This is a genomic window from uncultured Algibacter sp. (genome assembly GCF_947495675.1).
Taxonomy (GTDB): Bacteria; Bacteroidota; Bacteroidia; order Flavobacteriales; family Flavobacteriaceae; genus Algibacter_B.
In genome coordinates, this window is the sequence record NZ_CANLZX010000001.1 from 57672 (window position 1) to 115342 (window position 57671).

The window sequence follows — 57671 nt, forward strand, 5'->3', positions numbered from 1 at the left end:
AATAATCTGAGTCTTTTTCTACTAAAGATTTATAATGACCATCTAGCTTATCTAATGCGTCTTGTAAACTATTTGCATTATTAAAATTGCCATTAAAATGATAATTTCCTAAAACATCTTGTTCTATAATTTGTCTGTTTCCATCGGCTACCAATTGTTTTAATAAACTAGACTGCTCAACTTTAGTTGATGGGATATTATTCTTTTTATCGAATCTTGGTAAGTCTTTATTAGGATACAGAATATAACTATATTGATCTTCTCTAAACAAAGCGCTATTTTTCAATCCGTCTAACAAACTTAAAGCGTTAGTAGGAGAGAGGTAGCCTGAGCTTAATGCTGCTACTTGTCCTTCTAACATTTCTGATAAGTAAGAAATTGATATTTCTTGGTCATTTTCAACAGTCATTAAATTATAAGCATGATACATATTATCATTACGCTTATTTGCATCTATACTGTGTTCTAAATATGCTTTAGTAACTTCAATAAAGCTTGAGATATCTTCTAAATTTAAATCTGATTTTAAATTAGAAAACCCACTACTATAAATGATTTCTCTGTAATTACTTCCTGCTTGACCTAAACCATCAAGAACTGTTTTTCTGTCTTTATCTGAAATTTTTCCAGATAAAACAGCTGCATTATCTTGAAGTGTTTTAACAATACTATTGAAGAAAACAGCTAATTCTTGTGAGATTTCAACTTGTTTCGTTTCAGATTTTGAAATTAATTTATCAAAAAAGTCTAAAAAGCGATATAAGTAATTTAGTGTGACCATAGAAACACCATTACCAACCAAAGCATTGTTAGCATCATTCCATTCTGGACGTTGGGTATTTAACCAAATACCGCCTTCTGGAATAAAATTCGATACTTTAGATAATACTGTAGCCAATAATTTTTCAATTAAATTGACTTTGTATATGTTGGCATTTTTATCTGTTAATAAAGCACCATCGGCACCTAAAACTTCACGCCTTTTATCTATTTTATTATTTAAATCGTAATTAAAATCAATAGTATCTTTTGGGTTTTTTAATGTATCCTCATAACTTTTAATTATGTATGGCACATTGGCATACACAAAAATATTTTCAGAGAAACGTTTTTCTAATTGATTTGGGTAATAATCTTCAATAAACTCTAAGAATTTTAAAAGATATATTATTTGATGATCCCCCCAATAGCCAATATAAGACCACGGGTCGTGCTCTTCAATAACTTCCCAATCAAAACCACCTTTAGTTACTCGATAAGGATTATAACCTTCAAAGGTTGTTGCATTTAAAAATTTATGAATCATACCTTCTATAAACTCAGGATACGAATGCGCTAATGCTTCCCAGTTTTGGAAAATATCACGCCAATTCCCTTCGTAGTCTAGAATTTTAGAACCATCTATTTCACTTTGTGTATTAATAGAAAACTTGTTCCAAGGTCTACTTGGATCACCATGTCTTCTACTAAATTTTAATGGTAAATACTCAAAACAAAGTCTTTTAAAATCTTTGTCATTACTGTTTTCTGCAATGTTTTTAACATCGTTTAGTGAAAATAATTCTGGTAAAGTTTTTAAAATACCTTCATTATTATTGAATACTTCGTTATTGGCTTGAGCTAAATATTTTAAAAAATCTCTTTTTTCAATTTTATAGTCATCATCAAAAATACCACCACGCATAATGTTGAAAAGTGTATTTGAAAAATGTCTAGTATTTACTAATTGGTCTGCAGTAAGTTGCAAACCATCTGCATTTCCTGTTATTTTGATTAGGTTATTTGTGCCTAAATCAATATCATTTTGAATTATATCTGAAAGATTGTTATTATTTTTAATAACCTCAGAAATTTTTACAACATCGGAAATAGATTGATTGACATTAGCAACAAACATCCAATTTATTTCTGATTTTGAATTTAACTCAATATCAGAACAAATGAAATAAGCCCCTTTTTCGGCTTTTATATCAATTTCTTCATGAATAACTTCACCACGTCTAAAATTGTCAAGTTGGGTTGATGATAGTAAGTGTATTGGATTGTTAAATCCAATAGACCAAACTGTATTAGCTTTTAAGGCTTCACTTGGTTCAGCTTTATCAACAATTACTGCGCTTAATGCGTATATCCCTAAACCAACTTCTTTTTGTAATTCACTTTTTTTGTAAGCATCAACAAGATTGCTTCTACTATTTTGTAATTCTGAATTTACATTGTTTGGTATAATATTTTGTAAACCATCTAAAACCTTAATGTTAAGTGCAGCATCTGAATTATTAATTAATATTGATTTCTTTACAAAACCAAATTTATTACTTGAATTCCATTCGTACCTAAATGTTAACCCTAAGTCCAGATTACTTTCTTCAAACACAACTTTATTTCCATATACATTTTTATACAAGTTTGTTTGAGTATTATAAATACCTGTTTGACGTATTGAAAACGGTTCCCACAAGTGTGTTTTCCCATTTAAGTTTACTTGAAAAATAGCTTTACTACCTGTAGTGTCTGCTAATTCTGTAAGTTTATCGTCAGTATAATAAGGAAACAAGGCATACTCTGCATTTTTTCTTCCTGCTGTTAAACCACCATTACTTGAAATAAACATCCAATGATTTGAATCACTTACAATGCTCATAAAAAATGGACGCATTTTATCGCTATTTGAAATTTTAAAATAACTTTCACCGTTAAGTGTTATCATTTCAGATGTTATTTTTCTTGTTTCAGAAGAAACAGAATGATTGCTATTTGTAGATATGGTATTATTCATTAATTAAAATTAAAATTAAGAAAAGGCTAAAGCTTAAAAAGCTTTTTACTTACAACTAAAGTTAAAAAAGGCCGGTTTATTGAGTTATACCGACCCTTTTTTTCTAAACAAACTAAACTATATTATTGATAAACTCTTATATAATCAATCTCCATGGTATCTTGTGTAAAAGCAGGATCAATATCTCCTCCTAAAGTACCACCCATAGCGATATTTAAAATCATAAAGAATTCTTTATCATAAAATGGTAAATCGGCGTTATTATCCATTACAGTTACTGGAACATTATCTAACAAAACAGTTAACTTTTCTGGTGTCCATTCTAAGCCATACACGTGAAATTCTGAAGAAGCATTCTCAATTGATATTGTTTCACCGTAACTTGCATTAGCGCTAGTGCCAGTATCAAACCAATGGTACGTACCAAGCGAAGTGTTTTTATCTGCACCTGTTTGTTCCATAATATCAATTTCACCACAAGTAGGCCATCCTACTTCTGGAAAATTAGCTCCTAACATCCAAATAGCAGGCCATGTACCTTGAGCTGATGGAAGTTTAGCCGAAACTTCAACACGACCGTATTTAAACTCGAATAAATCAATTGATTTTAATCTTGTTGAGGTATAATTAGAACCATCTTTTATAGCGGTAATTTTTAGTATTCCGTCTTCAACAATAACATTACTAGCATCACTTGTATAAGATTGAACTTCTCCGTTACCCCAGCCACCAGCGCCTAAATCATAGGTCCAATTTGCAGGATCTGGTGCCCCGTTAGTATCAAATTCATCAGCCCATGCTAAAGTATCGTACTCAGACTCAAATACAGCTTCACCTTCAACAGGTTTCACAGAAGTAAATTTATGGTACCAAGCAAAACCATTGCCTACTTGAATTATTCTAACTTCTAAAAAGTCGTCTGTAATAGATATAATATCATAAGTGTATGCGCCAACATACCATCCCATAAATCCACCATCAGCAATTTCAAAACTCGTACCTCTGTAAGGTGCCTCATTATAAGAACCCTCAAGCGCTGCTTTTGATGAAGAAGGTGCGAATGATACATCTTTTACACCAAACATTGTTGTAGCTACTGTTTCATCATGACAAGTATCACCGGCAACACCAAGAACGTCAGCATAAGTACCCGGTACAAATGCAGGACCTACAGTTTGTTCAAATGTTAAACCTTCTTCTAATCTAGTAAACACAAATTCATTTGTGTACATACATGATTTTTCTTCATCCCAAGGTCCAATAGCATTCCACCAAGCTTCATAAGCAAATTCACCATTTCCATAATCATCTTCAACAGGACCTAAACCTACATGAGTTGGTAAATTAGCTGCCCAATACCATGTTTTAGAACCTCCAACAACACTTCCTGCCATCATTTCTACAGCTTCAAGATCAGAGAATGAACTAAAAACCTCAACTTCCATAGAAGTACTTGATTTAATCCCACCTGTACCTATAGCACTAACTACAACAGTATAAGTATTAACTCCAGTAGTTGTATATCTGTGAGTTACATTTCCTGAAGGAGCTACTTCTGATTTACCATCTCCAAAATCAAATTTGTAACTAATTTCATTGTTAGAGGTCGCAGTAAAATGTACAAATCCAGATCCATCTCCAGTTGGATTTTCTGCATCTACTCCAACAACTTCAGCAGAAATTGTTACACCAGTTGGTGCAATTAATTCGCCAACAGAAACATCATCATCTTGACAGCTAGTAAATACTAAAGCTAGTGTCAAAAATATTCCGATATAATATTTTATTTTTTTCATAATTTATGTTTTGTTCTTTTCTTTAGTTTAAATCTATATCATCAACATAAATAGTATAATCAGCAGAACCATCTCCTTGGGTTCCGTTGTCCATGATTAGAACAAGGTTATACCATTCAATACCCATATCTACACCACTAAAATCGAAAGTAAGTGTTTCCCAACCATTAGCTATAGTTGTTGTAGCGGTGATTTCTGCAGTAGCAGTAACGTCTGGCCATGGTACAGCATCTTCAAATTTTAAAAGAAGGTTTAAGCCTGCTCTTGGCGACCATACTTTTGCTGTAATTGTAGTCCCTGTAGAAAAATCGAAAGGTGTAGGGAATGTTATTTTAGAACCTGCCCAAGGTTGCCCGCTTCCTTTAATCATTTGAGCTACCATGCTAGATGGATTTCCAGCAGTATCAGGGTTTGCAACAATTGTAATATCTCCTCCATCGAAACTACTTAATGAAAAATCTGGTTCGAAATCAAGCATAGGGTTAGATGAAATATCATCTAAGTAAATAGTATAATTATCACTTCCATCTCCTGCGGTTCCATTATCCATGATTAATACCATGTTGTACCAATCTATCCCCATATCAATACCAGTAAAATCAAAAGTTAATGTTTCCCATTGATTTGCAACTGTTGTTGTAGCAATTACATCGGCAGTTCCAGTTACATCTGGCCACGGTACTGCATCTTCAAATTTCATAAGTAAATTTAAACCTGCTCTTGGCGACCATACTTTAGCTGTGATAACTGTATTGGTAGAAAAATCAAAAGGTGTTTCAATTGTTATTTTTGAACCAGCCCAAGGTTGTCCGCTTCCTTTAATCATTTGAGCTACCGTACTTGATGGGTTTCCAGTAGTATCTGGATTAGCAACTACAGAAATATCTCCACCATCAAAACTACTTAACGAAAATTCTTCTTCAAAATCGATTGGTGTTATACTATTTAATACATCTGAACTTTCTTTATAAAAATAAATGTTATCAATAAAAACAGTTCCTGCTGCCCATGGTGTTCCAACAAATTTCATTTGAAAAATTTCTGTAACAGTTAATCCTTGGTCTGTATAATCTGAGATAGGAATTTCAATACTTGTCCAGCTATTTGGAGTTAATGATTTTACAACAGGAGCCTCTGTTACAGTACCTGAAGCATTATTAATTAACGATGTTTCAAGATCTGTTACAACATCTGCAGTCCATACATCAAGATGTAAATAATCCATTCCAGAAACATCTACAGTTACACCATCTGCCAAAGCAATACCTTGGTAACTTATGTTTGTATATTGTAACATTTCGTCTCCACTAAGATCAAAAGTTCCCCAGCCACTTCCTTGACTACCTTGCCCCCAATCTGGGAAATAATTAGTGTCTGGAACATTCGTATATGCACTAGTATAAATTGAAATTACATCTGCAACGCCTCTTGCAGGAGGAGTTGGTGCCGATACTAATGGTTGAAGAATTGCTGTTACCTCAAACTCTTCAGAATACTCGGTGGTTTCAATAGCTGCACTCATTGCCACAACTCTAATTGTATAAATACCAGCATCTGCATATTGATAAGAAATAGCTTCATCAATATTGAAAACTATTGGATCATCTTTACCAGGTTCACCAAAATAAGCCTCGAAAGAGGTTGCATAATCAGCAGTTGCAGTAAGATTTACTTGTTTAGAAACAGCTACATCATTCTCGATAGTAACCATTAAGTTTTCTGGTGATTTGAATGACACCACAATAGTTTGAGTAACTGTAGTAGTTAAACCATTTAAACTAGTTGCTGTTATTGTAGCTTCATAAGTTCCTTCTGCATAAACATGCTCTAAACTATCTCCAGGAGAAATACCTTCTTCTGAAGAGTCGTCTCCAAAATTAATAGTATAACTAGCTACACCATCTCCTAATGGTGTAATGGTTACTAATCCTGTATTATCTTGAGTAACGCTTACCGCAGCAGAAACGTTTGTTGGAGCTGTGATACTATCAATAAAGCTAGTATCGCCAAAATTGTCTTCATCACAACTCCAAACTAGGGTTAAGATTAAGATAGCGCTAAAAATATATTTTAATGTTTTCATAAATTGTTTTTTAAGTTATTAGTAACCTTCGTTTTGTGATAAGCCAGAAATATCTATTTCTCTTTGAGGAATTGCAAAAAGCCCTTTTGTAGCTGTACTATAACCACTACCTAAAACTGTTGCTGCTTGTCCTGTTCTAACTAAATCGAAAAAACGATCACCTTCCATAGCTAATTCTAAACGTCTTTCGTCCCAAATAGCTTGTACTGTTGCTGTAACTCTGTGATCTTCATCACCAAAAGCTCTATCTCTTACTCTATCTAAATAGGTTTGAGCTTTTGTTGCACTCCCAGATGATGCTCTTAAATTAGCTTCTGCTGCCATTAATAACACATCTGCATATCGAATAATACGTTGATTATTTTCGTAGTTTAATTCTATTTGCCCGCTAGTTTCTCCTTTTCTTGGTAAATACTTTTTATTGTATAAATCGGTATTTTTAAAAGGTGCTACTTGAAACGTAATGTTAAGGCTAGGGTTAGCTGCTGCATAAGCTGCAACATCTAGACAGGTTGCATCTTTTCTTTGATCACCATCTTCGTAGGCTGATGCTAAATCTTGTGTTGGTAAATTTGTACTCCAACCTGCATTATAAGGCATTTCGGCAGTACCATTTAAACCTCTTATTCCACATTGTTGTACAGCATAATTTCCTTGACCTCTTGTTTGACCACCCCAGTTATAGTATGGTGAACCATTAGAGTATTGAACCTCATAAACAGATTCTGGACCATTTTCACCAGAAAACAAAAAGATATCATCAAAATTTGAAACTAACATGAATGGGCCGTTTACTACATTTTCAAGCATAGGAACTGCTAAGTCAAATTTTTCTTGGTATAAATACACTTTACCTAATAAAGCTTGAGCAGCATATTTAGTTACTCGACCTTGTTGAGATGCAGATGTTGGTAATTTGCTAATTGCATCTAATAAGTCTGTTTCAATTTGAGCATATATATCTGCTTGTGGTGATCTTTCAAAACCTCCAAAATCTGATATTCCTAATTTTCCATCAGTAAATAAAACTACATCACCAAACATTCTTGTTAAGTTAAAGTAGTAATAAGCTCTTAAAAAATGAATCTCGCCATAAAGAGCTTCTTTTCCATCGAAATCTACTGTATCACCTAACAAGTTAGTATCCTTATAACTAATTAAGTAATTTGTTCTATTGATACCTTCGTAAGCAGATTTCCATAAATCTTCTAATGTGCTGTTATTTGCTAAAAGTTGATAATCAAAATCATCTATGTTTTGTAACGCAAGTACATCAGAAGCATTTTCACCTCCAGCTACGGCATTATCAGAAGCAATATCACCAATAACCATCATTTGGTTTAACCATTGTGTAGGTGTATAGCAACTTACTGCCATGGTTTGATAATCTGCTTCTGTTTGTAAATAATCTACTTCTGTTACAGCATACTCATCATGCGGGTCGAATTCAACAACATCTGAACAACCAATAAAGATTGAAAGTATTATGATTAACCCAATACTGTTTTTTATATTTTTCATACTAATATATTTTTTTGGATGTTAAAATTTAAGGTCTAAACCAATTAGAAATGTTCTTGCTTGCGGGTAAGCACCTCTGTCTATACCAGTATCTAAAATACCACCTGATATTTCAGGATCAAAACCAGTATATTCTGTAAGCGTTAATAAGTTTTTAGCCTGCGCGTATATACGTACTTTACTAAATACATTATTTGAAGTTTCAGGTAAGGTGTAACCTAAAATTAAACTCTTAATTTTTATAAAACTTCCATCTTCAACATATCTGTCTGATGGTCTAATATTACTATTAGTATCAGCAAATGTGTAACGTGGATTACTGGCATCGTTAGTTGTTCCTTCTCCAGTCCATCTATTTAAAATACTTCTATCCTTGTTGGTGTATAGGGCATTACGTTCGTATGCTCTAAATATATCATTACCAACCGAAGCATAAGTAAACATGCTTAAATCAAAGTTTTTATACTCAAATCCTAAATTCCAACCTAAAGTAAAATCAGCGAAAGGATCACCAATATCAGTTTTGTCATCATCATTAATAATACCATCGTTATTAATATCTACAAAACGAATATCACCTGGTTGTGCTCCTGATTGAGTAGCATGTGCGTCAATCTCAGATTGGTTTTGAAATAATCCATTAGTTTGGAATCCATAAAAATAACCTGGAGTAAATCCTTTCTCAAATCGTGTAGCGTCTTGAGCTTGACCATTAAAATAAGAACCCCCTGGAACAAATGCTGTACCATCACTATTTGTTTCAGTTACTTCGTTTTTAGATGATGTAAATGTTAGTGATGTATTAAATTTAAACGCATCACCATTATTTTTATACCCTAACGTTAAATCTATACCTTTACTTTCTGTGCTACCAATATTAGATTTCACAGGTTCAGAAGTACCTGCATAAAGTGGTGGTGCATCAGTAAATAATAAGCCTTCAACAGATTTATTAAAATAATCGGCTGTAATAGATAGGTTATTAAATAATGTAGCATCAAAACCTATGTTATATTGTGTTTGCTCTTCCCAGCTTAATGTTGGGTTGCTAAAAGAATTTACAGTAGCTCCATTCACAAATTCAGTTCCAAAAGTATAACCATTACTATTTGCTGTAGAATTATAACTTGGTCCGCCAACTGTAATACTAACATATTGAGGGTCTACATTTTCATTACCAACAGTACCATAACTTCCTCTTATTTTTAAGAAATTAATGTTTTCTGAATCAAACCACTCTTCGTTAGACATAACCCAACCTAATGATCCGGCATAGAAATTTGCGAATTTATTATCATCACCAAATGCTATAGAGCCATCTCGTCTTGCTGAAAAAGATACTAAGTATTTATCATTATAATCATAATTAATTCTGCTAAAAAACGACATATTTCTACGCTCTAAATCTTGAGAACTATAACCTGTATATGCATTAGTATTTAATTCTGTATTAACACCTGTAGCGGCGCTAATATCTGCCCAAGCCCATGAGTTATCTCTTACATCTTGTCTAGTAGTACCAATTTCATCGCCAGTAGATTTACTTCTTGAAATACCTAAAACAACATCAAAATTATGTTTTTCATTTAAACTAAATACATAACTAGCAAAAGTTTCAAACGTATAACTAAAATTAGATTCTTCAATTTCTGTAACACTATTGTTATGTGTAGGTATTGTACTAGTTGTACCATCACCATTATCTATTGTTTGTAAAGGCACAGTACCATCTGGTAAATATTGACTAGATACATTATTAGGTCCATAATAAGCTAATGGAGAAAAGGTTTTTCTAACATTATCCCATTTAGTATAACCTAATCTTGATGTTATTTTAAGGTTGTCTAGTATATCATATTGTATTTCAAACTTACCATATAACTTATCACCATTATTTTGATTATAAGTATCTTCTAATCGTTGTACTGGATTGAAAATCTCTGATAATAATAAGTTACTATAACCGTAAGATGCAAAATCGTTAGGATCGGTATTATAAACCGATACTGTAGGGTCGAAGTTTATAGCATTACCTAAAATAGAGTTAAATGAATTTTCTGCTATAGTTTTACTTTTTATGTTAGCATAACTCGTATTAAGTAAGAATTTTAAATTAGGTGTTAATTGAAAATCTAAGTTTGCTGTAAAGTTTACTCTATTAAAATTAGATTTATCTTGTCCACCTACTACACCGCCTTGGCTTAAATATCCTGCAGATAAAAAGTAACCTATATTTTCTGATCCTCCTCTTGCAGATAATGTGTGTGAAGTTACACTAGCGTCTTTAAATACTTCGTCTTGCCAATCTGTACCTTGACCTAAATTAGAAATATTAGGAAAAATTAAATCTCCTCCAGCAGCAACACTACCTTCGTTAGTCATTACAGCATATTCTGAAGCATTTAATAAACCTATTTTTCTAATTACAGATTGAAAACCTGTGTAGGTATTTAAATTAAATTCCGCCTTTTGATTTTTTCTTCCGCCTTTAGTTGTAACTACAATTACACCATTTCCACCTTTAACACCGTAAATTGCTGTAGATGCAGCATCTTTTAAGATATTAAGTGATTGAATATCTGATGAACTAATAGAATTTAAATCATCTAAAGATTGCGGTACACCATCAATAATAACAACTGGATCTACTCCAGAAAAAGAAGGGATACCACGAACTAATACTGTTGGCTTACTTCCTGGTGAACCACTTTGAATTACGGAAACACCAGAAGCACTTCCTTGTAAAGCTTCTTCTACCCTTAAAGGTTTTAGTTTTTCAATAGATTCTGACTTTACAGTAGAAATAGCACCAGAAACTTTTGTTACTTTTTGTGTACCATAACCTACTACAATTACTTCATCTAATTGAGCAAGATCTTCTTGTAATTGAATTGTTAATTTTTTGCTGTCTGAAACCACTACATCTTTAGTTACATAACCAATGTAACTTACCGAGATAGTAGTTCCCTTTTGTACTCCTGTTAAGATAAAGTTACCATCAAAATCTGAAGTGGTACCTTTAGAGGTGTTCTTAACAATGATGTTCGCCCCAGGAATAGGAAACCCCGTTTCATCCTGAACATTTCCACTTATATCTATATTCTGTGCACCTGCAAAAGAAATAAAGAATAAAGCTAAAATTTGTAATAGCGTGTGTCTCATAAATATGTTAGTTTAAGTTTAGGTTAAATTTAAGAAGATGTTAAGTATTTATTAACAGAGTTTACCCCAACAAAAAATATACATAATAAAAAAAAGCAGTAGTTTTTATTAAAATACTAATAAACATAGGCTTTTTTTATGAATTTAATTTATTTAAAAAAAACATAAATTAGGCTTTAAAAAGTAAATGTTGTGGTATTGTATGGGTAAAAAATAACGTTGTAGTGGAAATTATATTTCTAAAATATAATCTGAAAGGCTAGATTCATGTGCTAAATCCATTTTCTTTCTTAACCTGTAACGTTTAACTTCTACACTTCTAGGAGATATATTTAAAAGTGGTGCTATTTCTTTTGATGATAAATTTAAACGTAAATAAGCACAAAGACGCAAATCATTGGCTGTTAAATTCGGATGTATACTTTTTATCTTTTTTAGAAAATCTTTATCTGCATTATTAAAGGCTTCTTGAAATAAATTCCAATCGTCTGAATCATTTAGGTTCTTATCTATAATTTTAATTACCTTATCAAGGTTTTTGTTGCCTTCATTATTTTCAAGTTCTTTTTTAATGGTATTTAAAAATTCATTTTTCTTAATTAAATTCATTGTTGAAATACCAAGCTCTCTATTTTTGCTTTCAATATCCTCTTTAAGCCTTTCGTTTTTAAAACGCATTAATTGCTGTTTATTTTCTAACGCTTTAAGATTAAATTCTCTTGTAGTTTTTAACATTAATCGTTCTCGTTGTTTTCTATAATAACGCTTATATACATTATGAATAAATAACAAAAAAAGTAATATAAAAATAACATACACAGCTATAGCTGAGTTTGAAATATACCAAGGCCTATCAATCTTAAATGAATATGTTTCAGTATTTGAAGAATATTGATTACCAACTCTACCTTTTACACTAAAGTTATAATCTCCATAAGGTAAATTTTCAAATAACACAGTTCCGTCTGTACTCCAATCACTCCAAGTATCATATATCCCTTCAAGCTTATATTGATATTCTGGCCTAAGGGTTTTATAATATCCTGATATACTATAAGTGAATTTAAAATTATTTTCTTTGTTTTTAAATTCGGTTTTGGAATTAAGATTAACATAACGAATTGAATCATTATTTTTTAAATGACTAACTGTAATTTTGTCGATATTAATACTATGTTTTAAATCTAATGTTTTATTTAAATTTAAAACAGTATAACCTGTTGATGAGCCAAGCAAAAACTTATTATCAGTAATATGGGTTATATTCTCAAAGCCAACAATATCTTTTCTTATATCAACCGGAAAAGTTATTGATTTAATTTTCATTTCGCCACTAAGTTTAGACGATGTTAAATATTTAATTGTAGGCTTTGAAAAACTCCAAAGTTTATTAGTACTATTATCTGGAACCAGTTTGGCCGAAGTAAATTCTTTTTTAGTTATTAATTTACTTAAGAGTGTATCTTTTTTAAAATTATTACTTGAAACATTAAATTTATAAACGCCATTTTTACTGGTATATAATATATCCTTATTAAATTTTATTAAACTAGTATATAAACCTTTATTGAGTAAACTATCTTTAAAAAATGAGTTTACTTTAGTAAAATCGTCATTAATTTTTAATCTAAATAGTCCTTTATATTCATGATTTATAAAAATCTCTTTATTATTTAAAAATTCAAAATATCTACTTGATATATTAAACCCTTTAATTTTATTTTTATAATTCCAAACGCCATTATTATTCTCTAAAATGTGTAATCCATCATAGTTACCCTGGATAATTAAATTATCATGATTATCAATTGTTTTAATTTGCCATGTGCCCGGAATATTAGATATTTTAATAGCTTGATTATTATCTATTACAAATGTGCCTGAGTTATGACCACAAAAAAGCGTGTTATTTATATTTTCTATACTCCAAACTTGGCCCTGAGTATTTTCAATAAATTTAAATTTTTCATTACTATTTAATGCCCTATAAAAAAGGCCTTGATTAGTACCTAAGTATAATATGTCTTTGTAAACTTTAGATGTATATACACTTCCTATGGTACCACTATTATCATTATAAAAAAGATATGGTGAAGAAATATTTATACTATTAATACCATTATCTAAGCCTAACCAAATATTATTATCTATATCTTCAAAAATTGATAAAACAGTATTATTACTTAAACCATTAGATTGATTAATTCTATAATTAATCTCACCACTACTAGTTAAGTGTATGATACCATCAGATATAGTTCCTAAAACAATACTTCTATCTTGGAGTTGAATACTACTAAATACACTAATATCTTTTAATAGGTTATTAGCTGGAATATTCCATGGTTTTAATTCTCCGTTTTTTAAACTAAAAAAACCATTGTCTTGTGTAATTATTAATAAATCATCATTATGATTAAATATATTAACTATAACATTATTTTTTAAAACTTGGTCATTAGATACTAGAACATCTTTACCTCTTATAATCTGATAAAGTCCATTATTTAAGTTTTGAAAAAATAAGTTATTATTAACTTTAAATAGTTTTGAAATAGTAGAAATGGAATTAACTACGTTGTAAGAATTTTTGGATTTTTCAAAAATATGAATGCGATTTAAAGATTGAAATAGAATCCAATTTTCTAAAGAAAGAATATTCCAAATCTCTTCATCTTCTAAAAAATTTATTTCAAGCTTGGTTGATAATGATGTATAATTTAGTATGCCAAATTCATCTTTATCCCAATAACCAAATTCATGATAACTACCAGTATATATTAAACTATCAATAACTTTTACAGACCGTAAAATAGTTTGGTTTGGTGAATTGTATAAACTCCATTTAGCACCATTAAATTCTAATAACCCTTTATTATTAGCGAAGTATAAATAATGATCACTTGATTGAGAAATAGACCAGTTTTGGGAATCACCACCATAGTCTTCAGGATAAAAAACATTTATTGGCGGTCTTTCTTGAGATTGAGCAATAAAACCTAAAACAAATAGAAAAAAGAAAAACTTTAAGCTTTTCATGAAAATATACAAATTGTTAAGTCACTAAGGTAATAAAAATGTGGGTTTAAACAATTGTTGTATAGTACTTGTATAGATTAAAATAAAATTGATAATGGTAAATTAATTAGTATTATTGTTCAACTCTTTTAATTTTACCTCCTAAAACTCTACTTTCATCTATCTGATCTGGATTACCATGTATAAAAATATTACCTCCAGCTCTTACTTTAGCAACTACTTTTTTTGTTGCATTTACATGAGCTTCTCCAGCAGCTCTTATTGAGACTTCGGTTAATTCTGTTTTTAAAAGTTTACCATTATAATCGCCTCCTGTATAAATAGAAACGTCTTGATGTTTTGCTACACCAGCTGCAGCTATATCTGCACCTGTAACAGCTCTAACATTAATATATTTAACATCAACATTTACATCTATTTTACCACCTTCTTGTGCATTTAAATCAATTTCAAATTGATTAATGGTATCTTCTGAATGAACATAGGACCCTTCATTTGCATCAATTACATCAATATTTGTATAGTATAACTTTACTTTAGTTTTATTACCATCAAAAGCTTCTTCAAGCTTCATTTTTATTTTTAATGTACCGTTTTTATTATTTACTAAAACGTTGGTAGCATTTTTTCCAGTAATACTAATTTTATCATTATCAGATTTAATAAGTTCTACTTCTATTAAATCATAAACTTTTAATTCACTAAATTCTCCTATAGTTTTTTCTATTGGGTTTTGTGATAAACATATTGTTGATACAAAAAGTACAATTACTTTAATTAGAGTTTTCATGTATTTTATTTTTAGTGAAAACGTAAAATTATTAATAATTGTTATGTAGTAGATTAACTTTATGAAAACATTATAATAATTAAATAACCTTTACAGCGGTACCTGTTACAGAAACAAAAAAATATGAACCAGCTTCGGTTTCCATATCTAATTGGATTCCAACAATAGCATTAGCTTTTAGGTTTAAAGCATTCTCTTTTAAATTTTGAAAAGCTTCTTCTTTTGCTTTATTAATAATATTAGATATTAATTTCATATTCTTTTCTGTTTTAAAAGAAAACGACGTTTTAATATTACTAGAAACTCCTGTAACAATACCTAAATAATCTTGAATTTTATGGCCTTCAATAGAGTTTGTTGTTGTAAGTATCATAATTTATAAATTTAATATAAGTTGTAATAAATCTTTAAATGTTACAAATTATTTAAGATTCTTGAGGTTTACCTATTAAATTAAAATCTAAGTGTTTTTTAACTAAATCGGTGTTTTTTACTTTTACAATAACTTCATCTCCTAATTGATAAACTAACCCATTATTTCTACCAACCATAGCATATAAATCTTGATCGAAGGCATAATGATCGTCTTTCATATCGCGAACACTTACCATACCTTCGCATTTATTTGAAATAATTTCTACGTAAATACCCCAATCTGTTACTCCAGAAATTACACCAACAAATTCTTCATCTTTATGGTCTTCCATAAAACGAATTTGCATGTATTTGATAGAATCGCGTTCAGCTCTTGTAGCTAACCCTTCCATATTACTAGAATGGTTACATTTTTCTTTGTACTCTTCTTCATTGGCAGATTTCCCACCATCAAGATAATGTTGCAATAAACGATGTGCCATAACATCTGGATAACGACGAATTGGTGATGTAAAATGACTATAATAATCAAAAGCTAAACCGTAATGGCCAATATTATGTGTAGTGTATTCAGCTTTACTCATACTACGGATAGTTAAAGTATCAACTAAATTTTGCTCTTTTTTTCCGTTTACTTCTTTTAATAAATTATTTAAAGAGGCTGTTGTACTTTTTCGATCTTTAAAATTAAGTTTATAACCAAAACGGCCTACAACATTTTGTAATGAAGCTAATTTACTATCATCTGGTTCGTCATGTACACGATACACAAAGGTTTTTTTAGGCGATTGTTTTCCAACAAATTCCGACACCTTCCGGTTAGCTAATAACATAAACTCTTCAATTAGTTTATTAGCATCTTTACTGGTTTTAAAAAATACACCAACTGGATTAGCTTGTTCGTCTAAATTAAATTTTACTTCTACTTTATCAAAAGAAATAGCACCTTCACGCATACGTTGTCCGCGCATTATTTTAGCGAGAGTATCCATTTTTAAAATGGCATCTGCTAATTTTTGATCGGTTTGATATGCTTTTCCTGTTAAAGAAACCTCTGCAGGTATATTGTTTGTTTTAGATTCTATAACCGCTTGTGCTTCTTCGTAAGCATAACGAGCATCACTATAAGTTACCGTACGTCCAAACCATTGGTTTTTAATTTCAGCTTTATCATTCATTTGAAAAACTGCTGAAAAAGTATATTTCTCTTCATGTGGTCGTAACGAACATGCATTGTTTGATAATACTTCTGGAAGCATAGGTACAACACGATCTACTAAATATACAGAAGTTGCACGCTCATAAGCTTCATCATCTAAAATAGTACCTTCTTGTAAATAGTGTGATACATCGGCAATATGGATTCCTATTTCATATAAACCATTATTTAAAACTTCAAATGAAAGTGCATCATCAAAATCTTTAGCATCTTTAGGATCTATAGTAAAGGTTAAATCTTTACGCATATCGCGTCTATTTGCTATTTCTTTTTCTGTAATAGAAGTATCTATTTCGTTAGCAAATTGTTCAACTTCATGAGGAAATTCTAATGGTAAACCATATTCAGCTAAAATAGCATGAATTTCGGTGTTATGTTCTCCTGGCTTACCGAGTACTTCTAGTACTTTTCCATAAGGTGAATCTGCTTTTTCTGGCCAATCTTCAAGTGATACTAAAACTTTATCACCATCTTGAGCTTTATTAATTTTATTAATAGGAATAAAAATATCTTTATACATTTTATTACTATCAACAACTACAAAAGCAAAATTCTTTTTTTCGTGAATTTGAATAACACCTACGTATTCTGATTTTGCACGTTTAATAATATTAGTAATTTCGCCTTCTAATTTACCTCGTTTTCTACGTTTGTAAGCATAAAATTCTACTTCATCACCATGTAATGCTTTATTGATATTGTTGGATGCTATAAACACATCATCTTCAAAATCATCACATATAACATATCCGTTTCCTTTAGCCGCTAAATCTAGTTTACCTATGTGGTATTCTGTATTTACTACGGCTTTAAATTTTCCGCGCTCTACTTGTTCAATTTCTTGTTTAGTAGCTAATTTAGCAAGTGTTTTTATAATTTGATTTCTGCTACTTGCGTCGTTAACTCCAAGTTTAGCAGCAATTTGTTTATAGTTAAAACTCTGGTTTCTTTCTTTTTTTAAAATACTTAAAATTGTATTTGTTAGGTTGGAAATACCTTTGTTTTTGGATTTCCCTTTTCTTTTTTTACTCATTTAATTTTGTAATCATTTTCAATTCCTAAGGTATAGGAAATTTTGTTATTTAATAGCATTATACACGTGAAGAAATTGCTATTTATTTTTACAAAGCTACGTTTTTAAAATTAAACAGTTATTTTCTTAATTCTAATTCAATATTATATACACTTAAATAAATAAAAGTTTTAGTTTAAATTTCTATATTTTTTGAGTTATCCACATTATATATAATACAATCATTTTTCTTTTAAAAATTTAAAAAATAAATGGTGATTATTATAGTGTGTTAATAGCGGTATAACTTTTTTATTTTTTATTTTGATATATATATTATTGAATGTTGTTGATACGTAATGAACAATTTATTATTAGTTAACATATTTAATATTAAGCTCTTTAAAAATACTATTAACAATTGTTAGAAACTACTATTAACAACAATTTTTAATAAGTATTACACATTTTGTAGCTAACAACTATACCTTTTAGTGCTTATAACTTAACTAAAAATTTACATTAACTTATTTGCATGTTAATTAAATGTTATGGATTGAAAAATTAACTGAATAATCCTAATTTTACTTTTAGAAAACAATAAACAGTTATTAACAAGTAATGAATATAATAATACACATTGTTTATAATTACTACCTTTGTCTATCTATATAAAAATAAAGAATAATAATGACAATTTCTATAGGAAACGATCACGCAGGAACAGAATACAAATTTGCTATAAAAGCCTTATTAGAATCTAAAGGAATTACCGTTAATAATTACGGTACAGATACTAATGATAGAGCAGATTATGCAGATTTTGGGCATCCAGTTGCTCAAGATGTTGAAACTAATAAAGCCGATTTTGGAATTTTAATTTGTGGAAGTGCAAATGGAGTTGCTATGACAGCAAATAAACACCAAAAAATACGTGCTGGTTTATGTTGGAATAATGAAATTGTAGAATTAGTAAGACTTCATAATGATGCAAATATATTATGTATTCCTGCTAGATTTACCGCTATACCTCAAGCATTAAAAATGGTTGAAACTTTTTTAAATACAGAGTTTGAAGGAGGACGACACCAAGCACGTATAGAAAAAATTCCTTTATCTTGTTAAATGGGACACCATCATGGTCATAATCATTCGCATGATCATAGCGACTTAAAAGGTCGTAATCTTTTTATATCTATTATATTAAACATACTAATAACTGTTGCTCAAGTTATTGGTGGTTTAATTTCTGGAAGTTTAGCTTTATTAAGTGATGCATTACATAATTTTAGTGATGTTATTTCACTTATTATTAGTTTTATAGCTAATAACTTAACTAAAAGAAAAGCTTCTTTTCAAAAAACATTTGGTTATAAACGTGCCGAAATTTTAGCTGCATTTATTAATGCGGCCACTTTAATAGTTGTTGCTATTTTACTAATTATTGAAGCTGTTAAACGGTTTAAAAACCCTCAGGAGATTGAATCAAATTTAGTGATTTGGCTTTCACTAATAGCTATTTTAGGCAATGGTTTTAGTGTTTTATTATTAAAAAAAGATGCCAAAGCTAACATGAACATGAAAAGTGCTTATTTACATTTATTAACAGATATGATGGCAAGTGTCGCTGTTTTAATTGGTGGTTTGTTAATGAAGTATTACCAAATGTATTTAGTAGATAGTATACTTACTTTTATTATTGCATTGTATTTAATCTGGATGGGTTTCGATTTACTTAAAGACTCCACTAAAGTACTTATGTTATTTACACCAGATACTATTCCAATTAAAAAAATTGTTGATGAAATTAATACTTTTGAAAGTATTAAAAATGTGCATCATGTACATGTATGGCAACTTAATGAAGATGAAATTCATTTAGAAGCTCATATAGATTTTAATAAAGATATTACATTATCTGAGTTTGATGATATTTTACATAATATTGAAGATTTTGTTTTTAGTAAATACGATATTAACCATGTAAATATTCAACCAGAATATGGAAAAGATGATGCTAAAGATGTTATTGTACAAGATTAAATATGTTAGAAATTAAAGTAAAATCTTTTAAAGAACTTACTAAGAATGAGTTATATAATATATTACAATTACGAAGTGAAGTTTTTGTAGTAGAGCAAGATTGTGTATATCAAGACCTTGATGGAAAAGATGAAAAATCTCTTCATGTTATAGGTTTTAAAAATAAAAAGGTAGTTGCTTATACACGTATTTTTAAACCAGGCGATTATTTTGAATTAGCAAGTATTGGTAGAGTAGTGGTTGCCAAAAACGAAAGACACCACAAATATGGTTTTGATATTATGAATGCTTCCATAGAAGCTATTAAAAAATATTTTAAAGAAACTTCTATAAAAATTTCAGCTCAAGTATATCTTAAAAATTTTTATAATAACTTAGGATTTAAATCTTTAGGTAATGAGTATCTTGAAGATAATATTCCGCATATTGCTATGATAAAAAATTAATTAACGCTTTAAAGCAAAATACCCTCGTAAAACTTCATGGGTATTTAACACAATTTCATACCAATAACTGTCGCTATTTAATAATTTTCCATTATAAGTTCCATCCCAATTTAAGGTACTATTTGGTAAAAATTTTATTAGTTTTCCATGACGGTTATAAATAGAAATATTGTTTACAAGATTTAATCTATCATAAACCTGCCATACATCATTTAATCCATCGTTATTTGGTGTAAAGTATTTTGGTATAAAATAATCTTCATCGTTTATAACAACTACAAAACTACTTTCATTACTATAACATGTGCTTTCATTGTAAATATAAATAGTTTGTGAAGTACTAATTACATTTCCAGTATTTAATGGTGTTCCCATACCATTAGTTTCTGTAAAATAATTTCCATTAGTAAGTGTTGGTAAAGTATAACTTGTACCAATTACATTTTCTAACACATCTACAGGTATAAAATCTCTACATGCATTTATTGAATTTACATAATTTAGAAAAGAAGCAGGATTCCAAGTGGTATGATTATCATTCTCATTATCAACAATAACACAATTTAAATCTGGATTAAAATCAAAATTCATAGATACAATGTTGTTATTGCTTCCATTTTTTAAATTTAAAGCACATAACATATTATTACCACAATCTAAATCTGTAAGATTAGTATTTTGAGATAAATCGAGTGATGTTAACGCGTTATTATTACATATTAAAAAAGCTAAACGATTATTGTTGGTAAAGTCTAAACTTGTTATTTGATTTTGCTCACAAGACAAATATGATAAGTTAGTATTCGCGCTTAAATCTAAATTTGTTATCAAATTATTTCCACATAAAAATCTGTTTAAACTAACACTATCAGAAACATTTATAAAATTTATTTGATTGTGTTCACAAACCAACACATTTAAATTAATATTATTTGTGGTATCAAGACTTGTTAATTGATTGTATTCGCAACGTAAAGAAATTAACAAGGGGTTTTGAGTAATATTTAGATTTGTTATTTGATTACTAAAACACCATAATCGTATTAAATTAGGCAAGTTAATAACCTCTAAACTTGATAATTGATTGGTACTGCAATACAACTCTACAAGGTTAATGTTTTGAGAGATATTTAAAGTAGTTAATTGATTATTAGAACAATCTAAATTGGTTAAAGCTACAAAATCTTCAATACCTGTTAAATCTAAAATGTTTTTGTTAGCAATATCTAAATCTGTGACTCCACTAATATTAGATGTTAATACATTATCGTCTAAAGGCGGAGTATCTAAACCTAAATCAATTAAGGCTTGTTCAAAATTATCGTCAGGAACAAATGTATTTTGCGAGAAGCTGTTAATTGTAATAAAACAGAAACTAATTAATAGACACTTAGTTTTTGAGTACATTTAAATTTATTTAGCTTGGTCACTTGTGTAAGTAATAAGTATTTCAACACGTCTATCAAATTCAGGATCGCCACCTAGCGGAAACTTTCTTCGCATACCAACATGTCTCATGCGTTTTTTATCAATTCCTTTTTTAATAAAATAATCATAAACGTACTTAGCTCTGGCTTCAGATAAATTTCTTTTTTTAGTTTTTCTATTTACTGCATCTCTAGTATACTGTGTACAACACACATGGCCTTGTATAGTAAAGTAAATATCTTCACGTTCTAAAAGCGCTACAGCTATAGATTCTAATGTTTTTTTTGAATTAGGTGTTACAGTTGGGTATCCTGATTTAAATAAGATATTTTTAAACAAAATTTTATCTCCTTTAGTGCCATCTTTTATTTGTTCTACAACACTTTTTTCTTTTATAATTTTAGGTAAGCTATCAATAACTTTTTTAACTTTAACTTCTGGTTTTGGTTGTTTAGCTTTTACAATTATTTCAACTTTTCTATTTAAACCTCTTATTTTTAATAGATTTTCTTCTTCAACTATTTTAAGAAGTATTTCTCCTTTTCCATCTACATTAGTTATTAGTGATTCGCTAATTTCGTTATTAGCAAAAATAGCTTTTATAGCATCGGCACGTTGTTGAGAGAGTATTAAGTTATAGGTGTCTGCACCTCTATCATCACAAAAACCAAATATAGAAATAGATGCTATATCAATATCATTTAAAGTAGAAATGAATAATAATAAACGGTTTTTTTCTGTATTAGGAACCTCGTATTTATCTGTATCAAAATAAACTTCTTGTGTTAATTCTTTCTGAGAAAAAGATAAAACACTACTAAAAGTAAATAATATTAATACCAAAAATTTATTCATAAAAGGGCTTTGAATAGGTGCTAAATATACTATTTTTAATCTAAAATCATGCCACAAGCCAATATTCATGCGGTTTTGTATGAATTACTATAAGTTTAAAAAGCTTATAATTATTTTAAATAACCTTGGTATGTGGTTAGGTTACTAAGAATATCAGTAGCTTTTTTTATTTCTGGATCATGTACTTCTAAATATTCATATAAACCCTCTCTGTATACATATCGCTTAACAATCTCTTTAGTTAATAAATCTAATATATAGTTTTTATTTTCATCTACAACTTGGGTTTTAGAGTTGTTTAAGTTAGAAATTAAGGTGTTATAATCACTTTCAATATTATCATTTAATTCTTCTTTTTTAGATGTCTCAAACGCTTTTTTAAGAGCTTTTTCTGTATCTGTTTCAAATGAAAAATTATTAGATTTTAAATAGTTTTTAAAATCTAAAAAGTCAGTATCAGTTAGTTTTAGGTTGTTTATATCATTAAAAGTATGTTTGTAATAATAATTGGTTGCATAGTTAAAAATCAAATTATTATTTACAATAGCCGATGTAATTGGAGAAATTTTGTAAGAACCAACTTGAGCATCTGGAAAAACACCACCACCATCAAAAACCTGTCTTCCGTTTTTGGTTTTAAAAGCGTTATAGTTTTCTTGTTTTACTTTAACCGCCTCTCCTTTTTCATTTCTATTCCAATAATCTAAAGATTGAATACACCTTCCAGAAGGTGTGTAATATCTTGAAATGGTTATTTTAACCTGAGTCCCGTAAGTTAATTGTTTAGGGCGTTGTACTAAGCCTTTACCAAAACTTCTAGAACCCACAATAACTGCTCGATCTAAATCTTGAAGTGCTCCAGAAACAATTTCACTTGCAGATGCGCTACTACCATCTAGTAAAATGACTAATGGTATGTCTGTATCAATAGGATCGTTTTGAGTAATATAGGTGCGATTATATTTTTTTACTTTGGATTTTGTAGTAACAACCAATTGTCCTTTAGGAACAAAAAGATTTACAATTTTAATAGCTTCGTTTACTAATCCGCCAGGATTACCACGTAAATCTAAAATAATACGTTCTGCGCCTTGAGCTTTTAAATCGCGTAATGCATAATTAGTTTCGGCATGTGCTTTTCTGCTAAACTTGCTTAAAACAATATACCCTGTTTTATTATTAATTAGTGAAAAATGTGGTACTGCTTTAATTTCAACTTCAGCACGTTTAATGGTTGCTGTTTGAGTTTTTCCTTGACGCTTAAAAGTCACTTCTACAGAAGAATTTGAGGTTCCTCTTAGTAAATCGCCTGCGTTATCGTCATAATCTTTAACTAAAATATTGCCCACTTTTATAATTTCATCTCCTGCTTTTAAACCTGCTTTATCTGCAGGATAATCTTTATATGGCTCAACAACAATTAGCTTATCTTTTAAAGTGCTTATTCTTGCACCAATACCTGTGTAATCGCCTGTATTATTAATTCTAGCGGCTTCAACATCTTGCTCGTTCATGAAGTTGGTATACGGGTCTAAATCTGCTAACATACTTTTAATGGCTGTATCCATTAAATCTGCAGGATTAGTTTCATCCACATAATTCATGTTTAACTCCTTAAATAGTGTAGTGAAGATTTCGATTTGCTTAGCAATTTCAAAAAAATCATTTTTAAAAGCTGTTGTAGTTAAGAATACAACACAGGCTAAAATGGGAATTATAAATTTCTTTTTTATTATGTTTTTCATACGGTTATTTTTCAGAAATTTTATTTGAAAATTTTTCAAACAAAAATGTCATTTTAGTTTCAATTTGGGTTAATGTAGGTTTGTCTTTGCCAATGTACAAAATCATAAACGCATGTTGCGTTGATAAATTGTTAAAATAAACAGCTTTATTTTTTCGGTAAGACTCTCTTAGTAAACGTTTTATACGGTTTCTATCAACAGCGGTTTTAAAATTACGTTTACTTACAGAAACCCCTGTTTTTGCTATTATATTATCATCAAGGTTTGTTTCTAAATATACTAAACGTAATGGAAAAGCTGAAACCGATTGCCCTTTTGTAAACAATTGGTCAATAAGCTTTTTGCTTTTAAGCTTTTCTTTTTTAGAATAGGTTGTAGACATACATAGTTTTATGCTTACAAAAATAGGAATTACAATTAACACAATACTAAATAAGAGCATACATGACATAAATCATTTTAATACTGCTTAAACTATATTAAATTAATTTCTTGATAACCAACTAAACAGCACCGTTATGGGAGATTTAAATGTATCTAAACTCAACACAAAAAAAGATAGAGCTAATTATATTCATCATTTAATAAATGATATAGAGGCCTTGGATATCATGATTGAAAATAACATGATTGAAGAAAACCCTTTAAGAATTGGGGCAGAGCAAGAATTTTGTTTGGTAAACAATCAATTTTTACCAGAGAGTAAGTCATTAGAACTTCTTGATGATATTGATGACAAACATTTTACAACTGAAATTGGAAATTATAATTTAGAACTTAATTTAGACCCTCTTAAGCTTAATGCAGATTGTTTTTCTAAACTTCATAAACAATTAGATGATTATTTAAATAAAGCGAAAGCGATAGCTGCCAAAAAAGATATTAAAATTATTATTACTGGTATTTTACCATCATTGTCCATTAATAATGTTGGAGAAGAAAATATGACTAATGTTGAAAGGTATTCATTTTTAAATGATGCTATTAAACAAAGGCGAAGAAAAAGTTTTGATATTAACATAAAAGGTGTTGATGAGCTTAATTTATTGCACGATTCGGTAATGTTAGAAGGGTGTAATACTAGTTTTCAGATGCATTTACAACTTAGCCCAAAAGAATTTGTAGATAATTACAATTGGGCACAAGCTATTGCGGGACCCATTTTAAGTATATGCACAAATTCTCCTTTATTATTTGGAAAAGAATTATGGAGCGAAACAAGAATTGCTCTTTTTACACAAAGTATTGATACTAGAGTAAACTCTTATTTATTAAATGAAAAACAATCTAGAGTTAGCTTTGGTAGCGATTGGGAAAAAGGCAGCATAACAGATATTTTTAAAAATAACATTTCTAGATTTAGAAGTTTTTTAACCACACATTTTACTCGTAATAGTGTGGATATGATTAAAAACAACGAAACACCAAAACTTAGGGCTTTACAGTTACATAATGGCACAGTTTACCCATGGAATAGAGTTTGTTATGGGGTTCTTGAAGGAAAACCAAGCTTAAGAATTGAAAATAGATACATTCCATCTGGACCAACTACTACAGATGAAATTGCTAATATGATGTTTTGGGTTGGTGTTATGATGGGGAAACCTAAAACATTTAAAAACATACATAAACAATGGGATTTTAAAGATGTTAAAGCAAACTTTTTTAATGCCGCACGTTATGGTATGGCAACTCAGTTTTATTGGAATGGTAAATACATATCAAGTCACGATCTTATATTAAATGAGTTATTACCCATGGCATATAAAGGGCTTTATAGCGTTGGGATAATTCCAAAAGATGTAGAATATTATTTAAAAATTATTAAAGACCGAGTTATTGGTATTAATGGTTCAGAGTGGTTAGTTAGAAATTATAGAGGTTTATTAAAATCACACAAGCGCTATGAGGCAATGCAAATACTAACAACTAATATGTACATAAAACAAGAACAAGGCTATCCTGTTTCTGTTTGGGATATGTTGCATTACACTAATAAAAAAAACTTAAAAGGACAGTATGTAATTAAACATATTATGAGTTCAGATATTTTTTCGGTAGATAAAAAAGATAGTATAGACTTGGTATTACATATCATGAAGTGGAAAAACATACATCACATGCCTGTAATAAATCATGATCAAAAAATATTAGGAATAATAAGTTGGAAAGATGTAGAAGCATATTTAAACCAACCTAAAGGTAAAGAGAATAATGTTGCTTTATTGATGAAAACAGATCTTATAACCGTAGAGGAATATACACCAATTGAAACCGCCAAAAAACTAATGGAATCTCATGCCATAGGTTGTTTGCCAGTTGTTAAAAATAATAAGCTAATTGGTTTAGTAACTCTTAACGATTTTAATGTATGATAGAAGTATATAATAAAGCACTTGATAGTAGCTTAAACGTAGATAGAATACTAGGTAAGATTGAGGGCGAAAAACCAGGTCCTACTGTAGTTTTTTTTGGAGGTATACATGGTAACGAAACTTCAGGAGTTTTTGCTATTAAAGATGCTTTGGCAGGTATTAACGCTACTTATGTAAAAGGTGTTATTTATGGTGTTGCAGGTAATTTAAATGCCTTAAAGTTACATAAACGCTATATAAAAGATGATTTAAATAGGCTTTGGACTAAACAACAAATTCAAGACATACTTCAAAAAACCAATTTAAATGAAGATGAATTAGAATTAAAAGAATTAAATACAGTTCTTAATGAAATTTTAGAAACCAACACGCCTCCTTTTTACTTTGTAGATTTACATACAACTTCTAGCAAAACATTGCCATTTATTACTATTAATGATGCTTTAATTAATAGAAAATTTTCAGAACAATTTCCAGTACCTATTGTATTGGGTATTGAAGAATATTTAAATGGGCCGCTATTAAGTTACATTAATCAAATGGGTTATGTGTCTCTAGGGTTTGAATCTGGTCAGCATGATGATTTTTCAGCCATTACTAATAGTATCGCATTTGTGTATTTAACTTTAGTTTATTCAGGGGTATTAAAAAAGAAAGCAGTAATCAATTTCTCAAAATACCATGAACAATTAAAAATGCAAGCCAATAATACAAATGATGTGTTTGAGGTTGTGTACCTACACAAAATTAATAAAAACGAACATTTTAAAATGATTAATGGTTTTAACAGTTTCGAACATATTAAAAAAGGAACAAAACTAGCTTTTAGTAATACTAAAGAAATTTCAGCACCAATTACAGGTAGTATTTTTATGCCATTATATCAAAAAAAAGGGTCAGAAGGTTTTTTTATTATAAAATCTATAAAGCCATTTTTTTTAAAATTGTCTGCTATTTTAAGGTTTATAAAAACAGATACAATATTAGTATGGTTACCAGGAATTTCCTGGATAAATAAAACAGAAGGAATATTAAAAGTAAACCTATCAACAGCTAAGTTCTTAGCGAAACCATTGTTTCATTTATTAGGTTATAGAAACAAACAAATAAATAGTACACATTTAAGTTTAAATAATAGAGAGCGTGTTGCTAAAACTAAAATTTACAAAAAAGAACCTTGGTATTAATTAGGTTTATAAAAACAAGGAATCAATTTTTACTATTTCTTTATAAATAATTTTTTTCACTAGAATAATTCAATAATTAAAACCAACTATTTTCTATAATAATTAAGGTTATTATGAACGTAAGTTCATTATATTTGTCTCAAATTTAATTGATGCCACGTCCAAAAAAGAAAAGAAAAGTTAATAACCCACCACAAATGCATGGTTTTAAACCGTTTGGTATTGCATTTTGTGATACCGAACATGTTGTTTTACAATATGATGAATATGAAACAATTAAATTAGTTATTTATGACAAACTCCCACAAGATATTGCAGCAGATAGAATGGAAGTTTCAAGACCAACACTTACAAGAATTTATAATAGTGCTTTATCAAAAATTGGACAAGCTTTTGTAGAGGGTAAAGCAATTATAATTCAAGGAGGGGAGTTTGAGTTTGACAAAGATTGGTACAAATGCAATAGATGTTTTAAATTAATTCTAGGTATTGAAAATAATACAAGTTGTGGTGATTGCCCCCCTAATGATAAGGATGAATTAGTACATTTAAATGAATGAGTTATGCCAAATGTAAAATCACAAAGAACCCACAAAAAACAAAACTATTATAGCTGAACAATTGGTTTTTTAAAAACATACATAAAATCAATAGTTTAAAATAATTAAAACATAAACATTTATGTTATTACAAATTATATTAAAGTTATGATATCTGATAAATTACAATTAAGACCTCGTTACGGAGAGGTTGATCAAATGGGATATGTGTATCATGCAAATTATGTTACCTATTGCCACCAAGCTAGAAATGAATTATTACGAAAAATAGGAATAGACGAAATTATACTTGAAAACAAGCAAATAATACTACCTGTAATTTCTTTTGAGATAAATTATAAAAAACCAGCTCATTTTGATGAATTGATTACTATAAAAACAATAATTAAAGAAATGCCAAAAGTTCGTTTTATGTTTGAATTTGAAATAAAAAACGAAATGAATATGGTTTTAAGTACAGCAAAATCAACAGTTGTATTTGTTGATAGTAAGTCACGTTTACCGAAGAATATGCCAGATTTTATAAAAAATATATTAAAAAAAGAGTTTAAAGTTCGTAAAAACGAATATCACTATTCTCAATAAAAATGGCTAAATTTTTAGATTACTAATGTTAATTCTTATCAAAATTTAAAAAAGGTATACATAAAATCTAGAATGGTTTTAAATATCTAAATAACAATATAAACCCCTTTTAAAATAGAAAATCACTTTATCTTTACTGTTTATAACTACTAAAATATTAGCGTTATTAAATCGTCGTTTAGAAGAAGGTATTAAATTAAAACACTTATGACAAATAACATACTCATAGAAGATCAATATAAAAGAACAAGTTTATTTGAAAAAGAAAATGTAAATTATTTAGTTCACGTTTTAAAAAGATTTAATACAGTACCCAAATTAAATAACATAAATATAATTACTTCTAATAGTGATCCAAATGTCTTTAAAATTGTTCCTAATAAAGCCATTATTATTGGCTCCTTTTATTTAAAAAAACCCGTTTTAGCTTTAGTTTACCTAAGGTATGGTATTGAATGGCAACTATGGTTTAAAGCTTTAAATTCCAAAAAAGAAGATGCTATATTATGCGATATAGCAGCACTTGAAGTGACTCGTATATTTTACAAATTATTACCTCAAGACGATAAAGAAAAACTAAAATCTATAGATAGTTTTTTAATTAATTTGATTAAAAGTGAAGAAGCTTTAAATATCAATTCTTTATTGCAAAATGAAGAGTTAATAGCTTTACACGAAATAAAAAACAAAACAAATGTTTTTAAAGAATCTTGGAAGCCTATTATTAAGAATTTAGCAAAACCAACAGAATACCTCTTAATGGATGGTGGTGATCTTAGATTGAATATTGATGAAATAGCTTTATTAAATAAATATGGTTGCAGACCATTTCCAAGACCCGATGCATTTACTTTTGCATCATCTACAGCTACTAGTGTATCTAATTTTGCTTTTGATAAAACAGATAAAACAAGAAGTATATTAATAAAAAATAGCTTAAAAAATGGTTTTAAAGACACTACCATTGCATTTTCTGAATTATTAAAAAATAATCTTAGAAAATTATTTAAACTAAATGATGCATGTGAAATTATTTTTTCGCCATCAGGAACCGATGCTTCGCTTCAAATAGCAGCTATTACTCAAATTATTACAGATAAGGATATTACTCATGTTTTAGTAGCTTCTGATGAAACAGGAAGTGGTGTACCCGCCGCATTAAAAGGATGTCATTTTGAAAACACAACAGCACTTAATTATCCTATAAAAAAAGGCGATCAAATTAAGGGGTTTAAAGATATTGATTTAATTAAGATACCTTTTAGAGATGAAAATGGTAAACTAAAATCAACAGATCAATTAGATACAGAAGTTTTAACTGCTATTACAGAAACAAATAAACTAGGCAGACATATTGTATTACACGTAATGGATCATTCAAAATTAGGCTATCAATCTCCTAGTGAAAAAATGATGCAAGACTTAAGCACACTTAACAATTTATCAATACAAGTTATTGTTGATGCGGCTCAACTTAGACTAGACCCAACAGACATTCAAAATTATTTAGAAAAGGGATATATAGTTTCTACAACAGGAAGTAAATATTTTACTGGTCCTCCTTATTCTGGCGCCTTAATTTTGCCAGAAAATGTTAGCAAATTAATTCATACTGTTAAAAAAACCTTACCTAAAGGTTTAAATAAATATTATAACCACTCCGATTGGCCAACATCATGGTTTTGTTCTAAAGATTTATCTGATGGATTTAATTATGGTTCTTATATGCGCTGGAATGCCGCAATAGTTGAAATGGATAGATACTACAAAACACCAATTTTATATAGAAATATGGGTATTGAGATGTTTTGTAATTTTGTTGAAGATTCTATAAACGACGCTTCCTTTCTAGAACCGCTATATGGTAATGAGACTAATACGAATAGTTTTAATAGTCAAGAATTTGGTATAAGAAATATCCGCACAATTTTTCCTTTTTTCATACTTAAAGACAACCAAGTTTTATCTCTAGATCATGTAAAAAAGCTATATATGCTATTAAATTCTGATTTGTCTGAGCAATTCGAAGGTTCTCCTCTAGAAATTATAAGGCTTGCAGCACAAAAATGTCATATTGGTCAAGCAGTTAATGTAAAATATACTAATAACACACAAAGTGCTGTATTAAGAATTAGCTTAGGTGCTAGGGTTATTTCTGAAAGTTGGGTTAATAGAGATATTAGTCTCTTCTTTAGAAATATAGAAACACAAATGAATCAAATTACTGTAATTATCAAAAAAATTGAATTGATTCTTAGTAACCCTGAATTATTGAATTAAAGAAACAACTTATTTTTTATTGTTTTCCTTATCAATATCAGCCATTAATTCCTTAGGGTCTATTTGAACAGTTTTTACAGCTTTTGTTGTTTTAAAAGTGTAGGTAGGGTATGCCCAAGCCCAATCTTTTATGGTTGTTGCTGAGGTTGGTTTTTCGCCACGCATCATTTGTAAAGGAATGTAAAAATCTTCTGTTGTACCATCTGTATAAGTGACTAAAACATCAATAGGCATTGGCATTAAGCCTATTCGCTCTAAAGTAATGGTGTTATTTTCAATACTTTTTACGCCATAATCAATTGTATTTGTAGTTTGAGTCCAATCCATTAAATACCAATCTAATTCTAAACCAGATATTTTTTCTGCAGTTCTAATAAAATCTACAGGTCTTGGGTGTTTAAAAGAAAAATCTTTAAAATATTGTTTTATTGTTTTCTCTTGATTTTCTTGACCAATAATATAGGCTAATTGTTTTAAAAATAAGTAGCCTTTATAATAAGCAGATATAGAATAGGAACCATTAAAGTTATACCTATCTGAATGTGTTGTTTGTGGCTGCTCTTTACCAGATTTAACTAAGTGATCATAAACTGCATAAATACGTTTTGAAAGTTCTTCAAAATCTTTATTAAATATATGACTCTCTGCTAGGGTACCAATATATTCTGTAAAACCTTCATCCATCCATGAGTGTTTAAGCTCATTACTAGCTAAAATAAATTGAAACCAAGAGTGTCCCATTTCGTGTGCAGTTACACCAAATAAGCCATCAAAACTACCTTCTCCTAAAATAAGTGTACACATACCATATTCCATACCGCCATCACCACCTTGAATAACGGAATATTGTTTATATGGATATTGGCCAACATTACTGCTAAAAAACTGCATTAACTCTACTGCCTTAGGCTGTAAATTTTTCCAGTTATCTAGCTTGTCTTGAGGCATAGTACTTTTGTATAAAAAGTGTAATAATGGGCCATTAGGAACTTGCATAGTATCATGAATATAATCAGGATCTGCAGCCCAAGTAAAATCGTGTACATTTGGTGCTACAAAATGCCATGTAAGTTTATTAGTATTTGGGCGATTTATTGTACCAGTTTCATAACCATGTCCTATGATATTTGGATTTTGTAAATAACCTGTTCCACCAACAACATAATTTTTATCTATGGTTAGTTTTACATCAAAATTACCCCATACACCATGAAACTCGCGCCCAATATATGGGTCTGCATGCCAACCTTCAAAATCGTATTCTGCTAATTTTGGGTACCATTGTGCCATGGATAATGCCACTCCTTCTTTATTATTTCTTCCAGAGCGACGAATTTGAACAGGTACTTGTGCATTAAAATCCATATTAAAAGTTACACTTTCGCCTGGTTGAATAGGTTTTGCTAAATCAACCTCCAAAACGGTTCCTACGGTTTCATAATTTATAGCAACACCGTTTTGAGTTAAAGAGTTTACTTTTATGTATCCAATTTCATCTGGGTTTAGTTTACTAATTCTATCTTTTACTCTTCTGTCTGGATCTGCAATAGTCAGAGAACGAACATCCATTTCGCTTCCTTGTTGAAACGCATTAAAGTATAAATGATAAAACACTTTATTTAAGACATCTGGAGAGTTATTTGTATAAACCAAATTCTGTTTTCCTGTATATTGATAGGTGTTAACATCCATATCAATTTCCATTTTATAATCTGCATGCTGTTGCCAATACCCAGGAACTGTAACAGTAGGAGTTATAGGTGTTTCAGGTGGTGAAACTGCAATATTTTTTTGAGAATTACACGAGAATACTAATGATATTGCTAGAATTGAAATAAAGAAACGATTCATATAAACAAGTATTAAAAAAGGTTGTTTTTGATGCCAATTAAATGACATTATAAACAACCTTGAAATTTATAAAAAATTAATTTGCCATTTTAGCGGCCATAATTAATGCATTGTAAGCATTCGCCATTTTAGCAGATTTACTTAAGTCTGCAAAATGTCTAATATCTTCTGAGTTTCCACCTACAATTACTTTAGTGTTTATGGCTAAACCAGAATCCATAATAATTTGTTTTACTTGTGCGGCACTCAAACTTGGGTAATAAGAGCGAATTAAAGCAGCTATACCTGCAACAGCTGGTGCAGCCATAGATGTTCCTCCTTTAGTGTCGTATTCATTTTCAGGAGTTGTAGAATATACACTTGCTCCTGGAGCAAAAACATCAACATTTTGCTTTCCGTAGTTTGAAAAACCAGCAACCATACTAGACCCATATTTTGGAGCTAAAGCACCAACTCTTATATAAGTATTTGAAACTTCTTTACCATTAATATTATCATCTGGAAAATTAGGTTCTGTGTCAACATCTTTACTGTCATTACCGGCAGCATGAACAAAAACCACATCTTTTTGTCCGGCGTAAGCAATAGCATCACGCACCCAATCACTATGCGTTGAGTAGCTTTTACCAAAACTTCCGTTTATAACTTTAGCTCCATTGTCAACAGCATAACGAATAGCTAAGGCAACATCTTTATCATATTCATCACCATTAGGTACGGTTCTTACACTCATTATTTCTACATTGTTTGCAACACCGTTTGCACCTTTTCCGTTATTACGTTCTGCAGCAATAATACCAGCAACGTGTGTTCCGTGGCTTTCAGTTTTCTTAACGGGTTTTACATTGCCATTACCATAATATTTTGTAGACATATCATCTGGGTTATCGCCAGTTACACGTCCTTTTAATTCTTTATTTAGGTTGTAGTTTAAACGGTCGTTAATACTTTCTAAACTACTTTCAATTTGTTTTACCGCATCAGCCATAGAATCCATACCATTGCTAAACATGTAATTTGCAATTTGTTGTGCTTGTGCTAAAGTTTCATCTTCGGTTTTAATAGCACTCACTTCTTTTTTAGTGTAGTCTTTTTTACCAAAATGCTTTGTTAAGGTTTCATCTGCAGTTTTAATTTGCTGAAATATTTGCTCATATTGTGTTTTTCTACCTAGCCATTTTTGATACTCTGTATCATACTCTGCCTTTGCATTAGCGTAATCTGGGTTACTGGTGTCTCCGCTTGCTAATATTCTAACAAATTCTAATTGTTCATTATAGCCATCACCTAAAAAATTCCATCCATGAACATCATCAACATAGCCATTATTATCATCGTCTTTTCCGTTATTTGGTATTTCTCCCTTATTGGTCCAGATAACGTCGTCTAAATCTTCATGATCGATATCAATTCCAGAATCAATTACGGCAACTATTACTTTTTTCCCTTTTTTGTTTTTAATAACTTCTGCATAAGCTTTATCAACACTCATTCCCGGAATGGTGTCTTTTACTAAATCTAAATGTCCCCAATTATGTTTTTCTGCTTCAGTTAGTTCAGAAACTTTTAATGGTGAGGTATCAATATTTTCAACAGGTGTTGATAAGATAGCCGCAGTTCCTCCACAGCCAGACATTAGGACTGCAATAAATGCAGACGTTGCTATTAATTTAATTGTTCTCATGGTATTATTTGAATTAGTCTATAAAAATTTTAAGAATATATCTTGCGCGGTGTAAACTTCTTTTAGTCTAACACCTTTTTCTGTTTGTTGTACGGTTATAATTTCGTTATGTGCATCGTGCTCTAAAAATAAATAGAAATTATGTTTTGCAGCCATATTTAGAAAGTTTTCTTTTTCATCTAGAGTCAATAATGGTCTAGTATCATATCCCATTACATAAGGAATTGGTAAATGCCCAACAGTTGGTAATAAGTCGGCCATAAAGGCTATAGTTTTATCTTGATATTTTATTAACGGAATCATTTGTTTATCGGTATGTCCATCTGCAAAAAAGATATCAAAGCCAAGGTTAGAATTTTTAAGTAAATTATTTTCTGGAAGTGCTGTAAATTTTAATTGACCACTTTCTTGCATTGGTAAGATGTTTTCTTTTAAAAATGATGCACTTTCCCGCCTGTTTGGCTCGGTTGCCCATTTCCAATGGTCTTGGTTACTCCAAAAATATGCATTTTTAAAAGCGGGTTCATAACCTGTTTTGTCTTTATTCCACTGTATACTGCCACCGCAATGATCAAAATGTAAATGCGTCATAAATACATCGGTAATATCGTCGCGATGAAAACCGAATGATTTAAGTGATTTATCTAAACTAAAATCACCCCAAAGATTATAATAGCCATAAAATTTATCTGACTGTTTATTACCCATACCATTATCGATTAATATGAGACGATTTCCATCTTCAATTAGTAAACATCGCGTAGCAATATCAATCATGTTGTTAGCATCTGCTGGGTTGGTACGGCTCCAAAGTGTTTTTGGTACAACACCAAACATGGCGCCACCATCAAGCTTTAAATTACCTGCATTTATAGGGTATAAATTCATAGAATTGTAAAATTAAGAAATCTATATTAAATCCTTTAAAATGTTAAGAATATATTAAGAAAAGATTTACAATGAAACTGTGTTTTTAAACAGTTTGAATGACTTGCTTTAAGCGTTTGCCAAAATCGTATAAAGCTTTAATTTCTTTAATACTAGCAAGTCGCTCTTTTCCAAAAATAAGAATAGCACTACCGTTAGATTCTACATGGTAATAGGGGTTACTTTCAAAGAAATGTGTTACATCATCATTAAAAAATTTGGCAATGCCAGCTTCATTTTCACCTTTTAAATAAAAGCGATTAGAAAAATCGTCATGATTTTCAATAGGAATATCTTTATACCCAGCAAAAGCAGAAACTTTTTCTAAAAAACCTTCTTTATCTAAAGTGAATTCTGGAATTCTTTGATCTAAATTAATATGAAGCATGGTTTTTCTACCCTCTTCTTTAGCTATAAATTCACCTTCGGAAAATTCTATATCAAATACTGTAATATCATTATCTTTTTGTGATAATTTATTGTAAATATGATTGATATGTTTGGTTGAGAAAAATGAAAAACTATTTAGAAATGAAACGTTTTTTTTCTTTTTAGGATAGTACTTTAAATCATAGTCTTCTGCCAAAGTTTCCATATTAGTTTGGCGCCTTGTTAAACTATTTTTAATAATGTTTGGTACTGGTAATAAGCGTCTTGAGGCAAATGGATGTTTTGTTTCTGTATCATGTAAATCTAAACCTACTACTCCAAAATGCCCTCCTCTTTTATCAAATAATTCTTGATAATTGTTAATGTTTTCTAATACGGTATCATCAACAAAATCACATAAAGAAAAATCTACTATAACATCTTGATTTTCAGGAATTGCATCTAAATGTTTTTTTAATCGGAAATAATTTAAAAAACTACAAAAGTGTTTTACACTAACGTAATAATTGTCTTTATTACCATGTTCTTTGTACATTAAAACATTTGGTTTTAATAAATTTCTAAAAAACAAACCGTAACCAAGATGCCTATTAATAATAACGTGAATAATAAATGTGGCCAATACACCCGCCAATATACCCGTAATTAATCCTATTTTTAAAGTAACAATAAGTGTAACAAAAAAGATAATAAGCTGTTCTTTACCTATAGAAAACATTTTAGTAATAACTTTAGGTGAAGCTAATTTATAGCCTGTATATACTAAAATAGCCATTAAAGCGGGGAGTGGAATACGTGTTAATTGTGTACTAAAAAACACAATAAATAAAACTAAAAATAGTGCATGAAAAAAGTTTGAAGACCTATTACTTGCTCCTTGATTAACATTTACCGAGCTACGTGCAATAACCGTTACAACATTTAAACCACCTAATAAACCACTACCAACGGTAGCTAAACCTAATGCTTTTAAATCTCTATTTACATTAGAGCGTCGTTTTTCTGGGTCTAATTTATCAACGGCTTTAATACTTAAAAGAGACTCTATACTCGAAATTAATGTTAATGCTAAAACACTACCAAAAAAGGAAAAACTCCAAATACCACTAAAGTTTGGTGTGGGTAAATCTGCAATAATTTCTTGAATACTTGGAATTCCAGAAACCATATATTCTGGAGCAATTGGGTTAGGTTCGTGTAGGCCTATTTCAAAATAATAACTAAACCCTATAGAAAGTATAACAATCCACATAGGTGCGGGTATAAGTTGCAAATATTTATTCCTAACTTTTGAATAAAAAAGCATAATTGTTAAACTTAAAATACCGGCTAACGCAGCAAATATTAGACCTTTATTTTCGTAATGGACTGCATCATTTATAGTAAATGGAATTTCTAAAAGATAATCAATAGTATCGCCTCTTTTAATTTTATGAGCCAGCATTATATGAAACTGTTTGCCCAAAATAATTAAACCAATGGCTGCAAGCATTCCTTGAATAGCAGAAGATGGGAAAAAATCTGCAAGTGCACCCATTCTAAAAAACCCAAGTAGTAAAAGTAAAATACCAGAACACATAATTGCTACATAAGCACCCTCTAGGCCTAAAGTAGTTATTGCTACTAAAAGTACCCCAACTAAACCATTTCCTGGCCCAACAATAGTAACATGGCTTCCTCCTAAAATAGAAACAGTTATACCACCAATTACAGCAGCAATAATACCTGCAATTGGAGGAGCATCACTAGCCATAGCTAGTCCTAGGCCTAATGGCAATGCTATAAGACTAACCACAAAACCAGAAAAGATATTTTTGGGTAAGGTTTTAAAAAAATCTTTTATATTATTTTTTTTTGGACTCATTGAAGGATTAACACATCGGTTGGTAATTCGGTTAAAATATGCTCTATATCGTGCGGAAATAACCGGTCCCAAAATGTCATTTTTGATGGGCTATTCATAACTAATAAATCTGCTCTAGTAATTTGAGCATAATGCCCTATGGAATATCCGCGTTTACCAAAAATAGGTTGCAATTTTATGGTTTTATTTTTAGTTAACTCTTCAGGTATATGAGTAATTATTTCTTTTACTCTTGAGTTTTCTCTAAGCTTTATTCGCTCTTTATTTATAGTTGCTAGTCTAAGAGATTTATCATCATCAACTTTTACATGAATTTCTTCTTCTTCTATTTCTTCAACAATAGTGATTTTATTAGATTTAAGCTGGTTTGCTACATAAAAAGCAGTAGTTATAGTTTGTTCTGTTTTAGGGTCTTTTAAGCCATTTACTACAATATGTTTGCAGGCCATACGCTCTACAGCAGGTTTAATTAATAATAAGATAGAGCATTTTGCTTTACGAGTAATTTTTCTAGCAATAGAACCTACATAGTATTTTAAAATCTTTTCTCTTTGAACAGCTCCAAGAATCAATAAGTCTATCTTTTTTTGTTCTGTGGTTGAAAGTATAACGTTAACAGGGTCGCCAGTTTTAAAAATAACTTCATAATCTAATTTATCTTTTTCAAAACTTTTTAGAATTATGCTTAACATGTTTGTTTTTTCTTCAGAAGGTTCTCCAACATGAATTAAAAACAATTTTGCGCCAAAAAAAACAGAAAGCCTTGCGGCCTCAAAAAGGTTTGCTTTTAAGTTTGGAGAATATGCTACTCCAATTCCAATACTTTTAAAAGGCTTTAAAGACAAAGGTTTTACTAATTTTGGTGTAAAAGTTGAAAGATAACATTTTTTAAAAACAATAAATCATGTGTTTTACTTAAATTAGTGTTTTTATAAAAAATAATTAGCCTATGTTAGAACTTGCAGGAATTATCATTTTAGGAATATTAGCACAATGGGTAGCTTGGAAATTTAAAATACCCGCAATTTTACCTTTAATTTTAATTGGTCTTTTGGTTGGTCCAATAGCTGCAGAGTTTTTAAGTGAAGATGGCTCTAAATGGATTGAACCTATTTGGAATGGAAAAAAAGGGTTGTTTCCAGGAGAAGGCTTGTATTACTTCGTTTCTTTAGCTATTAGTATTATTCTATTTGAAGGTGGTTTAACCTTAAAACGATCTGAAATTAAAAATGTTGGCCCTGTAATTACTAAGTTAATTACACTTGGCTCTGCAGTTACTTTTTTTGGAGCTGGGGTGCTTGCCCATTTTATTTTTGGTTTAAGCTGGCAATTATCATTCTTGTTTTCTGGATTAATAATTGTTACAGGCCCAACCGTAATTACACCAATTTTAAGAAATATTCCGCTTAAAAAAGATATTTCAACAGTATTAAAATGGGAAGGCATATTAATAGACCCAATTGGCGCTTTGGTTGCTGTATTAGTTTTTGAGTTTATAAGTGTAGAAGGTGATAGTGGTTTTACAAAAACAGCATTAATTGAGTTTGGAAAAATTATTCTTTTTGGAACTACTTTTGGATTTACATTTGCTCATGCATTGGCATTTGCTATTAATAAAAAATTAATTCCACACTATTTATTAAATGTAGTGTCTTTATCTACTGTTTTATTGGTTTTTGTTGAATCTGAAATTTTTGCTCACGAATCTGGATTATTAGCGGTTGTTGTTATGGGTATGGTTTTGGGTAATGGAAAACTTCAAAATTTAAAAGAATTACTCTATTTTAAAGAATCTTTAAGTGTTTTATTAATTTCAATATTATTCATTTTATTAGCTGCAAACATCAACATTGAAGATATGTTGCTGCTTTATACCTGGAAAACAGCATTTCTTTTTGCTGCTGTAGTATTTATTATAAGACCTGCTGCAGTTTTTTTAAGCACTATGGGTTCAAAATTAAAAACTAATGAAAAAGTATTTATTAGTTGGGTTGGTCCAAGAGGTATTGTTGCCGCTGGTATTGCATCTCTTTTTGGTAGTAAGCTTTTAAAACAAGGTGTTGAAGGTGCAGAGTATATTACACCTTTGGTTTTTATGATTGTGTTAGGTACTGTACTTTTAAACGCGACAACAGCAAGATTATTTGCAAAATTAGTGGGTGTATTTCTTAAAAAATCTGAAGGTATTTTAATCGTAGGCGCATCAAAAGTTTCAAGATTACTTGGACATTATCTTGTAACTCACGGAAGACATGTGGTTCTTATAGATAGTAATGAAAAGAATATTGAAAAAGCTAAAGAATTAGGTTTAGAGGCAATTAGTACAAATATTTATTCTGATACTTTAATGGACAATATTGAGCTTAGTGATGTGGGTTACATTATGGCATTAACAGGAAATCCGGATATAAATAAATATGCTATTGATAAATTTAGTAAGCAATTTGGTGAAAATGGTTCATATAGATTAGTAACCACCCAAGAAATGTTAGATGATACTAACAACCCTAAAGAAGGTTTGTTTTCTCACAAGGATGATTATAGCGCTTTATTAGAGTTAACCAGAGCTTATCCATCGATTCAAGAAATTGATTTAGAAGATAAAAAACATTATGATAAGCTTATTACAATATCAAATGATGACCCAGAGATTATTCCTTTATTTGTGAAGGATAATGAAGGTGAATTTCACATTATCTCCTCCTATAATTTAGAAATTGAAAACATAGAAGCTGGGTATAAACTAGTGTATTTAGGAAAACCGTTTGATGTTGAGGAAGTTCCAACTGTAGATAATAAATAATAAAATACGTGTAATAAAGATTTTATTTTTAGTTCAATAAAAAAGCCTTTCTTCTAAAAGAAAGGCTTTTTTTAATTTAATTTTAAGGTTGTTTTTACCCTATAATGTGAAGTTCTGTAAACTCTTTAGTAAGAGTTAATGTATTTTCTCCATTAAGTTTTAAGTCTTTTAGTGGTATTACTACATTATCAACCTCAACCTCAGATATTTTAAATGGTAAGCCGTGTAAACTTAATTTAAATGTTTTATAAGTTGTTGTATACTTACCAGATTTATGCTGCTGAATAATTAATTCGTTTTTCTTACCAGATAACTTAAAGTCTCTTAGACTAAACCTTCCTTTAATATAGTCATAACCATCAGTAGCATCTTCATAAACTTGAGAGGTTTCTTTTCCTTCTTTATAATACACATCAAGTATCAATTCATCAATCGTTTTTTCACCTACATATTGCTGAATTGGGTATTTTGGTATAATAGCACCTTCTTTTACAAAAATTGGCATACTATCTAAATCGGCATCAACCCATTGTTCGGTTCCTCCTTTAATTATTTCATCAGTCCAGAAGTTATACCATTTACCAATAGGGAAATATAAACGTCTTCCTTTTTGGTTTGGTCCTGTTATTGGGCAAGCTAGTATTTTTTCACCAAAAACAAATTCATCATTTCTATAATGTGTTTGTGGATCGTGTTGATCATACAAAACAAGAGATTTTAAAATTGGAACACCCTCTTCGGCATATCTCCAAAATGCTGTATATAAATATGGTAGTAATTGATAACGTAATTCAATAAACTTTCTAACCACATCTGTAATGGTGGTTCCAAAAGCCCATGGTTCTTGATCGCCGTGGTCTCCAGATGAGTGTGTTCTACAAAATGGGTGGAAAATACCTAATTGAATCCAACGGGCATATAATTCACCATTTGGTTGTTCTGCAAATCCCCCAATATCAGAGCCAATAAATGAAAAACCAGACATACACATACGTTGTGCTTGTAAGTTTGCAATGGTTAAGTGGTCCCAGGTTGCAACATTATCGCCTGTCCAACTTGATGTATATCTCTGTGTACCAGAATAAGCAGCTCTAGTAATTACAAAAGGTCTTTTTGGATATGAGAACTTTTTTAAACCTTGATAAGTAGCTCGAGCCATTTGCATACCATAAACGTTGTGTGCTTTTCTATGGCTACAATGGTTTCCGTCGTAATCATGTCTTACATCATCTGGGAAAGTTTTTCCAGGAACATCCATTACTGCAGGTTCGTTCATGTCATTCCAAACACCTTTAACCCCTATATCTTCAACAAGTTCTTGAAATAAATTTGACCACCAATCTCTAACTTCAGGATTTGTAAAATCTGGGAAATAACACTCCCCGGGCCAAACTTTACCTTTCATATAAGGACCATCAGCACGTTTACAGAAATAATCTTTTTCAAGACCTTCTCTAAATACAGAATAATCCATATCTATTTTAATCCCCGGGTCTATAATAACAATAGTTTTAAAACCATCATCAGCTAATTCCTTAACCATACGTTTTGGATCTGGAAAATACTCTTCACTCCAAGTAAAGCATCTAAAACCTTCCATATAATCGATATCTAAATAAATAGCATCACAAGGAATTTGTAATTCTCTAAACTTAGCTGTAATTTCTTTTACGTTAGATTCTGGATAATAGCTCCATTTACATTGGTGGTAACCTAAGGTCCAAAGAGCAGGCATTTCATGAGGTTTACCAGTTAAATCTGTATAGTTTGCAACAACATCAGACATTTCTGGACCATAAATAAAATAGTAGTTCATTTCACCACCTTGTGCCCAAAAACTTGTAATATTTCTACGTTCGTTACAAAAATCAAAAAACGATCTAAATGTATTATCAAAAAATATTCCGTAAGATTTTTTATTGTGTAATCCTGTATAAAACGGTATCGTTTTGTATATAGGGTCGGTATCTCTTCCATATGCATAAGAATCTGTTACCCAATTTTCAAAACGCTTTCCTTTTAAATTATTATCAACAGGTTTATCTCCTAAACCATAATAACTTTCACCTGGTTGAGCGGTCTTAGACATTTTTACAATATCTCCACCAAACTGGTAACTTTCTTCCCAATGAAAACCAAGTTCATCTTCACATATTAAAGATTTATCCTTAGCATCATAAATAGAAGTACGTAAATCTAATTTAGAAATGTGACAAATTAGCTTTGCTGTAGTAATAATATAATTTTGATCATTTTCGGTAACTTCAAGGTGATTATACCCTCTGCTAGCATATTTTGTTATAGCATAAGAAAAATCATTTTCAAAAATACCTGTTGTAGTAAACCTAAAACGAAGGATGCTATCTCTACGCACAGTAACTTCTAAAACTACTCCGTTTGCTGTAGTAAAAGATAGTACATTAAGATTCTTTTCGTATGAAACTATTTTGGATGGAAATAAGTTTCCTTTATATTCTAATTCTGTATTTAATATCATAAAATGATGTAATCAATATTAATAGACGAAAATACTAAAATTAAAAGACCTTGGATATCACTTTTTATTAAAAAATCGCAATAAATTTTGAATAAAACCAAATAATAACTTGTTAAATTGTGGATAATTTAAAGGTTTGTAAAACAGCCGTTTTTTATTACCTTATACAGACTTAGTTTTTGTCTTAAAACATTGATATAAATTAGTTTAAGCTTTTGTGTGATTTTTTTAAATAACAGATGTAATAAATATAAAAAAACACCAGTTAGTCAATAAATATTGAAGCTAACTGGTGTTTTTTACTTTTAAGGTGTTTTTAATTTTATTTAAATTTAAAAATGGTAACCGCTAGTGGTGGTAATGTAATTTCTGCTGAATAGTCTTTACCATTCCATGGGTCTTTTTTAATAGTAATTTGTTTTTTGTTAGTAATTCCACTACCTCCAAATTCTTGGGCATCACTATTAAATATCTCAAGAAGTTTACCCTTTGTTGTGACACCTATTTTATATCCTTTTCTTACTGTAGGTGTTAAATTACAGACTACAACTACGTTTTCATCTTCCTTATAACCTTTTCGTATATAAGAAATTACACAATTTTCATGGTCGTCGTAACTTATCCATTCAAAACCTTCTCCACTAAAACCTTTTTCATAAAGAGCGGGCGTATTTTTATAAATTGCATTTAAAGATTTATAATAGTTTTGCATGTCTTTATGAGGCTTAAATTCTAACAAATTCCAATCTAAGCTTTCTTGAAAATTCCATTCGTTATACTGCCCAAATTCACTTCCCATAAATAATAGCTTGGTTCCTGGGTGTGTAAACATATAACCGTATAATAAACGAAGATTAGCAAAACGTTGCCACTCATCACCCGGCATTCTTCCTAAAATAGAATTTTTCCCATAAACGACTTCATCATGTGATAAAGGCAGCATAAAGTTTTCGGTAAATGCATAGGCTAAACTAAAAGTAATATCATTTTGATGATATTTCCTATAAACAGGGTCTTTTGCAAAATACTCTAAAGTGTCGTGCATCCAACCCATCATCCATTTCATTCCAAAACCTAAACCACCTTCAAAAGTAGGTTTAGATACCATTGGAAATGCAGTAGATTCTTCTGCAATGGTCTGAACGTCTGGAAAAGAGGCATAAATCTCTTCATTTAATTCTTTAAGAAAGCTTATAACGGCTAAGTTTTCTCTTCCGCCATAAATATTTGGTTCCCATTCGCCATCTTCTCTTGAGTAATCTAAGAATAGCATAGACGCTACGGCATCTACACGCAAGCCATCAGCATGATATTGATCCATCCAAAAAACAGCATTACTAATCAAGAATGAACGTACTTCATTTCGTTCATAATTAAAAATTAAACTTTTCCAATCTTGGTGATATCCTTTGCGTTTATCTGGGTGCTCGTATAAGTGCGAACCATCAAAAAAGCCTAATCCATGAGCATCTTCTGGAAAATGTGATGGTACCCAATCTAAAATTATTCCTATTCCAGCTTGATGTAGTTTATCTACTAAATATTTAAATTCTTCAGGATATCCAAAACGCGACGTAGGTGCAAAATAGCCAGTTATTTGATAACCCCACGATGGGTCGTATGGAAATTCCATAATAGGCATAAGCTCTACATGTGTAAAATTCATGTCGCTTACATAGTTTACCAGATCATCAGCTAATTCGTAATATGATAAAAAACGATCTTCTTCTAAATGTCTTTTCCAAGATCCTAAATGGACTTCGTAAACAGAATAAGGAGCATCTATAGCGTTATTCTTTTTACGTGTTTTCATCCAGTCTTTGTCTTTCCACTTATAATTATCATCCCATACTATAGATGCAGTATTTGGGTTGTGTTCAAAGCGTCTAGCATAAGGATCTGCTTTTTCTGTTTTAATATCGTTATTATGACTTTGTATTTTGTATTTGTAAGTAGCACCTTTTCCAATTAAAGGAATAAAACCTTCCCAAATACCACTCGAATCCCAACGCACATTAAGTTGGTGTTCGCCTTCCATCCAATAATTAAAGTCTCCAACTACAGAAACTTGCTTAGCTGTTGGTGCCCAAACGGCAAAATATACACCGTCAATACCGTCAACAGTTACAAGATGTGAACCAAATTTTTCATATAGTCTAAAATGCTTTCCAGCTTTAAAAAGGTTAATATCAAACTCGGTAAATAAACTGTGAACTTTTACTTGTGCCATAAATTAATGATTTATAATATTAGATATTCCTTTTAAAGGAATGACTGCCCATTGCGGACGAGAGTTGAGCTCGTAACCCAACTCGTAAACTGCTTTTTCTAATAAGCAGTATTTTAATATAAATATACGTTCTTGATTGTATCCTAAATTTAAATTTGCATTTTGAGTTTCTGTAACATAGGTACCCAAAAATAAACCTGTAATATATCTATACAAAACCTCAGAGGCTTGAAATAAAGATTCTTGTGTTGCTTTATAATGCGTTTTGCTATTATTAAAAACTGTGGCGTAAATGGCATAATGAAAAGACCTAAATAAACCAGCAACATCTTTTAAAGGCGGCTGCTTTACTTTTCTATCTCGTATAGTGCTTTCTGGTTCACCTTCAAAATCAAGAATGTAATAGTCATTATCTTTTACTAAAACTTGGCCTAAATGATAATCGCCATGAACTCTTATGCGTTCGCCTTTCAGTTTTGTCCAATCAAAGTCTACAAAACGTTTTCGTATAGTGTTTTTGTTTTCAAGAAGCTCTTTTGCTAATATTAATGCTAATCCGTCTAATTTATCTAAGCTATTTTCAATAATATTTAGCCTATTTTGAAACTGATAAAGCATTTTGTTTTTTAACCATACTGTGTAGTCACCATTGTAATGTTCTGGTGTAAAAGCTGTTTCTTCAAACTCTGAACCTAATGCTATATGCATTTCTGCAGTACGTTTTGCTAACGTTTTAACTTGATTAAATAAATTTAATCCAGCCCAATCTATAATTTGAGGTGGAATGTTTTCAATAGTTAAGCGCTGATATAATGCAGTATTTGGCAAGTTTTCAATGCTTATCTTTTTTTGCTCTAAATTTAAAAATACTTTGTGTAATTCTTTTAGCATATAATCCCAAGCATCACCTTCGTTAGGAATCATTTCTTGCATCAAACCTATGGTAATATTTGTGTTTTCTGAATCTACTAAATTAATACTCCCTAAATATGAAGGGGTGTTTTTAAATTCTTTTTTTTCAGAGAGAAAACGACTCATTTCATAGTCTGGGTTTTTATCCCCAAAAATGCGTCTAAAAAACTTTAATACATATTTTTCGTTATAGACAATAGAAGTATTGCTTTGCTCTAAACCCATGAACCTTGACGACTCATAAATTACATTATTAAACAAATGGCTTTTATGATATTGTACTTTTGTAGTGTCTTTTGGGGTTGCAGTTGCAATACGTTCAAAAACTAATTTTCTGAATGATTCTAAATTTATTGCATCAATAATATAGCCTTTTTGATTATTGATGCTAATAGGTAAAATTCTGTCTTTTTTTGCAAAATTTTCATCTGTTACAAAAGCTATTGGTAAAAAATAATGTTGATAAAAGGCTTCGACAAAATCAACTTCTAGTATAAGGCCAAAATAAACTTCACCATGTTGTTGAATTCTAAAATATTCAGCTAGTTCAATGTATTTTAATTGACTTGACTTGCCACCATACCAGCGTTGTTTAATAATGTAGGCCTCTAATACCTCAGAAAGAAACGTTTTAACAAACGCTTGATTTTCTAGTAAAACTTCCCAGGAGTCATTTGACTCAAAAAGGGGATTTACTGATGATATTGAGGCTTCTTCAGTCATAAATTATTTGTTAATCTTGAAGATGTGAAATGGCATAGTTGGATGTAATTCCACATAACACCATTCGCTATTCCAATTGTATCGACTATCAGTTATTAAATCATGCATTTCAAGATTATGTCCATGATATACCCCAATTTCATGAAGTGGAACCTGAACAGTACCTTGTTGTGAATTATTATCATCTAAACTTATAATAACAAATATTTGATTTGTTCTGTCATCATTCCATTTATAAAATGCTAATAAATTATCGTTTCCTATGTGGCAGAATTTAATATTATTAGTTTGTTGAAGTGCAGGATTATTGTGTCTTATATAATTTATTTTTGCAATAATAGTTGTGAGTTTATTTTGGATTTCCCAATTATAATGAGTGATTTGGAATTTTTCTGAATTTAAATACTCTTCCTTTCCTAGTAAAGAATTAGATAGCATATATTCAAAAACAGGCCCATAAATACCTATACTTGAGCTTAAGGTTGCAGCAAGTGCATATCTTTGAATATGCTTAGATTCATTGGCGCCTTGTAAATGATATGGGTTTATGTCTGGCGTGTTTGGCCAGAAATTAGGTTGCATATATTCCTTTAACTCAGATTTAGTTAATTCTTCAACATATTCAATAAGTTCATGCTTGTTTTCTCGCCAAGTAAAATATGTGTATGACTGCGTATAGCCTTGTTTTGCTAATTGCTGCATCACTTTAGGTGCGGTAAAAGCTTCTGCTAAAAATATAACATCTGGATGTTTGGCTTTTACTTGGTTAATTATCCAATTCCAGAAATAGAATGGTTTTGTATGTGGATTATCTACTCTAAAAATTTGTATACCACAATCAATCCAATGCATTAAAATATCTAGGCATTCTTGCCATAGGTTTTTATAGTCTTCACTTTCCCAATAAATAGGAAGTATATCTTGATACTTTTTAGGTGGATTTTCTGCATATTGTACCGTGCCATCTGGTCGCCATTTAAACCACGATGGATGGTCTTTTACCCAAGGATGGTCTGGTGCAGCTTGTAAAGCATAATCCATAGCGATTTCAATATTGTTTTCTTTTGCTTTTTGGATTAAAGATTTAAAATCATCGAGCGTACCTAGTTGTGGGTGAATGTCTTTATGACCTCCATGTTGAGAGCCCACACCCCAAGTTGAACCAACATCGCCCTCATGAGCTTCGGTAGTATTGTTTTTTCCTTTTCGGTTTACTTCGCCAATTGGATGAATTGGTGGTAAGTATACCACATCGAATCCCATGTTTTTAACCCTAGGAAGCAAACGTTCGCAGTCTTTAAAAGTACCATGAACTCCTGGATGCTCTGATGCAGAACGCGGAAAAAACTCGTACCAAGTACTAAACCTAGCTTTTTTTCTGTCCACATAAACCCTGTATTCTTTTGTGTTATTATCAAGTATTTTTGTTGGGTTGTTAAAGAATATTTGATATAATTTATCGGCTGTAGCTTCTGTAATAGCTTCACCATAGTCATCTTCATTTTTAAATAATTTATAAAGATGTTCTAGGTATGCCTTATCGGTAGCATTTACTTTATCTAAAAGAGCTTCAATATATTCGGCGCCTTCAAGTAATTCAGAAGCAACATATTGGCCATCATTAATTTTTCTAATTAAACCATAACGCCAATTAAGGGCATAATCTACCCAAGCTTGTACTTTATATGTAAAAAAGCCTTGTTTGTTTACAGTAAATGAAGCTTGCCATTCGTCATTAGATGACAATGTCATTCTTGTTTCTTTCCAAACTTTACCATTTTCGTGTTTATATAGAATTGATGCACCCAAAACATCATGACCATCGGCCATGATATGGGCCTCTACATTAACAATTTCGTTAACTACACGTTTTATATAAAACTTGCCACAATTTACACTTGGTGAAATGTGGTCTATTACAACTCTTCTTTGGTCTTGCATTTTGATTAATTATAATAAGAAAAATAAAAGGTTAATTATATTACTGTGCCTTTTGGTATGGTAACACCATGTTTAATAACTACAATACCATCTCTAATACAATATGTTTCGGTTTCTGTATCTTCTAAATGTTTACCTCCATTTATTCTAACATCGTCACCAATACGGCAATTTTTATCGAGGATACAGTTTTTTATAAAGCATCGTTCGCCAATACCCATTAAATTTTCAATTTTATTGCTTTGCATATCTTCTAGCGATTCGTAATAATCTGCTCCCATCATATAAGTGTTTATAATGGTTGACTCTTTACCAATTCTAGAACGGATGCCTATTACTGATTTTTCAATTTTAGCAGCACCTATAATACAACCTTCTGATACCACAGCTTTGTCTAGAGCTGTACCAGCAATTTTAGTTGTAGGTAACATTCTTGCGTGTGTGTATATGCGTTTATCTCTATTATATAAATCGAACTTAGGAATATCATCTGTTAATCCTAAATTAGCTTCAAAAAAGGATTCTATAGTTCCAATATCAGTCCAATAACCTTCGTATTGATAGCTTAATGTTTTGTGTTTATCGATAGCCTGTGGTATAATTTCTTTCCCAAAATCGTTAGTATCTGGGTTTTTCATTAAGTCTACTAGCAAATCTCTATTAAATACATAAATACCCATGGAGGCTAGATAATTACGTCCTTGCGATTTCATGTCGTCACTTACTTCCGATGTCCAATCCGGTAATAAGCTAGCGTCTGGTTTTTCTATAAAAGAGGTGATTGTACTTTCGTCATTGGCTTTAAGGATACCAAAGCCCGTAGCGTCTTTAGCGGTTACAGGAATGGTTGCGATAGTGATTTCGGAGCCACTTTTTTCATGAGCTTCAATCATTTTATCATAATCCATTTGGTATAATTGATCACCAGATAGTATTAAAGCATATTCAAAATCATGTTGTAAAAAATGATGCATACTTTGTCTTACTGCATCTGCAGTTCCTTGAAACCACGTTTTACTTTCTGGCGTTTGTTCTGCCGCAAGTACATCAACAAAAGCACTACTAAAAAAACTAAAATGATAGGTGTTTTTAATGTGTTTGTTCAATCCGGCAGAATTGAATTGTGTTAACACAAAAATTCGCTTGATATCTGCATTAATACAGTTAGAAATAGGAATATCTACCAATCTGTACTTACCTGCAATTGATACTGCTGGTTTAGATCGTCGGTCTGTTAGAGGATATAGTCTAGAACCTTGTCCACCTCCTAGTACAATGGATAAAACTTTATTATTAATCATATCTTTTGGATTTTTAGTTAGTTACATTTATTTATACTAGTGTTTTATATAATTCTTCTACTTGTTTTGCAATGGCAATCCAATCAAAATAATCTTCAACACGTTTCCTTCCTTTTTTTGCCATAGTTTCTCTTAGCGTTTTATCACTAATTACTTTATTTATTCCGTTGGCTAAATCTCTTGAAAATTTATCAGGGTTAATAGGCTCAAAAGGGGCTTCGGTTTGTTGTTCTAGCGGAATAAGTAATCCAGTTTCACCATGAACAACCACTTCTTTAATACCACCAACAGCACTCGCAACAACTGCTGTGTTACATGCCATGGCTTCAATGTTTATAATACCGAAAGGTTCGTAAATAGAAGGGCAGCAAAATACATCGGCATGCGAGTATAATTGTATAATTTCTTCTTTAGTTACCATCTTATCAATCCAAATAACATTGTTACGTGTTTTTTGAACTTCACTAACCGCATCTTCCATTTCTTTACCAATTTCTGGAGTATCTGGAGCACCAGCACAAAGTACAATTTGCGTATCTGGATCAATATATTTTATAGCATTTACCAAATGAATTATACCTTTTTGACGAGTAATTCTACCAACAAAAAGCACATAAGGTTTCGATTTATCTACACCATATTCATCTAAAGTTGAAGTTTCAGGTGTTGTAACATATTGTTGAAGGTTTATGCCATTATAAATAACATGAACCTTATTTTCGTCTACATTAAAATGTTTTAAAACATCCTCTTTTGTTTCTTCAGATACTGCAATAAGTGCATCGGCCATTTCAATAGCTGTTTTTTCAACCCATGAAGAAGCGTCATAACCTCTACCTAATTGTTCACGTTTCCATGGTCTCAAAGGCTCTAAAGAGTGTGTAGTTATAACTAATGGTGTACCGTAACATAATTTTGCAACAATTCCGGCAAAATGTGCATACCAAGTATGGCAATGCACAACATCTGCATCAATAGGGTCTGCATTCATTTGAATACAAGTACTCAAGGTTTTAAATACCGATTTTAATTTATCATCAGCTTTATCAAAAGCATCATTATCAAAAGGAAATCCTTTAACGGTTAAATTACCAGATTTACTATCTTGGTCTCCAAAGCACCTTACGTCCATTTCAATTAATTTAGCCAACTCATCTGCTAAATATTCAACATGTACTCCTGCGCCACCATAAACGTATGGCGGAAATTCTCTAGTGTAAAAAAGTGCTTTCATAAATTAATAATATATATCGTATTTATTGTTAAAAATCTATTTCTAAAAACATAATAATCAACATTTTAATGAGGCTTGTGTCTTAATTATTTATAAATCTATTTTAAAAAATTAAGAGATAAAATTAAATGTAATATTTTATTAATTGTTAATAACTTTTAATTAATAAAAATATATAAATAAAATTGATGATATCAATAATAGTGTAGGATTAAGTGAGATTTGATTAGTTTAGTTGAATAGTTTTTTAATGTGTTATAAACATACAAAAATTATTCTTAAAAAATTTGAAGTCATTTATTTTTATGAAAAAAAAGGCAGAATTCTAATTAAAAGAGATTATCAATAAAAAAAACATGTAAAAGTTCAATTTTGGTTTTAATCATGCAATTAAAACAAACCTTGGTATATAATTATTAAAGAATTACTCTTCTAATCATTTATGATTATTACAAAAATATACGCTTTGTAAGCGGTCTTAATTAAACCTCTTTTTAATTTTTTTATAAATAGTGAGTTTAAGTTTATCAATAAAAAAGTAGTATTCAACTTTATTTTAGCCTAATTCATCAGAAACTGTTTTATTAAATAAGGTCTTCGGTATACATTTATCTTGTCAATTTTAAAACAAGTAGTTATGAATGTATTAATCAAAATTATTATAGTTTTTCTTTTAGGAGTTGTTACTCTAAGTGCACAAAATCAAGTTTCAGGAAAAATTTTAGAAAACAATCAGCCTCTAGAGTTTGCTAATGTTATACTCTATGAAGAGGCATCTAAAGAGGTTTTTATAGGTGTAATATCTGATGAAAAAGGAGATTATATTTTTAATAACGTAGTAAATGGAAATTATTATTTGGAAGTATCTATGTTGGGTTTTAAAACTAAAAAGTCTGAAATATTTAAGCTTGAGGCAAATAAAAAATTAGATTTTAATTTAACTGAAGAGCATCAAAATTTAGATGAAGTTGTAATTAAAAGTAAGCGCCCTTTAATTAGGCAAACCGCAGAAAAGTTAATTGTAGATTTAGAAAAGTCTGAAATGATAAATTCTAATCTTCAAGATGTTATGAAAGGTGTTCCAGGAATTTTAGTAACCAATAATGGTATAAGCTATGCCGGGCAAAGTAACATTAGAATCCTTATTAATGGAAAAACTACCGATTATATGGATATGGAGACGTTGCTTCGAGATATGCCTGCTGATAATATTGCTAGAGTAGAATTGGTTGAACAGCCAGGAGCAGAATTTGATGCCGAGGGTTCTGGGCCCATTATAAATATTATATTAAAGAAAAATGTAAAATTAGGCACACACGGAAACTTTATGGGGTGGTTTGGTGAAGATGAAGGTTTAGAATATGGCACGAGTGCATCGATAGCGAGTTACAAAAACAAATTAAATTGGCAAGCAAGCGCAGGGTATTCTGCACCTACATGGCGAGAAGATTTATTTATTAAAAGAACCGTTAGAAATGAAACCTATAACCAAGCTACTATTGAGCCTTACGACCCTAAAAGTATTAGAGCGAGTGCTAGTATTGATTACTATTTAAATGACGACCACTCAATAGGCATTGCCGTAAGAAAAAATTCAACAGATTCAGATAGGGATTCTAGAAGTTCTAATTTAATTACAACACCAACTACAACAGATAGATTATTATCTAAAAACAGCTTTAACAGAGACCAAGAGGTTTTTAATATAAACCCTTACTACGAGTTTAAGAACAAAGCACATAATCTTACTGCCGATTTTAATTTTGTAGATTATAAAAATGATAATACGAATACTATTTCATCGCTTCCAGAAAGTACTATTGCATATACAAACCAGCGCTATTTACAAAATGCTAAATACCAAATTAAAACTTATAAAGCAGATTATTCTAGACTATACTCAGATGATTTTAAGCTAAGTTTTGGCGCTAAATATTCTCAAGTAAATACAGATAGTGATTTAAAATCATTTAATGAAAATAATAGTGGTGGTTTTAATTTTGATGAAAATGCTAGTAATAGATTTTTGGTAGATGAAACTATATTTGCACTTTATTCAAAAATAAACTTAACCAAAGGAAAGTGGTCGTTCTCTGGAGGACTTCGATTTGAAGATAGTAACACTCAAGGGACTTCAAGCAGTAATAATGAAACCCGAAAACGTGAAATTTCTAAACTTTTTCCTAGTGCGTCAATTAGCCGAAAAATAAATGATAATTTAGGTGCAAGTGTGTCTTACAGTTACCGCATTCGTCGTCCTAATTACAATACTTTAAATTCGTTTGTTACCTATTATGATCCTTTATCTTCTGATGTTGGAAATGAAAATTTAAAACCATCTTTTACAAATAGATATCAATTTAACTTAACTTTTGATGGTCAACCATTTTTTACCATAGGCTATAATAAAACCAAAGATGCTATGTTTCAATATGTTTCTCAAGACGATGATACAGCTCAAATTGAGCGTACAACTATTAACCTTAACGAAAGTAAAAACTGGAATTTTAGATTATTTGGCCCATTAAGCTTTATAAAAGGGGTAAATGGTTATACGGGATTTATTGTAAATTATAATAAATTTGAATCTAACCCAAATAATTTAAATTTACAAAAATGGAGTTTAATGTGGTTTACACAAGCTAATTACGAACTTCCATGGGAAATTAACGCAGAATTAAATGGAAATTACGGAACAGGAGCTTTAGAGGGAGGTATTGATGCAGAGTGGTTTGCAGGGTTAGGTTTTTCGTTTAGTAAAAAGTTTTTAGATGATAAACTAAAAGTTAATTTAGGATTTAATAAAATGTTAAACAGAGGTTTTGTAGGTGTTATTGATTATAACAACCTATTTGCCGAAGTAGAAAGCAATCAATCTAGGCAAAACATTCAGTTAAGATTATCTTATAGTTTTGGTTCTAAATTTGGTAAAAAGAAAAGCAGACGTAATGCATCCCAAGATGAAGAAAACAGAATTAATGACAATAATTAATAAGTTTATCTAATTATGAATACGAAACTTAATATATCAGATTTTATAATATTAGGAATCTACTTTTGTATTTCCTTTATTATTCAAGGTATAGATTATTATGATAGAGGTGCCTTATTGAGAGAGTATTTCTTCGATTTCACTATCGAGTTAATTTGCGTTTGTAGTTTAATTCTATTATTTATTTACTGGTTAATTCCAAAATTTGTAATGGAAAAAAAATACGTTCTATTTTTTGTTTTGGCTATATTGTTAATGGTTTCTATTTCGGCAGTAGATTACACAATTGGCTTTTGGTCTGGAGATAACGATTGGAGTAAATACCCTAAAGGTTTAAGCTTTATTTTATTAATGATTAATATAAGTTCACAACAAATGGCTTTTCCTTTTGCCTTGTTGTTAACCAAGAAATTTTACGAAGGACAGAATGAATTTTTAAAAATTGAAAAACAGCAAAAAGAAAACGAGTTAAAATTATTACGCTCTCAAATAGATCCGCATTTTCTGTTTAATAATCTAAATACTCTAGATTCTTTAATTGATAGTAATACCGAAAAAGCAAAAGAATACATTAATAGGCTATCCTTAATTTATCGCTATTTAATAAAAACAAAAGATGCTGAGGTTATGGAACTTGCTGAAGAATTACAGCTTGCCGAAAATTATATGTTTTTAATAAAAACACGCTTTCAAGACGATTACGATTTTAAAATAGATAACAAGACAACCCTAGAAGACAAATTTATTCCAACCGGAGCGCTTCAAGCATTATTAGAAAATGTTGTAAAACACAATAAACCAATTAAAGGTATTGCTATAAAAACAATTATTTCAATTGATGAAGACCAACTTAAGGTTAGTAATACAAAATCCAATATTAAACCTAAAAACGAATCATTTGGTACAGGATTAGAGAATTTAAAAGCCCGTTATAAATTATTATCAGATAAAGAAGTTGTAGTTATTAATACCGAGCAAGAATTCAAAATATCCATTCCAATTATTAAATTAATAGAAGAAAACTAAAACAATGAATATTCTAATTCTAGAAGACGAAATTCCAGCATATCAAAAATTAGTATCCTTTGTAAACGATTATTTTCAAGATAATATACCACACCATTGGGCGCGTTCAATAGCAGAGGGTAAAGCCTTTTTACAAAAAAACACTTACGATTTTATTTTGTCAGACATTCAATTGTTAGACGGCATGTCGTTCGATTTATACAACGATATTTCTATAAATATTCCCATTATTTTTTGTTCTGCTCATGACGAATATTTGTTTCAAGCCTTTAACACCAATGGTATTGCCTACATTTTAAAACCATACACTCAAACCGATTTTAAAAAAGCCATGGAAAAATACCAATCGCTGTTTAAAAAAGGTAACTATAATATATTAAACAAAACTACCATTACAGAGCTTAAATCGGCTTTAAAAGAAGAACACACCAATTATAAAAAGCGTTTTGTAATTAAAAAAGCAACGGGCATTCAATTACTAAATGTCTCGGAAATTAGTAAAATAGAGGCTTCTGGCGATTTTTGTATTGCTACAGATATTAAAGGAAAAAGACATACCATTTCTCAAAATTTGGGAAGTATTCATCAACAATTACATCCCAATAAATTCTTTAAAATTAACCGAAGCGAAATTATTTGTATCGATGCTATAGATAATATTGAAAGTCATTTTAAAAACCGTTTACTCATTACCATAAAAGGTATAAAAGACAAGGCAATGACTAGCTCATCTACAACCTCAGATTTTAGAAAGTGGCTAGAACAATAGTTTTTAGGGCGTTACCACAAGGGTCGGGCTTTACGTTACAAGTCCTCACTCGTGCCTCGCTGTGGGCTTTTCTCTGCAATCCCTAACGCAAGTTATCCGCTAAAGTTAAGTAGTTAATCATTCAACTTCAATACCGCCATAAACGCTTGTTGAGGTATTTCTACATTACCAACTTGGCGCATACGTTTTTTACCTTTTTTCTGTTTTTCAAGAAGTTTACGTTTTCGCGAAATATCACCACCATAACACTTAGCAGTAACATCCTTACGAAGTGCTTTAATAGTTTCTCTAGAAATAATTTTGGCACCAATTGCTGCTTGAATTGGTATATCAAATTGCTGACGCGGAATTAATTCTTTAAGCTTTTCACACATCTTTTTACCAATATTTTGAGCATTATCGGCATGAATTAATGCAGAAAGCGCATCAACTGTTTGGCCATTCAATAAAATATCTAAACGTACCAGTTTTGATACTTTCATACCAATTGGATGATAATCAAAAGAAGCATATCCTTTGGAAACTGTTTTTAATCTATCATAAAAATCAAATACAATTTCAGCCAAAGGCATTTCAAAAGTTAATTCAACTCGCTCAGTAGTTAAATAGGTTTGATTAATAATTTGTCCGCGCTTTTCAATACAAAGAGACATAACATTACCAACAAAATCTGCTTTGGTAATAATAGTTGCTTTTATAAAAGGCTCTTCAACACGATTTACAGTTGATGGTTCTGGTAAATCAGAAGGGTTATTTACAATAAAGGCCTCATCTGGCTCTTTATTGGTGTAAGCATGATAAGATACATTGGGAACCGTAGTAATTACAGTCATATCAAACTCACGCTCTAAACGTTCTTGAATAATTTCCATGTGTAGCATTCCTAAAAACCCACAACGAAAGCCAAAACCTAACGCAGCAGAACTTTCTGGCTGAAATACTAAGGATGCATCGTTTAATTGCAACTTCTCCATAGAGGCACGAAGCTCTTCATAATCTTCTGTATCAACAGGGTAAATACCAGCAAATACCATAGGTTTTACATCTTCAAAACCTTCAACAATATTAGTTGTAGGTTTTGCAAAATCTGTAATAGTATCACCTACTTTTACCTCTTTAGCCGTTTTAATACCGGTAATTAAGTAACCAACATCACCGGTTTTTACGCTTTGCTTTGCTACCTGAGTTAGTTTTAAGGTTCCAACTTCATCGGCGTAATAATCTTTATCAGTAGCAACAAATTTTAT

Annotated in this window: 37 protein-coding genes (2 of these 37 cut by a window edge); 12 read left to right on the top strand and 25 right to left on the bottom strand. The window is 30.4% G+C overall.

From position 1 onward, the window contains the following. From Q0842_RS00240 to rnr, 9 genes are all read right to left on the bottom strand, one after another. A protein-coding gene (locus tag Q0842_RS00240) for a hypothetical protein (protein WP_298492665.1) crosses the window boundary here: on the bottom strand, positions 1-2779 show its 5' portion. It extends 680 nt beyond the left edge of the window; the window shows 2779 of its 3459 coding nt (coding positions 1-2779); it begins with the start codon at positions 2777-2779; its stop codon lies off the left edge, out of view. A 122-nt stretch (positions 2780-2901) separates the two neighbouring features. Continuing rightward, a complete protein-coding gene (locus Q0842_RS00245) occupies positions 2902-4575 on the bottom strand; it encodes a family 16 glycosylhydrolase (RefSeq protein WP_298492667.1) in 1674 nt (557 codons plus the stop codon). 22 nt (positions 4576-4597) lie between these two features. After that, positions 4598-6658, bottom strand: a complete 2061-nt coding sequence (locus Q0842_RS00250; protein ID WP_298492669.1) for a hypothetical protein — start codon at positions 6656-6658, stop codon at positions 4598-4600. A gap of 18 nt (positions 6659-6676) precedes the next feature. Then, on the bottom strand, positions 6677-8179 hold the full coding sequence (locus Q0842_RS00255) for a RagB/SusD family nutrient uptake outer membrane protein (RefSeq protein WP_298492671.1): 1503 nt from the start codon (positions 8177-8179) through the stop codon (positions 6677-6679). 21 nt (positions 8180-8200) lie between these two features. Next, positions 8201-11341, bottom strand: coding sequence for a TonB-dependent receptor (locus Q0842_RS00260; protein ID WP_298492673.1), 3141 nt, complete (start codon positions 11339-11341; stop codon positions 8201-8203). Between the two features lie 231 nt (positions 11342-11572). After that, positions 11573-14380, bottom strand: coding sequence for a LuxR C-terminal-related transcriptional regulator (locus Q0842_RS00265; protein WP_298492675.1), 2808 nt, complete (start codon positions 14378-14380; stop codon positions 11573-11575). Positions 14381-14492: 112 nt separating this feature from the next. After that, positions 14493-15170 (bottom strand): head GIN domain-containing protein, encoded by a 678-nt coding sequence (locus Q0842_RS00270; RefSeq protein ID WP_298492677.1) that lies wholly within the window; start codon positions 15168-15170, stop codon positions 14493-14495. A gap of 79 nt (positions 15171-15249) precedes the next feature. Then, positions 15250-15543, bottom strand: a complete 294-nt coding sequence (locus tag Q0842_RS00275; protein WP_298492679.1) for a heavy metal-binding domain-containing protein — start codon at positions 15541-15543, stop codon at positions 15250-15252. A gap of 52 nt (positions 15544-15595) precedes the next feature. After that, positions 15596-17797, bottom strand: a complete 2202-nt coding sequence (gene rnr, locus Q0842_RS00280; RefSeq protein ID WP_298492682.1) for a ribonuclease R — start codon at positions 17795-17797, stop codon at positions 15596-15598. A 669-nt stretch (positions 17798-18466) separates the two neighbouring features. On the opposite strand from rnr, the gene rpiB reads away from it, so the two are divergent. Genes rpiB through Q0842_RS00295 form a run of 3 tightly spaced genes read left to right on the top strand, consistent with a single transcriptional unit; the run spans position 18467 to position 20265 of the window. Next, positions 18467-18901 carry a ribose 5-phosphate isomerase B gene (gene rpiB, locus Q0842_RS00285; RefSeq protein WP_298492685.1) on the top strand — a complete coding sequence of 145 codons (435 nt, stop codon included), beginning with the start codon at positions 18467-18469 and terminating at the stop codon, positions 18899-18901. Next, positions 18902-19819 (top strand): cation diffusion facilitator family transporter, encoded by a 918-nt coding sequence (locus tag Q0842_RS00290; RefSeq protein WP_298492688.1) that lies wholly within the window; start codon positions 18902-18904, stop codon positions 19817-19819. Between the two features lie 2 nt (positions 19820-19821). Beyond that, positions 19822-20265: a GNAT family N-acetyltransferase gene (locus tag Q0842_RS00295; RefSeq protein WP_298492691.1), complete on the top strand. Its 444-nt coding sequence runs from the start codon at positions 19822-19824 to the stop codon at positions 20263-20265. Here Q0842_RS00295 and Q0842_RS00300 read toward each other — a convergent pair whose 3' ends face one another. From Q0842_RS00300 to rnpA, 4 genes are read right to left on the bottom strand one after another with little or no spacing between them, the layout of a single operon-like run. Further along, positions 20266-21672 (bottom strand): T9SS type B sorting domain-containing protein, encoded by a 1407-nt coding sequence (locus Q0842_RS00300; protein ID WP_298492694.1) that lies wholly within the window; start codon positions 21670-21672, stop codon positions 20266-20268. A gap of 6 nt (positions 21673-21678) precedes the next feature. Beyond that, entirely contained in the window at positions 21679-22617 is a 939-nt protein-coding gene (locus tag Q0842_RS00305; RefSeq protein WP_298492698.1) for an OmpA family protein, read from the bottom strand. A gap of 41 nt (positions 22618-22658) precedes the next feature. Then, positions 22659-24293, bottom strand: coding sequence for a S41 family peptidase (locus Q0842_RS00310; protein WP_298492701.1), 1635 nt, complete (start codon positions 24291-24293; stop codon positions 22659-22661). Between the two features lie 4 nt (positions 24294-24297). After that, positions 24298-24675 (bottom strand): ribonuclease P protein component, encoded by a 378-nt coding sequence (gene rnpA / locus Q0842_RS00315; RefSeq protein WP_298492704.1) that lies wholly within the window; start codon positions 24673-24675, stop codon positions 24298-24300. 136 nt (positions 24676-24811) lie between these two features. Between rnpA and Q0842_RS00320 the strand changes: the two genes are divergently transcribed. The 5 genes from Q0842_RS00320 to Q0842_RS00340 all read left to right on the top strand — a co-directional run bounded on the left by Q0842_RS00320 (position 24812) and on the right by Q0842_RS00340 (position 31280). Next, positions 24812-26668 carry a CBS domain-containing protein gene (locus Q0842_RS00320; protein WP_298492707.1) on the top strand — a complete coding sequence of 619 codons (1857 nt, stop codon included), beginning with the start codon at positions 24812-24814 and terminating at the stop codon, positions 26666-26668. Then, a complete protein-coding gene (locus Q0842_RS00325) occupies positions 26665-27855 on the top strand; it encodes a succinylglutamate desuccinylase/aspartoacylase family protein (protein WP_298492710.1) in 1191 nt (396 codons plus the stop codon). The genes Q0842_RS00320 and Q0842_RS00325 overlap by 4 nt, the downstream gene beginning before the upstream one ends. A gap of 152 nt (positions 27856-28007) precedes the next feature. Further along, entirely contained in the window at positions 28008-28415 is a 408-nt protein-coding gene (locus Q0842_RS00330) for a DUF134 domain-containing protein (RefSeq protein ID WP_298492713.1), read from the top strand. Between the two features lie 147 nt (positions 28416-28562). After that, positions 28563-29000 carry a thioesterase family protein gene (locus tag Q0842_RS00335; protein ID WP_298492716.1) on the top strand — a complete coding sequence of 146 codons (438 nt, stop codon included), beginning with the start codon at positions 28563-28565 and terminating at the stop codon, positions 28998-29000. Positions 29001-29207: 207 nt separating this feature from the next. Continuing rightward, the gene (locus Q0842_RS00340) at positions 29208-31280 is read left to right on the top strand and encodes a hypothetical protein (protein WP_298492718.1); all 2073 of its coding nucleotides are present in this window, start codon (positions 29208-29210) and stop codon (positions 31278-31280) included. Between the two features lie 9 nt (positions 31281-31289). Here Q0842_RS00340 and Q0842_RS00345 read toward each other — a convergent pair whose 3' ends face one another. The 5 genes from Q0842_RS00345 to Q0842_RS00365 form a co-directional block, all read right to left on the bottom strand. After that, positions 31290-33131, bottom strand: coding sequence for a M1 family metallopeptidase (locus Q0842_RS00345; protein ID WP_298492721.1), 1842 nt, complete (start codon positions 33129-33131; stop codon positions 31290-31292). 76 nt (positions 33132-33207) lie between these two features. Then, positions 33208-34815 (bottom strand): S8 family peptidase, encoded by a 1608-nt coding sequence (locus Q0842_RS00350; protein WP_298492724.1) that lies wholly within the window; start codon positions 34813-34815, stop codon positions 33208-33210. An 18-nt stretch (positions 34816-34833) separates the two neighbouring features. Further along, positions 34834-35703: an MBL fold metallo-hydrolase gene (locus tag Q0842_RS00355; RefSeq protein WP_298492726.1), complete on the bottom strand. Its 870-nt coding sequence runs from the start codon at positions 35701-35703 to the stop codon at positions 34834-34836. Between the two features lie 85 nt (positions 35704-35788). Beyond that, on the bottom strand, positions 35789-37996 hold the full coding sequence (locus tag Q0842_RS00360) for a SulP family inorganic anion transporter (RefSeq protein ID WP_298492729.1): 2208 nt from the start codon (positions 37994-37996) through the stop codon (positions 35789-35791). Beyond that, positions 37993-38841, bottom strand: a complete 849-nt coding sequence (locus Q0842_RS00365; RefSeq protein ID WP_298492731.1) for a universal stress protein — start codon at positions 38839-38841, stop codon at positions 37993-37995. Before Q0842_RS00365 ends, Q0842_RS00360 begins: the two co-directional genes overlap by 4 nt. A 104-nt stretch (positions 38842-38945) precedes the next feature. On the opposite strand from Q0842_RS00365, the gene Q0842_RS00370 reads away from it, so the two are divergent. Further along, on the top strand, positions 38946-40799 hold the full coding sequence (locus tag Q0842_RS00370; RefSeq protein WP_298492734.1) for a sodium:proton antiporter: 1854 nt from the start codon (positions 38946-38948) through the stop codon (positions 40797-40799). 94 nt (positions 40800-40893) lie between these two features. Here the strand turns inward: Q0842_RS00370 and Q0842_RS00375 are convergent, their stop codons facing one another. From Q0842_RS00375 to glgA, 6 genes are all read right to left on the bottom strand, one after another. Further along, a complete protein-coding gene (locus Q0842_RS00375) occupies positions 40894-43296 on the bottom strand; it encodes a glycoside hydrolase family 31 protein (RefSeq protein ID WP_298492737.1) in 2403 nt (800 codons plus the stop codon). Between the two features lie 322 nt (positions 43297-43618). Beyond that, entirely contained in the window at positions 43619-45526 is a 1908-nt protein-coding gene (gene glgB, locus Q0842_RS00380) for a 1,4-alpha-glucan branching protein GlgB (RefSeq protein ID WP_298492740.1), read from the bottom strand. 3 nt (positions 45527-45529) lie between these two features. Beyond that, on the bottom strand, positions 45530-47161 hold the full coding sequence (locus Q0842_RS00385) for a trehalose synthase (protein ID WP_298492743.1): 1632 nt from the start codon (positions 47159-47161) through the stop codon (positions 45530-45532). 3 nt (positions 47162-47164) lie between these two features. After that, positions 47165-49102, bottom strand: a complete 1938-nt coding sequence (locus Q0842_RS00390; RefSeq protein WP_298492745.1) for an alpha-1,4-glucan--maltose-1-phosphate maltosyltransferase — start codon at positions 49100-49102, stop codon at positions 47165-47167. A 35-nt stretch (positions 49103-49137) separates the two neighbouring features. Beyond that, positions 49138-50403, bottom strand: coding sequence for a glucose-1-phosphate adenylyltransferase (locus Q0842_RS00395; protein ID WP_298492747.1), 1266 nt, complete (start codon positions 50401-50403; stop codon positions 49138-49140). Between the two features lie 31 nt (positions 50404-50434). Continuing rightward, positions 50435-51637: a glycogen synthase gene (gene glgA / locus Q0842_RS00400; RefSeq protein ID WP_298492750.1), complete on the bottom strand. Its 1203-nt coding sequence runs from the start codon at positions 51635-51637 to the stop codon at positions 50435-50437. Between the two features lie 637 nt (positions 51638-52274). On the opposite strand from glgA, the gene Q0842_RS00405 reads away from it, so the two are divergent. From Q0842_RS00405 to Q0842_RS00415, 3 genes are read left to right on the top strand one after another with little or no spacing between them, the layout of a single operon-like run. Then, on the top strand, positions 52275-54629 hold the full coding sequence (locus tag Q0842_RS00405) for an outer membrane beta-barrel protein (RefSeq protein WP_298492753.1): 2355 nt from the start codon (positions 52275-52277) through the stop codon (positions 54627-54629). 15 nt (positions 54630-54644) lie between these two features. Continuing rightward, on the top strand, positions 54645-55655 hold the full coding sequence (locus Q0842_RS00410) for a histidine kinase (RefSeq protein WP_298492756.1): 1011 nt from the start codon (positions 54645-54647) through the stop codon (positions 55653-55655). A 4-nt stretch (positions 55656-55659) separates the two neighbouring features. Continuing rightward, entirely contained in the window at positions 55660-56424 is a 765-nt protein-coding gene (locus Q0842_RS00415; protein ID WP_298492759.1) for a LytTR family DNA-binding domain-containing protein, read from the top strand. Between the two features lie 113 nt (positions 56425-56537). Here the strand turns inward: Q0842_RS00415 and lepA are convergent, their stop codons facing one another. After that, a protein-coding gene (gene lepA, locus Q0842_RS00420; protein ID WP_298492763.1) for a translation elongation factor 4 crosses the window boundary here: on the bottom strand, positions 56538-57671 show its 3' portion. 663 nt of this gene lie beyond the right edge of the window; the window shows 1134 of its 1797 coding nt (coding positions 664-1797); its start codon lies off the right edge, out of view; the stop codon is at positions 56538-56540.

What these genes read in the sequence shown, in the direction of transcription:
- Q0842_RS00405 (WP_298492753.1), top strand. Translation starts at nt 52,275, where the DNA reads ATGAATGTATTAATCAAAATTATTATAGTTTTTCTTTTAGGAGTTGTT.
- Q0842_RS00310 (WP_298492701.1), bottom strand. Translation starts at nt 24,293, where the DNA reads ATGAAAAACATAATAAAAAAGAAATTTATAATTCCCATTTTAGCCTGT.
- Q0842_RS00275 (WP_298492679.1), bottom strand. Translation starts at nt 15,543, where the DNA reads ATGATACTTACAACAACAAACTCTATTGAAGGCCATAAAATTCAAGAT.
- Q0842_RS00290 (WP_298492688.1), top strand. Translation starts at nt 18,902, where the DNA reads ATGGGACACCATCATGGTCATAATCATTCGCATGATCATAGCGACTTA.
- Q0842_RS00340 (WP_298492718.1), top strand. Translation starts at nt 29,208, where the DNA reads ATGACAAATAACATACTCATAGAAGATCAATATAAAAGAACAAGTTTA.
- Q0842_RS00370 (WP_298492734.1), top strand. Translation starts at nt 38,946, where the DNA reads ATGTTAGAACTTGCAGGAATTATCATTTTAGGAATATTAGCACAATGG.
- Q0842_RS00330 (WP_298492713.1), top strand. Translation starts at nt 28,008, where the DNA reads ATGCCACGTCCAAAAAAGAAAAGAAAAGTTAATAACCCACCACAAATG.
- rpiB (WP_298492685.1), top strand. Translation starts at nt 18,467, where the DNA reads ATGACAATTTCTATAGGAAACGATCACGCAGGAACAGAATACAAATTT.
- Q0842_RS00295 (WP_298492691.1), top strand. Translation starts at nt 19,822, where the DNA reads ATGTTAGAAATTAAAGTAAAATCTTTTAAAGAACTTACTAAGAATGAG.
- Q0842_RS00320 (WP_298492707.1), top strand. Translation starts at nt 24,812, where the DNA reads ATGGGAGATTTAAATGTATCTAAACTCAACACAAAAAAAGATAGAGCT.
- Q0842_RS00300 (WP_298492694.1), bottom strand. Translation starts at nt 21,672, where the DNA reads ATGTACTCAAAAACTAAGTGTCTATTAATTAGTTTCTGTTTTATTACA.
- Q0842_RS00265 (WP_298492675.1), bottom strand. Translation starts at nt 14,380, where the DNA reads ATGAAAAGCTTAAAGTTTTTCTTTTTTCTATTTGTTTTAGGTTTTATT.
- Q0842_RS00390 (WP_298492745.1), bottom strand. Translation starts at nt 49,102, where the DNA reads ATGCAAGACCAAAGAAGAGTTGTAATAGACCACATTTCACCAAGTGTA.
- Q0842_RS00410 (WP_298492756.1), top strand. Translation starts at nt 54,645, where the DNA reads ATGAATACGAAACTTAATATATCAGATTTTATAATATTAGGAATCTAC.
- Q0842_RS00350 (WP_298492724.1), bottom strand. Translation starts at nt 34,815, where the DNA reads ATGAGAACAATTAAATTAATAGCAACGTCTGCATTTATTGCAGTCCTA.
- Q0842_RS00375 (WP_298492737.1), bottom strand. Translation starts at nt 43,296, where the DNA reads ATGATATTAAATACAGAATTAGAATATAAAGGAAACTTATTTCCATCC.
- Q0842_RS00345 (WP_298492721.1), bottom strand. Translation starts at nt 33,131, where the DNA reads ATGAATCGTTTCTTTATTTCAATTCTAGCAATATCATTAGTATTCTCG.
- glgA (WP_298492750.1), bottom strand. Translation starts at nt 51,637, where the DNA reads ATGAAAGCACTTTTTTACACTAGAGAATTTCCGCCATACGTTTATGGT.
- Q0842_RS00355 (WP_298492726.1), bottom strand. Translation starts at nt 35,703, where the DNA reads ATGAATTTATACCCTATAAATGCAGGTAATTTAAAGCTTGATGGTGGC.
- Q0842_RS00250 (WP_298492669.1), bottom strand. Translation starts at nt 6,658, where the DNA reads ATGAAAACATTAAAATATATTTTTAGCGCTATCTTAATCTTAACCCTA.
- Q0842_RS00270 (WP_298492677.1), bottom strand. Translation starts at nt 15,170, where the DNA reads ATGAAAACTCTAATTAAAGTAATTGTACTTTTTGTATCAACAATATGT.
- Q0842_RS00305 (WP_298492698.1), bottom strand. Translation starts at nt 22,617, where the DNA reads ATGAATATTGGCTTGTGGCATGATTTTAGATTAAAAATAGTATATTTA.
- Q0842_RS00260 (WP_298492673.1), bottom strand. Translation starts at nt 11,341, where the DNA reads ATGAGACACACGCTATTACAAATTTTAGCTTTATTCTTTATTTCTTTT.
- rnpA (WP_298492704.1), bottom strand. Translation starts at nt 24,675, where the DNA reads ATGTCTACAACCTATTCTAAAAAAGAAAAGCTTAAAAGCAAAAAGCTT.
- Q0842_RS00415 (WP_298492759.1), top strand. Translation starts at nt 55,660, where the DNA reads ATGAATATTCTAATTCTAGAAGACGAAATTCCAGCATATCAAAAATTA.
- glgB (WP_298492740.1), bottom strand. Translation starts at nt 45,526, where the DNA reads ATGGCACAAGTAAAAGTTCACAGTTTATTTACCGAGTTTGATATTAAC.
- Q0842_RS00245 (WP_298492667.1), bottom strand. Translation starts at nt 4,575, where the DNA reads ATGAAAAAAATAAAATATTATATCGGAATATTTTTGACACTAGCTTTA.
- Q0842_RS00360 (WP_298492729.1), bottom strand. Translation starts at nt 37,996, where the DNA reads ATGAGTCCAAAAAAAAATAATATAAAAGATTTTTTTAAAACCTTACCC.
- Q0842_RS00395 (WP_298492747.1), bottom strand. Translation starts at nt 50,403, where the DNA reads ATGATTAATAATAAAGTTTTATCCATTGTACTAGGAGGTGGACAAGGT.
- Q0842_RS00255 (WP_298492671.1), bottom strand. Translation starts at nt 8,179, where the DNA reads ATGAAAAATATAAAAAACAGTATTGGGTTAATCATAATACTTTCAATC.
- Q0842_RS00335 (WP_298492716.1), top strand. Translation starts at nt 28,563, where the DNA reads ATGATATCTGATAAATTACAATTAAGACCTCGTTACGGAGAGGTTGAT.
- rnr (WP_298492682.1), bottom strand. Translation starts at nt 17,797, where the DNA reads ATGAGTAAAAAAAGAAAAGGGAAATCCAAAAACAAAGGTATTTCCAAC.
- Q0842_RS00325 (WP_298492710.1), top strand. Translation starts at nt 26,665, where the DNA reads ATGATAGAAGTATATAATAAAGCACTTGATAGTAGCTTAAACGTAGAT.
- Q0842_RS00385 (WP_298492743.1), bottom strand. Translation starts at nt 47,161, where the DNA reads ATGACTGAAGAAGCCTCAATATCATCAGTAAATCCCCTTTTTGAGTCA.